Origin of the sequence: Leuconostoc holzapfelii (assembly GCF_012396485.1) — a bacterium.
Classification (GTDB): Bacteria; Bacillota; Bacilli; order Lactobacillales; family Lactobacillaceae; genus Leuconostoc; species Leuconostoc holzapfelii.
The window spans coordinates 173015-218908 of sequence record NZ_JAAXPO010000004.1 but is presented as its reverse complement, the minus strand read 5'-3'; the positions used below and the strand labels follow the sequence as shown (position 1 = coordinate 218908).

45 protein-coding genes (1 of these 45 running past the window's edge) are annotated in these 45894 nt (G+C 45.6%); 21 read left to right on the top strand and 24 right to left on the bottom strand.

The features are described 5' to 3' along the window. Positions 1-203: 203 nt before the first annotated feature. The 3 genes from HF966_RS05035 to menB all read right to left on the bottom strand — a co-directional run bounded on the left by HF966_RS05035 (position 204) and on the right by menB (position 3139). The gene (locus HF966_RS05035; RefSeq protein ID WP_168676778.1) at positions 204-1400 is read right to left on the bottom strand and encodes a pyridoxal phosphate-dependent aminotransferase; all 1197 of its coding nucleotides are present in this window, start codon (positions 1398-1400) and stop codon (positions 204-206) included. Positions 1401-1408: 8 nt separating this feature from the next. After that, positions 1409-2200 (bottom strand): carbon-nitrogen family hydrolase, encoded by a 792-nt coding sequence (locus tag HF966_RS05030; RefSeq protein ID WP_168676776.1) that lies wholly within the window; start codon positions 2198-2200, stop codon positions 1409-1411. 105 nt (positions 2201-2305) lie between these two features. Continuing rightward, positions 2306-3139, bottom strand: a complete 834-nt coding sequence (menB, locus tag HF966_RS05025; protein WP_168676775.1) for a 1,4-dihydroxy-2-naphthoyl-CoA synthase — start codon at positions 3137-3139, stop codon at positions 2306-2308. A 36-nt stretch (positions 3140-3175) separates the two neighbouring features. Here menB and HF966_RS05020 point away from each other — a divergent pair, with 36 nt between their 5' ends. Further along, a complete protein-coding gene (locus HF966_RS05020; RefSeq protein ID WP_168676774.1) occupies positions 3176-3550 on the top strand; it encodes a PaaI family thioesterase in 375 nt (124 codons plus the stop codon). A gap of 5 nt (positions 3551-3555) precedes the next feature. On the opposite strand, the gene asp3 is transcribed toward HF966_RS05020, so the two are convergent. The 4 genes from asp3 to HF966_RS05000 all read right to left on the bottom strand — a co-directional run bounded on the left by asp3 (position 3556) and on the right by HF966_RS05000 (position 8424). Continuing rightward, complete coding sequence (gene asp3 / locus HF966_RS05015) at positions 3556-4599, bottom strand: accessory Sec system protein Asp3 (protein WP_168676772.1); 1044 nt, start codon at positions 4597-4599, stop codon at positions 3556-3558. Positions 4600-4604: 5 nt separating this feature from the next. Then, positions 4605-6131 (bottom strand): accessory Sec system protein Asp2, encoded by a 1527-nt coding sequence (gene asp2 / locus HF966_RS05010; protein WP_168676770.1) that lies wholly within the window; start codon positions 6129-6131, stop codon positions 4605-4607. 23 nt (positions 6132-6154) lie between these two features. Further along, positions 6155-7639, bottom strand: coding sequence for an accessory Sec system protein Asp1 (gene asp1, locus HF966_RS05005; RefSeq protein ID WP_168676769.1), 1485 nt, complete (start codon positions 7637-7639; stop codon positions 6155-6157). 155 nt (positions 7640-7794) lie between these two features. After that, positions 7795-8424 carry a GNAT family N-acetyltransferase gene (locus HF966_RS05000; RefSeq protein ID WP_168676767.1) on the bottom strand — a complete coding sequence of 210 codons (630 nt, stop codon included), beginning with the start codon at positions 8422-8424 and terminating at the stop codon, positions 7795-7797. A gap of 134 nt (positions 8425-8558) precedes the next feature. Between HF966_RS05000 and HF966_RS04995 the strand changes: the two genes are divergently transcribed. Next, the gene (locus HF966_RS04995; RefSeq protein ID WP_168676765.1) at positions 8559-9104 is read left to right on the top strand and encodes a TetR/AcrR family transcriptional regulator; all 546 of its coding nucleotides are present in this window, start codon (positions 8559-8561) and stop codon (positions 9102-9104) included. Positions 9105-9107: 3 nt separating this feature from the next. Here HF966_RS04995 and HF966_RS04990 read toward each other — a convergent pair whose 3' ends face one another. The 10 genes from HF966_RS04990 to HF966_RS04945 form a co-directional block, all read right to left on the bottom strand. Beyond that, a complete protein-coding gene (locus tag HF966_RS04990) occupies positions 9108-10256 on the bottom strand; it encodes a thiolase family protein (RefSeq protein ID WP_168676763.1) in 1149 nt (382 codons plus the stop codon). Then, positions 10253-11548: a class I adenylate-forming enzyme family protein gene (locus tag HF966_RS04985; RefSeq protein ID WP_168676762.1), complete on the bottom strand. Its 1296-nt coding sequence runs from the start codon at positions 11546-11548 to the stop codon at positions 10253-10255. Before HF966_RS04985 ends, HF966_RS04990 begins: the two co-directional genes overlap by 4 nt. A 72-nt stretch (positions 11549-11620) precedes the next feature. Next, positions 11621-12193, bottom strand: coding sequence for a xanthine phosphoribosyltransferase (locus tag HF966_RS04980; RefSeq protein WP_168676761.1), 573 nt, complete (start codon positions 12191-12193; stop codon positions 11621-11623). A gap of 9 nt (positions 12194-12202) precedes the next feature. Continuing rightward, positions 12203-13126, bottom strand: a complete 924-nt coding sequence (locus HF966_RS04975) for a magnesium transporter CorA family protein (RefSeq protein ID WP_168676759.1) — start codon at positions 13124-13126, stop codon at positions 12203-12205. Next, complete coding sequence (locus HF966_RS04970; protein WP_246586655.1) at positions 13110-13586, bottom strand: GNAT family N-acetyltransferase; 477 nt, start codon at positions 13584-13586, stop codon at positions 13110-13112. The genes HF966_RS04975 and HF966_RS04970 overlap by 17 nt, the downstream gene beginning before the upstream one ends. Before the next feature lie 135 nt (positions 13587-13721). Further along, positions 13722-14561 (bottom strand): YidC/Oxa1 family membrane protein insertase, encoded by an 840-nt coding sequence (locus tag HF966_RS04965; protein ID WP_168676758.1) that lies wholly within the window; start codon positions 14559-14561, stop codon positions 13722-13724. Then, entirely contained in the window at positions 14561-14908 is a 348-nt protein-coding gene (gene rnpA, locus HF966_RS04960; protein WP_168676757.1) for a ribonuclease P protein component, read from the bottom strand. The genes HF966_RS04965 and rnpA overlap by 1 nt, the downstream gene beginning before the upstream one ends. A gap of 120 nt (positions 14909-15028) precedes the next feature. Next, positions 15029-15163: a 50S ribosomal protein L34 gene (gene rpmH / locus HF966_RS04955; protein ID WP_002816117.1), complete on the bottom strand. Its 135-nt coding sequence runs from the start codon at positions 15161-15163 to the stop codon at positions 15029-15031. Positions 15164-15361: 198 nt separating this feature from the next. Continuing rightward, positions 15362-16078 carry a YebC/PmpR family DNA-binding transcriptional regulator gene (locus HF966_RS04950; RefSeq protein ID WP_168676756.1) on the bottom strand — a complete coding sequence of 239 codons (717 nt, stop codon included), beginning with the start codon at positions 16076-16078 and terminating at the stop codon, positions 15362-15364. Positions 16079-16161: 83 nt separating this feature from the next. Continuing rightward, positions 16162-16695, bottom strand: coding sequence for an rRNA large subunit pseudouridine synthase E (locus HF966_RS04945; RefSeq protein WP_168676754.1), 534 nt, complete (start codon positions 16693-16695; stop codon positions 16162-16164). Positions 16696-17185: 490 nt separating this feature from the next. Here HF966_RS04945 and dnaA point away from each other — a divergent pair, with 490 nt between their 5' ends. The 6 genes from dnaA (at position 17186) to gyrA (ending at position 26195) form a co-directional block, all read left to right on the top strand. Further along, entirely contained in the window at positions 17186-18532 is a 1347-nt protein-coding gene (dnaA, locus tag HF966_RS04940) for a chromosomal replication initiator protein DnaA (protein ID WP_168676753.1), read from the top strand. A 190-nt stretch (positions 18533-18722) separates the two neighbouring features. Continuing rightward, complete coding sequence (gene dnaN / locus HF966_RS04935) at positions 18723-19856, top strand: DNA polymerase III subunit beta (RefSeq protein WP_168676752.1); 1134 nt, start codon at positions 18723-18725, stop codon at positions 19854-19856. A gap of 140 nt (positions 19857-19996) precedes the next feature. Then, positions 19997-20458 (top strand): S4 domain-containing protein YaaA, encoded by a 462-nt coding sequence (yaaA, locus tag HF966_RS04930; RefSeq protein WP_168676751.1) that lies wholly within the window; start codon positions 19997-19999, stop codon positions 20456-20458. Beyond that, positions 20440-21567 carry a DNA replication/repair protein RecF gene (recF, locus tag HF966_RS04925; protein WP_168676750.1) on the top strand — a complete coding sequence of 376 codons (1128 nt, stop codon included), beginning with the start codon at positions 20440-20442 and terminating at the stop codon, positions 21565-21567. Before yaaA ends, recF begins: the two co-directional genes overlap by 19 nt. Before the next feature lie 25 nt (positions 21568-21592). Continuing rightward, complete coding sequence (gene gyrB, locus HF966_RS04920) at positions 21593-23602, top strand: DNA topoisomerase (ATP-hydrolyzing) subunit B (protein WP_168676748.1); 2010 nt, start codon at positions 21593-21595, stop codon at positions 23600-23602. A 61-nt stretch (positions 23603-23663) separates the two neighbouring features. Further along, entirely contained in the window at positions 23664-26195 is a 2532-nt protein-coding gene (gyrA, locus tag HF966_RS04915; protein WP_168676747.1) for a DNA gyrase subunit A, read from the top strand. A gap of 153 nt (positions 26196-26348) precedes the next feature. On the opposite strand, the gene HF966_RS04910 is transcribed toward gyrA, so the two are convergent. The 3 genes from HF966_RS04910 to HF966_RS04900 all read right to left on the bottom strand — a co-directional run bounded on the left by HF966_RS04910 (position 26349) and on the right by HF966_RS04900 (position 29324). Next, positions 26349-26603, bottom strand: a complete 255-nt coding sequence (locus HF966_RS04910; protein WP_168676746.1) for a PspC domain-containing protein — start codon at positions 26601-26603, stop codon at positions 26349-26351. A 480-nt stretch (positions 26604-27083) separates the two neighbouring features. Next, complete coding sequence (locus tag HF966_RS04905; protein ID WP_168676744.1) at positions 27084-27824, bottom strand: helix-turn-helix domain-containing protein; 741 nt, start codon at positions 27822-27824, stop codon at positions 27084-27086. A gap of 63 nt (positions 27825-27887) precedes the next feature. Next, entirely contained in the window at positions 27888-29324 is a 1437-nt protein-coding gene (locus tag HF966_RS04900) for an aminotransferase-like domain-containing protein (protein ID WP_168676743.1), read from the bottom strand. A 115-nt stretch (positions 29325-29439) separates the two neighbouring features. Here HF966_RS04900 and pdxS point away from each other — a divergent pair, with 115 nt between their 5' ends. After that, positions 29440-30324, top strand: a complete 885-nt coding sequence (gene pdxS, locus HF966_RS04895) for a pyridoxal 5'-phosphate synthase lyase subunit PdxS (protein ID WP_345719092.1) — start codon at positions 29440-29442, stop codon at positions 30322-30324. A 10-nt stretch (positions 30325-30334) separates the two neighbouring features. Then, on the top strand, positions 30335-30913 hold the full coding sequence (gene pdxT / locus HF966_RS04890) for a pyridoxal 5'-phosphate synthase glutaminase subunit PdxT (RefSeq protein ID WP_168676740.1): 579 nt from the start codon (positions 30335-30337) through the stop codon (positions 30911-30913). 302 nt (positions 30914-31215) lie between these two features. Here the strand turns inward: pdxT and HF966_RS04885 are convergent, their stop codons facing one another. Continuing rightward, positions 31216-31944 carry a helix-turn-helix domain-containing protein gene (locus HF966_RS04885; protein ID WP_168676739.1) on the bottom strand — a complete coding sequence of 243 codons (729 nt, stop codon included), beginning with the start codon at positions 31942-31944 and terminating at the stop codon, positions 31216-31218. A gap of 102 nt (positions 31945-32046) precedes the next feature. On the opposite strand from HF966_RS04885, the gene HF966_RS04880 reads away from it, so the two are divergent. After that, a complete protein-coding gene (locus HF966_RS04880) occupies positions 32047-32301 on the top strand; it encodes a helix-turn-helix domain-containing protein (RefSeq protein WP_168676738.1) in 255 nt (84 codons plus the stop codon). Positions 32302-32384: 83 nt separating this feature from the next. Further along, entirely contained in the window at positions 32385-32825 is a 441-nt protein-coding gene (locus tag HF966_RS04875) for a cysteine peptidase family C39 domain-containing protein (RefSeq protein ID WP_168676736.1), read from the top strand. 43 nt (positions 32826-32868) lie between these two features. On the opposite strand, the gene HF966_RS04870 is transcribed toward HF966_RS04875, so the two are convergent. Then, a complete protein-coding gene (locus HF966_RS04870; RefSeq protein WP_168676735.1) occupies positions 32869-33807 on the bottom strand; it encodes a multidrug resistance efflux transporter family protein in 939 nt (312 codons plus the stop codon). 396 nt (positions 33808-34203) lie between these two features. Between HF966_RS04870 and tyrS the strand changes: the two genes are divergently transcribed. From tyrS to HF966_RS04825, 9 genes are all read left to right on the top strand, one after another. Then, complete coding sequence (gene tyrS / locus HF966_RS04865) at positions 34204-35451, top strand: tyrosine--tRNA ligase (protein ID WP_168676734.1); 1248 nt, start codon at positions 34204-34206, stop codon at positions 35449-35451. 70 nt (positions 35452-35521) lie between these two features. Next, complete coding sequence (locus tag HF966_RS04860) at positions 35522-36511, top strand: D-2-hydroxyacid dehydrogenase (RefSeq protein ID WP_168676732.1); 990 nt, start codon at positions 35522-35524, stop codon at positions 36509-36511. 35 nt (positions 36512-36546) lie between these two features. Continuing rightward, on the top strand, positions 36547-37281 hold the full coding sequence (locus HF966_RS04855) for a class I SAM-dependent DNA methyltransferase (protein ID WP_168676731.1): 735 nt from the start codon (positions 36547-36549) through the stop codon (positions 37279-37281). Positions 37282-37353: 72 nt separating this feature from the next. After that, complete coding sequence (locus HF966_RS04850) at positions 37354-38220, top strand: NAD(P)-dependent oxidoreductase (protein ID WP_168676728.1); 867 nt, start codon at positions 37354-37356, stop codon at positions 38218-38220. 64 nt (positions 38221-38284) lie between these two features. Further along, positions 38285-39274 carry a YeiH family protein gene (locus HF966_RS04845; RefSeq protein ID WP_168676727.1) on the top strand — a complete coding sequence of 330 codons (990 nt, stop codon included), beginning with the start codon at positions 38285-38287 and terminating at the stop codon, positions 39272-39274. Between the two features lie 285 nt (positions 39275-39559). Further along, a complete protein-coding gene (locus HF966_RS04840) occupies positions 39560-40870 on the top strand; it encodes a GHKL domain-containing protein (RefSeq protein ID WP_168676725.1) in 1311 nt (436 codons plus the stop codon). Then, complete coding sequence (locus tag HF966_RS04835; RefSeq protein WP_210729355.1) at positions 40867-41574, top strand: LytR/AlgR family response regulator transcription factor; 708 nt, start codon at positions 40867-40869, stop codon at positions 41572-41574. Before HF966_RS04840 ends, HF966_RS04835 begins: the two co-directional genes overlap by 4 nt. Positions 41575-41693: 119 nt before the next feature. Beyond that, complete coding sequence (locus HF966_RS04830) at positions 41694-43550, top strand: FAD/NAD(P)-binding protein (RefSeq protein WP_168676723.1); 1857 nt, start codon at positions 41694-41696, stop codon at positions 43548-43550. A gap of 101 nt (positions 43551-43651) precedes the next feature. Beyond that, the gene (locus tag HF966_RS04825; protein ID WP_168676721.1) at positions 43652-44473 is read left to right on the top strand and encodes an HAD family hydrolase; all 822 of its coding nucleotides are present in this window, start codon (positions 43652-43654) and stop codon (positions 44471-44473) included. On the opposite strand, the gene HF966_RS04820 is transcribed toward HF966_RS04825, so the two are convergent. Next, positions 44470-45375: an alpha/beta hydrolase gene (locus HF966_RS04820; RefSeq protein WP_168676719.1), complete on the bottom strand. Its 906-nt coding sequence runs from the start codon at positions 45373-45375 to the stop codon at positions 44470-44472. The genes HF966_RS04825 and HF966_RS04820 overlap by 4 nt on opposite strands. A 103-nt stretch (positions 45376-45478) precedes the next feature. Continuing rightward, positions 45479-45894 carry the 3' portion of a YagU family protein gene (locus tag HF966_RS04815; protein ID WP_168676717.1) on the bottom strand. It continues 124 nt past the right edge of the window, so only the last 416 of its 540 coding nucleotides appear in the window; the start codon falls outside the window, past its right edge — the gene reads right to left on this strand; the stop codon is at positions 45479-45481.

Genomic DNA, 45894 nt, shown 5'->3' with positions numbered 1-45894 from the left:
GTTGCTAATCACTTGTCAACTACTTCTTTACGCAACTCTTACGAATCGCTCCTTCAAGTTATGCCTTGCTTTTGCGCCGCCGTTAGAACATATACTAATATACCGCCTTTCTTCCCCTCAGTCAACCCTTTTTTGTCTTCTATTTTAAAATAACTGGACAATTCGTGTAAACGCATACACAAAATGCCCAGTTAATCGCCTTTTTATGATGACGCATGCCCCGATTGAAATACCGGCAACGCGCCTATTCTTCTTGCCGCTTCCACTAAACGTGCTTCATCAGTGGTCAAGCTAACACGGATATAACCTTCTCCGGCATCTCCAAACCCTGAGGCATCAGCCACTGCCACATTGGCTGATGTTAACAACATCTCAGCAAAAGTTGCTGAGGTAAACCCTTTTGGTACTGGCATGAGGACATAGAATGCCCCCTTAGGGACGTAAGGTTCCCAATTATAGGCACGAACAGCTTTGACAAATGCATCTCGCCTTTGTTGATAGACTGCCACTAATTGTGCCACCGCACCGTTCGTGTGATATTGCTGCAATGCCGCAATTGCCGCATCTTGCACTGCTGGGAAGAGTGATACAAAGAGATGGTCTTGGATTAAGTTAATCGCTTCAATCATATCCGCATTTCCTACGGCAAACCCCACTCGCCAGCCAGCCATATTAAATGTTTTAGAAAATGTGTAGGTCTCAATCCCGACAGCTTTTGCACCAGGTGTTTGCATAAAGGATAGTGGTTGATGCCCATCAAACCCAATCGCACCATAAGCAAAATCCGAGACGACACCGACTTGATGCTGTTGAGCGAAGGCGACGGTCTGGTCATAGAATTCATGCGTAGCAATCGCACCTGTTGGGTTATTGGGGTAATTCATATACAACAACTTGGCGGCTTGTGCCACCGCTTCAGGAATACGGGTGTAATCAATCAAAAAATCATTTTCTTGCATTAGTCGGACTTCTTCGACCCGGACACGACCTAAAGCTGCCCCAGACCAATAATCCGGATACCCTGGATTAGGTAGCAACAACGTATCACCGGGATTCATTAATGCCCATGGCAATTCAACTAACCCAATTTTACTTCCTGCTAAAACCGCGATTTCGGTTGCTGGATCTAGCGTCACACCATAAGTGTCTAAATAAAATTGCGCAATCGCGACTTTAAACCGCATTTCACCGCGAAATGCTGAGTATTGATGATCACCAGCCACTGCCGTTGCCTGCTGCATTGCCGTAACAATATATTCTGGTGTTGGCAAATCAGGGTTGCCTTGTCCTAAGTTAATCACATCATCGCCGGCAGCAATTTTAGCATTGACTTTAGCGACCAATGACGCGAAAAACTGTTTGGGTAGGGCCTTGAGTAAATCTGATTGTTCAAAATGCATAGTGTCTCCTAATCATATAATGCTGGTCTGCGATCATGAAATACTGGTATTTGCCCACGTACGGCTTGTTCATCTGCTGTATCAATTGTCACCACGAGTAAGGCTTCATTGTTATCGTCGGCTTGTTGGATAATTTGCCCTAACGGATCAATCACCAGTGACCGACCGCCAAATTGATTATTCGCATCATGTCCTACTCGGTTAGCAGCCACAACAAATGTTTGGTTTTCAATTGCGCGAGCTTGTAATAGAATCTGCCATTGCGCAATCCGTTGAATAGGCCACTCTGCCACCACATACAATATCTGCTGTGGCCCCTGCGCCATCATCGTTCGGAGCCACTCCGGAAAGCGAATATCATAACAAATCACACCAGCCGCAGGAACACCCGCCAATGTAAATGTATTGATTTGTTCGCCAGCAGCCAGATATTGTTCTTCAGCCATTAGACCAAAAAGATGCGCTTTGTGATAACTGCTCACACGTTGTCCTTGATCATCTACAACATACATGGTGTTGTAATACGATGTGCCTTGTTGGGTGGCGACAGAGCCACCCACAATATTGAGCTGATACTGCCGCGCAATTTCTGATAAGAAGCCTTGCGACCTGGCGCCCCCTTGATCCGCTATGGTTGTGAGTTGTTCAAAGGCATAGCCCGTTGACCACATCTCAGGTAAAACCAGCACGTCTACCTCAGCAGCAGCAGCTTGTTGCGCATATTTTTTAACCGTGGCTTGATTCACTTCTGGTTGACCCAAAGCGATAGCCATTTGTGCGATGGCGATTTTGAGTTTCATAATGGTATCCTCTTATTGATTATTTTCCATTAAATGAGAGTTTTTGTCAAACTTTTATCATTTCAAACTCATTATTTGGCGAATAAAAAAAACGCCAACGGCGTTTTAGGGGAACTTAGGATATTGATCAAAATCTGGTGTCCGCTTTTCTTTAAAAGCATCACGTCCTTCTTTGGCTTCGTCAGACGTATAATACAACATGGTCGCATCGCCAGCAAATTGTTGCAAGCCAGCCAGACCATCAGTATCAGCATTCATCGCCGCCTTAATGAAGCGCAAAGCAGTTGGAGACTTGGTGAGGAGTTCATCCGCCCAAGCCATCGTTGCCGCTTCAACTTCAGCCAGTGGCACCACCTTGTTAATCCAATTCATGTCATAGGCTTCTTGTGCTGTATAGAAGTGGTTTAAGAACCAAACTTCCTTTGCCCGCTTGTGGCCAATCACACGAGCAAGATAGCCTGAGCCATAACCTGCATCAAAGGACCCAACCATTGGACCAGTTTGTCCAAACTTGGCATTATCAGCCGCCACGGTTAAATCAGCCACTAGTTGCAAAACATTACCACCACCAACTGACCAGCCCTTTACCATGGCAATGATTGGCTTTGGAATAATCCGCATCAGCCGTTGCAAATCTAAGACATTCAAACGTGGAATACCGTCACCACCGACATACCCCCCATTGCCCCGCACTTTCTGGTTCCCACCAGAAGAAAAAGCTTCATCGCCTGCACCGGTCATAATAATGACCCCAATGCGCGCATCATCACGCGCAATCGTGAAGGCTTCAATCATTTCAGCTACCATGCCAGGCGTAAAGGCATTATGCGTGCTGACATCATTCATCGTGATTTTTGCCACTTGCCCAGGGTTTTTCCCGTCAGCATTGGTTTCAAATAAAATTTCGTTGTACGCTTTTACGGCGTGCCAAGTTGTCATATGTTATACTCCATTCAGAAAGGGGATTTTAGTCCTATGAACATTATAGAACTTTTAGGTTTAAAAACCACCGTCTTATCAGCAAAAAAGATGGTGGTAACGGTCACAGTTAGTGAGCAGCTCTTACAACCTTACGGTCTGGTGCATGGTGGCATTAATGCACTATTAGCAGAAACCGCAGCATCACAAGGTGCCAATGCCGCTTTGCCTGATGGACAAGTGGCGGTAGGTGTGGGGATTGAAACGCATCATCTTGCCCCGGTTACACACGGTGAATTAGTCGCCACTGCCACCCCAATCACCGTCGGGCACCGCATTCAAGTTTGGTCCGTTAGCATTCATGAAAGTCAGACCAACACGCTGACAAGTACCAGCACCGTTACCCTCACAACGCAAACACGATCTGTTTAACACGCCTATGGCGTGGTTTTTTTATTTTTCGTGAAAAATTGTGTCAGACCACGTTTTTGCGGATGTGCCGCATCATAAGCTGCCTGCCGTCGGACTTCTTCTGGCGTGGGGGTATCGTAGTGCAAGCCGTCCAGCCGTTCAGTCGCAGGATGTGGCAGCAACACCGGGATGTCATGATTAGGCGCGATTGGGTGTCCTAAATAACCCACCTTATCAACGGTGCGCGCGATTTTTAAGGTGGGCGACGGTGCAAGGTTCACATCTTCACTAATCACCGCAGCACTCCCCTTAAACTGGCTTTGATAGTACAGCGCAGCATAACTTGAGATTGGCCCATACCCAACAAACTCAAGATGCCGGGCATGTGCTTGTTTACGCGCTGATTTAATACTTAGAATCGTTGCGTCCTCATGTTGGCGATAAAACGCCGCATCAGGTAAACTGCTAGCAATATATTGCACGGCTTGCTGTGTCTCATGTATCCACGCTGAGGCATAATCCGTCACGCCACGTTCTGGTTCTGAAAACACCACTCGTAGTGTTTTTGAGGTCAAAGTTGCCGGTATCTGAAGATCACTGTACAGACGTGGGGCAATTTCGGCATCATTTGCGCGTAAGACGCCCTGTGTCGTGGGTTGAATCATCACATCTTGGAAAATAAAATGCCCCGCCCCTGCAGCATGCACGGCAATCGTGTAAAAATCATAATTCTCAGGCACGGTCACCGTTATTTCGGCATGGTTTTGACTGTTCGTCAGCAAAATTTGGTGCTGTTGATCATAAAAAGTCACAACTAAATAAGCAAACATACGCTCACTATTTTCGATATGTCGCGTGATTGTATAGGTTTTCCCCGGTGTTAATTGCGGTAAGTCCGAAATTTTTTGCTGCTGCGTATAATGATGCTTTGAATGCCAGACTACAATCGCCTGCCCACTTGGTAGAAAATAATGTTCATAAAATACGGCATCCACAGCGCGAAAATCAACCGTTGCGCCCTGGAGTTCCAATAACTGCGTTTGTGGCGTCCAATAAATTTGATATTGCATATGTTTTATTGTCCTTCCCGTCGCATATCGTCGCGTAATTGTTTCAAGTTCGTCATCATAAACTGGACCATCTCGGGTATCTTGGCTGTATGATTGCCTTGCTCTTGTTGGTGATTTAACGGCGTATCCCGCGACTGGAAAAACGCCAGTAGTTCTGACAAACTTTGCCCATCGTACTCATCATCTGTCATTGATAATAGTGCGACTTGAATCTTGCCCCAATCGACATTTTGAATATGTTCCCAAAAGATTCTGTTTAACGGTGCCGTATCGTCGGGTGACATGCGACCGGCCAAATAACGCCGCACATCTAATGTCCAGTCTTGATTGTAGCCGTGGGGGAAATCTGAACTGGCGGTCAATGTCCCCAAATTAACAATTGGTTTAGCCGCCACCACCGCGTGTGGTTTAATGTCAGCAGCATAATACATCGCCGGAAAACTCCCCATCGAATACCCAGTTAGAATCACATCCTCTGGTTTCAAATCCAAAGTTGCCATGGCACGCCGAATCGTGGCAATAATCGTGGCCTCATAGCGCTCTGTTCCAATTTGAAAAGCACCACCTTGTGTTCTCATGTCAGCAAACAATAAATGTGGTGTCCCTAATTCGCGCAGTGGCCCACGCATCTCAAAGCCGTCCACATGTAACCGAATGCCTGAAAAATTGACAATCAATGGCGCTTTCCGGTCGCCGGGGTTAAAATAACTCAAAATTTCTTCATTCTCAGCTGTTAACTGCCAATCATCCCCTGGCATGAGCACCCCAAAACCGTGACGTGAGCGTCGTTGATGTAACACATGCAAATCTAATTCACCACGGCCACGCGCAGCCACCAAAATCTGATAATCTTGATAATCTTGCAAACCATCCACCGTGGTCAGCTGCCGCAACGCTTCCCCCGTAATAGTTTGTCGCGTTTGAATCTGACCGTCGCGATAAAAAACAAATTGCAACTGTACTTCGGCCGTCCCACTTTGTTCATAATCTAACCAGACGACGTTTTCGGTCGTCGCCGAAAAATCGGTCGCAAATGTTTTTAACACACCAATTTGTTGCCATTTGGGCCCAAAATCACCATGAAATTGCGCTGAAAAACGCCCTTGCCGTTCAAAATGCGTGCCTTGGGGTGGCATCGGTACAAATTGGGTCTCACTAAAGCGCGTGGGAAAACCAATTTGCTCAAATTGAAAGTCCGTCAGAATACGTGCCGCGACAGCACTGGGTGTCTGGTCTGGTAGTCGAAAGGCGCGCCGTTCGTCTAATACGGCTTGAAATTCTGGGGTAATATTTTGGGCAAAATACAACGTCCGCAGTGCTGGCCAATCACTAATCTGGCTAGATAGCAAAAGACTTTCCAACGTATTATCGGTCAACACCACGTAGGTTTGCTCCAAAATATATGGATCTTTTTGCAGCGCTAAGCGCGTGGGTAAATCCAAAATCGTGGTATATTGCCAATCAATTTTTGTGGTCTTTATTTGAGGTGTCCAGTCCGTAGCACCAATTTGAAGTACTGAAATATCTGCCATCTATCCTACCTTGTGCGCCCGCATTACGAAGATGCGCGCTGCTGCTTAATTTTATTAAAGACTTGTTGCCATTTAATCCATAGATATTCATCGCTATGTGCCTGGGCTAGCTCATGCGCCGTTTCACGGACCAACTGATTAGGTTGTGGTGCGAGCAAGTAATGCTGTAAAGCCACCACAAGTGACAGTTGATCCGTCACAATTTGCCCATTTTTTTCAGGTAAAACATACGGCGTAGCCGTCTGATTAATCTGTGGCACCCCATAAGTTAGCGCGGCGGCCTGCATAAATTGATCTGGGGCTGACCCGAGATCCAGCAAAACGCGTGCCGTCGACATGTATTGCAAACGCTTCGCTTCACTTTGCGGTGGTAAAAACTGGAAGCGGCCCTGATAAGCCTCTTGGCTGGCACGATCGACCAAGCCGTGTTCATTGGTAGCCGTTTGACTGGCCTCACGAATTAATGCGTCAAATGCCGTATGCTCTTGCTCTGTTTCGATAAAGACAATGGCTTCCGGTTGGCTAATCATCGCAGCTTGCACCGCTTCAAAATCAGCTTGTTCTAAACTCGGAGCCACCCAATAAATCAAAACGACTGGCTGTTGTGCTGATGGCTGCATTGTTGCTATCACGGGATAAGGCGGAATCACCGCGAGTTCGTCAGGATTGGCCAGTTGAGCCACGATTTTGTCGTATTGGGCTTGCGTATCCGTCACCGCGTAAGCCACTGTCCCAGAAATATGTAACAATAGCGCTTGTGCTAGTTGCGGATCCGTACGTTGGCTTTGATAACTTAAAATCACTGGCTGCTGTGGCGCAACTTGATTCACCAAGAACGTCGCCCGTTGACTTTGCGCCATGATGATATAATCAGTTGCTGGCATGGATGCCAAATGTTGGCTGAGGGCGACCGCTACAAGTTCGGCCATGTTTTTAAAATGGGTCTGCGTCGTCCACACTTGTTGCGTGGTGACGGCACCCGAATCACCCGTTTCTTGCACGGCCACGGCCCCACTTGGGGTCAAATAATCACGGCGGACTACTTCACCTTGCGTATCAAATGTCGTCACCCGCGAGATAAAGCCACGATAATCAACTAATAACTGTTGCGTCCGGCCCGCGGCAGACCAGAGATCAATGGCCACAATACGTGCCTGCCATTCTTGGTCTAGCCACACCGTGGCATACTGCACGTCCTCCACTTGCACTAAAATACGATCGGGTAAATAGATAAACTGTGCCTGCTGTGGCCAAGTAAAATCCGTGATCGCCACAGGTCGATCATCTGTGAGCCGAACCCGTTGCAACACATCATACACCGACCAAACATCCGCGGCTGTCAGGTTATTTTTTAACATGACTTGATTTAAATTAGGAAGAAAATCAATAATCGTCAAAATAACATCTTGTCCTTGGGACAAGAAAAGTTGGGTTTGATGCAAGCTATCATCAAATTCAGGGACCCGCATCGCATTGTCATGCCATTCTGGAATAATATGTATCGTCACAAGCGCTCTCCTTTCTCAAGTCCAACTAATGTGCCAACAAGCACAACGACGCCAACTCAAGAAAATAATCATTGTTCATATTATACCAATTAACTTGGCACAAGAACAAAACAGACACGTTGCAAAATTGCGACGTGTCTGTTTTGTTTATTGTTTTAAAGTTGTCGCACTAATGCCCAGGATTTAATTTGCGTTGATTGAAATGCCAACCACCGCTCATCAATGACTTGAAAAGCATTTTTTTGGTAAAACGCGACGTTGCGTGCCGTATTGGTAATCAACGAGACCTGTTGGCCACCGTGTTGCTTGACATACGGCAAAATATACTGCGTCAGTGTTTTTGAGCCAATGTGTTGGCCTTGATGTGCCGGATTCACCGCTAACATATTGATATGCCAATTCGCTAACTGATCTTGTTGGGGCACTTTTTCCGCTACTTCTAGCATCTTTAAAAATCGCCCGAGTTGATGCTTCAACACGTAGGGCAATAACTTTAAGCCACCATGCTTCAAATACTGCCAAATACTTGGCGTAGGTAATTGCGGTGAGTCCAAAATGACAACCGACACAATTTGTTGTTGCGCTTCAACAACAAAAACTTTTTTAAGGTGGACATTCACCGCAATGTGCACCGCATGTAATTGCAGAATAAAGCGTTGATAATCTGCGGTTTTTAAAAATGTTTGCCCAATTGTTTGCTGGTACAAATCATAGTGATTGAAGGCTTCTGCGACTAACGCGGATAAATGGTTAATTTCAGGCACGACTGCTAATCTAAAATGCATGCTTTGCTCCTTTGTTCGTGGTTTGATAATAGCTTACCCCCAGTCTATCGTGTCCGGTGGCATGTTACAATAAACACATCTTGTAGATGTGTTGCTTATCACACATCACGAAACCAATTGAGGAACAACAGGTTATGGATCGTCGACAAATTAAAACACAAGCCCAAATTAAACAAGTTTTTATTCATTTATTAGCACAACAACCGCTCGATAAAATCACCGTGGCGCAATTAGCTGCCACCGCTGATATTAACCGCGGGACTTTTTATCACCATTACCGCGATATTTACGATTTACATGACCAGATTGTGGCCGGCTTAATTCGTGACATGACCCAAATTTTCAGTCAAAACTATCCAACCACGACCGACAACCACGCCATCCTCAAAGCTTTGAGCCATCAGCTGGTCACCTACATCGACACCCAACAAGACACTGTCGCCGTCTTATTGCGACAACCAACAATCGGCGCCGTTGTCTTCCAACAAGTGAAAGCCGCCTTTATTCAAAAAGCCTGTGCGCTTGAGTCAACCTTACCCAATAACATCCCCGATAAGCTTGAAATCAATTTTATTGTGTCTGGGATCATGGGGCTGGTGATGGATTTTGTCACGCAAGCATTAGCCATTTCGGCCACAACCCTCGAGCAACATATCTATGCGTTGCTCCGTAAATTCTAAGCGTTACGCCCAGTGCTGATTACCAACTAAGACACTCATGCCCATCCCACCAGCAACACATAAGGTCGCAATGCCTAATGCCGGCTCAGGGATCCGATTTAAACTATTGAGCAAACGGGCAATGAGAATACCACCGGTGGCTCCATACGGATGCCCATAAGCTAAAGCGCCGCCCAACGGATTGAGTTGGGCATCCGTGATCCCAAGCGCTGCCTGACATAAAATACTTTGCACCGCAAAGGCCTCATTAAGTTCAACAACTGCAATGTCTGCCATGGTGAGGTGGTGTTGTGCCAGCAACTTTTTAGTGGCTGCAATTGGTCCAAGTAGGAAGGTTTCTGGTGATAAGCCCACGGTGGCTTGTCCTAAATAATACCCCTGCACGGCTTCACCAGCCTGGTATTTTTTCAACACCATGGTCGCCGCCCCGTCATTAATTGGGCAACTGTTACCCGCCGTCACGACACCGTTTGCTTGAAATGCTGGTTGCAATTGTGCCAATTTGGCTAACGTCGTGTCAAAGCGTGGGCACTGATCTTGCACGATGTCCCCAGCTTGATCATGAAACGGGTGTATTTCAACTTGAATTTTTCCCGTGGCAAACGCCATTTTCGCCTTCTGATGGCTGTGATACGCATAGGCATCTTGGGCTTTGCGAGATACTTGATAGCGGGCACTCATATTTTCAGCCACCACCCCCATATCTAAATCAAGTTGGCCGGGCGGGGCCATGGGGAAACGTGACATCAGTTGATCTGTGCCTGGTGACAGGACCCGATTAGCTGATGACGTACTTTCAACGCCACCCGCCAACACGACGTCTGCCGTTTCAGTGATAATGGCTTGTGCCCCAGTGACCATTGCCACTAACCCAGAAGCACACTGGGCGTCCACAGTCGCTGCCGGTGTTGTCACCGGCACGCCGGCAGCTAAGGCACAGCGCCGGGCGAGATTTCCGCCCAGATTCGTCACGTTCCCTAACACCACCTGATCAATTGCTGATAGCGTTAACGTCGGGATCGTCTCAAATTGTTGTTGCACGAGCTGTGTGATTAAAGTTTCTGGTGAAACTTTGGCAAAATGACCATTGATTTTGCCAATGGGTAAGCGCTTAGCGCTGACGATACTCACTTTTGGTTGGTTGCTTGTCATGACCATTTTCCTGCTTGATATTGCGCCGCTAACTGCGCCCGAGAGACTTTGCCTTGCGGGGTCTTGGGGATGTCGGCCACGACCAGATACTGACTGGGTAGCTTATAGGTTGGTAAGTGTGCCTGCAAAACGGCTTTAATCGTTATAATCGAGGTTGTGGTCACAAGTAAGGCGACGATGTTTTCACCATAAACTGCATCCGGTACGCCAAACACCACACAGGTTGTCACCATGGGTTGCAAGATTTGCTCAATTTCACTCGGATAAATTTTATTACCACCATGGTTCATCACGTCACTCGCCCGCGACAAAATCATCAAACCATCCCCGTCCAGACGTGCCACATCGTCGGTCATCACCTGATGAACTGCCGCGGCATCACCCAAATAGCCCGCAAATAAGTAAGGACTTCGGACTACCAGCTGTTGATTGTCTGGCATAATGGCCGCCTGCACCTGGGGGAAAAGATGGCCGACTTGTTGTGGCTGTTTTCCACGTGTTAGGGCCTGCCACGCGACTAAACTTGTTTCTGAGGTACCATATAATTCGTATAACTGGTGTTGCGGGTGTTGTCGATGCCAAGCCTGCACTAGTTCGGCAGACAATTCGCCACCGCAAGTTACGACACTCATGATACCTGGCGCAGCGGCCCAGGCATCATGCCCTTTGGCTAAATAAGTTGGGACAGTAAAGACCTGAGTGGGTTGCGGTAACGTTAGTGATTGGCCGCGTTGAAAACAATAAAAAGTCTTCCCTAAATAAAGACTCAGCAGCAACGTATGTAATCCGAGCGACGTACCCAGTGGGCTGGTCGTCATCACCCCGGCAATCGCTGCCATATTAAAGACCATTTGGCATTGGTCAAAACCCACACGCCAGGATGACCAATCACGTTGATAAACTTTTGGTTGGCCCGTTGTCCCAGAGGTCAACCCTAAAAAGAGTAACCCGCGAGGATTCAGGTTTGTTGTTGATGTGACGGGTTGGTCTTGGTCCGTCAACCATTGCCACGCGCCTGCAATCGGGGCTAATAACTGCGGGATTTGTGCCACATCGGCTTTGTTGACAATGACGGGGATGCGACCCGCCAAATGGATCGCTAAAAATTGCGTGATAAACGTCACGTCAGGTTGCGCCACCAAAACCACATAGCGCGCCTGCCAGTGCGCTTGTTGGCGCACTGTTTGTGCCAGATCAACCAGCCTGTGATAGCTATACGCCTGTTGATCAGACACAACAGCCGTCTGTTCGCCATAACGGGCCACTAATCGCCCAAATTCAAAATTTCTCATCGCTTTTTCCCGCATATGATTTAAAAAACGCATAGGCCAAGCTATGCGTTTTTTGTTTCACGTGAAACATCCTTATGATTCAAATTCAACCTGGCCATCTCGGAAGGCTTTAATGCGGGCTAAACTCACCACCGGCAACCCACGTGCATCGAGTAATTGTCGGCCTTTTTGGAATGACTTTTCAATCACAATCCCAGCCCCCACCGCGACAGCTTGCGCTTGATCGATAATATCCAGCAAACCAACTACCGCTTGTCCGTTCGCTAAGAAATCATCAATAATTAACACGCGCTCCCCGGCCCCCAGGAAGCGCTGATCAATCATCACGTGATTGGTTGTCTGTTTCGTATACGAATAAACATCAGCGGTCCACACCCCGTCTGGTAACGTAAGTGACTTGTTTTTGCGAGCAAAAACCACCGGCACATGTAACGCTAAACCAGCAAACACAGCTGGCGCAATACCTGATGATTCCACCGTCAAAATCTTATCAATCCGTTCATCTTGAAATTGTTTGGCAAAGCCCGCCCCAATTGCCAGTAGCAAGTCGGGGTCAATTTGATGATTCAAAAAAGCATCGACTTTCAAAATGTCATCGCCAAGGACGCGACCGTCTTTTTTAATGCGTTCTTCTAACTGTTTCATGCGTTATCCTTATTTTCTGAAAAAACCGCTCAATGCTAACAATAGACTCACCACGCCCATTAAGACCAGCGTAATCACGATGGAAATCCACCAACTGTCCTGAGTATTGGCAAATGGCAGCCATTTGACGTTTTCACCATAAAAACCACTAACAATCGTTGGAATCGTCAGCACAATTGAATAAACCGTTAAGACCTTCATTGTCCATTCCAAATCACGATTACTCAAGTTGCCATACGCATCCGACACAGAATCAATCACCGCCATTGCCAAATTGGCCATGTGTTCCGCCTGCCCAATTTCGACACGCACATCATCCACATGTTCGACTTCAAAATTAGCCAGTGTGTCTTGATAATCATGTTTAAACGTGTCCAACATGACTTGATTATTTGCGAGCGAATTTTGAATATAAATCATTTGCGTTTGCAGTCGCAGTAGCTCATTCATTTGCTTCGTCGTGCGTTTTTGGTGACCTAATTGGGATTGGATGACACGTCGCCTGCGATTAATGTCAGTGATTTGCTCAACATAACGCGTCATAAGTGAATACAACCCAGTCATGACAAAATCAATGGCGCTAATAGCTGTGTCCGCAGCACGTTCCTGACGGTTTTGCGGTGCTAGAAATACCGCTTGTACATAATCCGTCACCGTGTGCGAGAAAGTGTATAAATCCCCGTGCGCAAACAATATTCCAATGGGACGCGTTTCAACTAGTTCATTGTGATAAGAAATCACATCAATCACCATCAAGGCTTCTTGTGCGGCCGTATCATATTCCATGCGTACCGCTTCATTATGGTCGACCGCATAGCCAATCATTTCATGCGTTAATTGATGCTCAGCAACCAAGGTTTGGTTATCTTCGGGTGTCAAGTTCGATATATGGTACCACGTAAAGTGGTTAAATTTTTTAACAGTTTCGATCATCTCTATAAGTTACATTTTGAGGTTGCGCAGTCGCATCACGAGCTACCACGCGAAAGCCAGCACGTTCATAAAAACGCTGCGCCGCAACATTGGCTTGTACGACCTTTAATTCCAACGGTTGCTGCGCACTCGCTTGCGCCCAGGCCAGCAGTTGCCCACCGATACCTTGGCTTTGCCAACCAACTTTGACAAAAAGCAAATGCAAAAAACTATCCCATTCAGATAACGCGGCAAAACCAACAATCTCTTGGTCAACCACCGCAACTTGAATGCGCTCACCAACACTAACACGTTCAAAATCGGCAAATTGTGGCGCTTTCACCCACGGAAAAAATGCTTGGCGGGTCGTCAGGTAAATTTTAGCAACGCTCGGCAGGTCTTGCGGGCGCATCGCCCGCAAGTGCACGGTTTTTGAAGACAAAGCTGTGTCTGGTGCCATGACAGTTTTTGCTACTTTCATTAAATTCAATCACCGACACGGTAATCCCGTAATTGGCTAATTGTATTTATTATAACAGTTTTTATCGCGACTGTAATGCCTGCACTACTGCACAAAAAAACGTATTTCTCAAGAGAAATACGTTGCATGTGATGCTTAGCGTCGATTACTACGCTTGGCTTTTTTAATTTTACGTTCTAAGTCCCGCGCTTTTTGTGCCGCCATTTCACGTTCACGACGAATTTTAAAGGGATTTTGTAACATGAATGTTTGAATCGTCTGGAAGACGTTTCCCACCACCCAGTACAGTGACAACGCGCTTGGCACTGCCATCGCTGAGAAGAAAATCACCACTGGGAAAATATATGGCATGGCCCGTGTCATGCCATTTTGCTCCGGTGTCGATTGCATTGACAACCATGATGATGCAAAAGTAAAGACAGCTGCTAGCACTGGCAAAATGTAATATGGATCGTGACTACCCAATTGAAGCCACAAGAACTTGCCTGACTTGAGTACTGGTGACGTGTAAATCGCTTGGTACAAAGCGATCAACACTGGCATTTGCACAATTAGGGGTAACATCGAAGCAAATGGGTTGATGCCAGCTTCCTTATACAAGGCTTGCTGTTCAGCCATCATTAGCTGGCGACTTTCAGTATCCTTTCCAGGGTACTTGGCTTGCAACGCCTTTAAGGCTGGTTGCACCAACTGCATCTTCATCATAGATTGGATTTGATAAACCATCAACGGTAAAATCAAAAAACGAATTAAAATGGTAAAGACAACAATCCCCATACCATAACTATTGCCAAACCAAGCAGATGAGCCAAGAATGGCTGAGGTAAAGGCTGCCACGATGGCGCCCCACAACCCATGTGACGTAACGTGACCGTGGAACGATGCACTGGCAATGATAATAATAACTAAAGCAACAACAGCAAGAACGATTGGTAACGGACCAATCCTTTTAAGAATATTTTCAAAACGTTTCATCAGTCTTCTACTTTCAAAATATTGGCTAGTTTTAGCACGTGCGTCACTTGTTCTTTAATGAATTTCTGGCTTTGCTTTGCAGCCGCTGGTCGTGCAATAATCAGTAAGTCTAGTTCTTGAGGTAAGCGTGGTTTTAATTCTAAAATACTTTGACGAATCCGGCGTTTCACCCACACACGATCGTGCGCCTTCCCCACCTTTTTGCTGACTGACAAGCCTAACCGAAAATGTTTCTGACTCGGTTTACGCAGTTGGTAAAGAATAAAGTATTTATTTGCAACCGATTGGTGCTTATTAAAGACCGTTTGAAATTCAGCCGGTTTTTTTATTCGGAAAGTTTTTCTCATTAGATTTGGTCTCTCTTGAGGGATATGTACGCGGTTTTGGCCGCATTGCGATGCTGGCCCACCCTAGCAGTACCTCACGCTTTTAAAAAATAAAAAAGCCACTGCATAGCAGCGACCTTGTTAGGCTGATAGAACCTTGCGGCCCTTTGCACGACGGCGAGCCAAAACTTTACGACCGTTGCTCGTGCTCATACGCTTACGGAATCCGTGTACGCGTTCACGATGGCGCTTCTTTGGTTGGTATGTACGCTTCATGTGTGTTCACCTCCATTCGCGATTTTTACCTGCAAAAACTTTGCAATTCGATTTTAATCATAACATGGATCATATCGATAAGCAAGCGTATCCGCGTAAATCAATCGCCGAATATCTTGTGAATAAATCCAATACTACCATTGTACGCTATCTTGCGGTTGAAAACAATCAAAAAGCCGACCCCTGTCGGCTTTTTTCTTAGAGTGCAACGTTGTGGTGCACCTTTTGGACATCATCATCTGATTCTAGCGCGTCAACGAGCTTTTCAAAGGTTGTCAAATCGTCCCCTTCAAGTGTCACTTCAGCTTGCGGTAGCATCGTAATTTCCGTGGTTGAAAATTCGGTTACACCGCTTTGACGTAACGCTTCAATAGCTTTGTGCAAATCAGCTGGTTCCGTATAGACTACAACTTGTTCATCTTGTTGTTCAGCATCGCGGACATCCACTTCCGCATCAAGGAGTGTTTCCAATATGGCATCAGCATCGCTGCCTTCAAATACAATAACCCCTGTTTCATCAAATAAGTAACTGACAGAACCTGCAGCACCGTATGTTCCACCATTTTTATTAAAGGCTGTCCGTACATTCGTTGCCGTCCGGTTAACATTAGACGTTAACGTATCCACAATAATCAATGACCCATTGGGTCCAAAGCCTTCGTAACGCCCTTCAATAAAGGTTTCATCCCCTGAACCCTTGGCCTTCTCTAAGGCACGCTCGATAACGTGCTTTGGTACTTGGGCTTGCTTGGCCCGTTCAATGACAAACTTCAAGGTTGAGTTTGCTTCTGGATCCACACTGCTACCTTGCTTAGCAGCTGCGTAAATTTCAATCCCGTATTTACTGTTAACTTTCGCCGCAGCCCCATCGGTCTGCGCCTTCTTCATTTTAATGTTTTCCCACTTACGTCCCATGGTTTCACCTCATCTATTTTTGTTTATCTCTTAAATATTATAACGGTTTCATCGTCTTTTGTACGATAAAAATAAAAGCGCAATTATTTGATCACGCGATACGCTCCTGGCTTTAAATCAGCCAAATGATAGTCGCCAATGTGCGTCCGGATTAGCCGCAGCGTCGGAATCCCGACCGCTGCAGTCATGCGGCGTACCTGCCGATTACGACCTTCTTTGATTTTTAATTGAATAAAGCTGGTCGGTTGGTTTTTCCGAACACGAATGGGATTTTCCCGTGGCCATAGCCACTTTGGATACGGAATGCGCTTCACTTTTGCCGGTAGCGTCCACCCATCCTTTAATTCAACCCCGTTTTCAAGTTGCTTTAACTGTGCCTTCGTCGGAATCCCATCAACTTGCACAACATAAGTCTTATAGGCTTTATTTTCCGGATCAGTGAGTGCATGGTTAAGCGTCCCGCTGTCTGTTAATAGCAATAACCCCTCGCTATCCATATCTAAACGGCCTGCTGCATAGACACGTGGGATATCGATATAATCCGCCAACGTCGGTCGGCCGTCGGCATCGGTGAATTTAGTCAACACATTATAGGGTTTGTTAAAAAGTACAATCATACGCTTAATTATAGCAAAAGCGCCAGCGAAATTCAGGCGATTTTTAAACGTGCTTAAACTTTTCTTTATAATTCACAACTTTGTCCAAAACACGTTACCAGCCTGTGTAAGATCAAGGTTTCTGAAAATATTAAACACAGGGCTGTTCACAAGTTATCCACATATCCACAACTTGGGATTGTAAAACTGTGGATAATGTTTATAACAAACCTCAAATATTGTCCTTGCTCACTTTCAAGTGTGCACAACGTTGTTTGTTTGTGGATAACTCGCACATTTGTTCGTTCTAATATCCACATCTCAGGGTTTCTTTTGTCCACACCTGTTGAAAGCCGATAAAATTGTCTTTTGCTTGTGGAAAACTCAATTTCTTACTGTTATAATTAATTTTGCTACTTCTTCTTTATATAGAAAAGTTGATCGGCACACGACGACAAATGACCCATTTGTCGTTATTTTGGCATTGTGTCGAATAATAGGAGAGATTTTCGTGACAAAACCCATTACAAAAGAGGAGCTTTGGAATCAGGTCAAAGCCAAATTCTATCAAGAAATTGGCCCTGTTTCTTTTGACACCTATATCGAGCCACTGGCGCCCATTACGTTAACAGAATCACGGATTATTTTGGAAGTCCCGGCAGATGAAAGCACCGACATTATTGACAATTGGAACAAATCTTATGCAATGAGCTTTGTCCAATATGCCATGGAAATTGCCGAGGGCTTTATTAAACCGGAACTTCGTGTGGCAGAAACGTTACCGAAGTCAACGCCCATCCAAACTGAAAACCTCACATTTACCAGAGAATCTGATCTCAATGAAAATTTTACCTTTGATAAATTTGTGGTCGGCGCAGGGAATGAAAATGCCTATGCCATCGCCCGTGCCGTGGCTGAAGACCCCGGTCGCGTCTATAATCCATACTTAATTTATGGCGGGGTTGGCTTAGGAAAAACCCACTTAATGCAAGCCATCGGGAATGCCTACTCAAAAACGACGCCCTCAGCCCGCATTAAATACGCCACAGCAGAAGACTTTTTAAATGATTTTACTGAATCATTGCGCGCAGGCGAAGGGGCTACCGCCGCTTTTAAAAAAGAATACCGTACCGTTGATCTCTTATTAATTGATGATATCCAGTTTTGGTCGGGGAAGGAAAAAGTGCAAGAGGAGTTCTTTAACACCTTTAACGTCCTCACAAAAACTGGCAAGCAGATCATCATGACGTCGGATAAATTACCAACGGAAATCGTGGACTTGCAATCTCGCCTGACTTCACGCTTTGAAGCTGGGATTTCAATGGATATTCAAAAACCGGATTTACCAACGCGTGTGGCCATTTTAAAAAATTTGGCTGAAACGGATAATCTCGCGATTCCAAATGACGTTTTGGAATTAATCGCTGATAAGATTGACTCCAATATTCGAACATTGGAAGGGACATTCCACCGGTTTGAAGCCATGCTACGCTTCCGCAATAAGCCAGCGACTAAAGAAACTGCGCAACAAATTCTTGGGGATTTAAATATTAACCAAGGTTTCAAAATCACTGTTGAGCGGATTCAACAAGTCGTGGCTGACTATTATATGCAAACAATCGACGACTTAAAAAGTACGAGTCGGAAAAAGGATTTGGTCACTGCGCGACATGTTGCCATGTATCTGACTCGTACTTTGACTAACGAAAGTCTACCCGATATTGGTCGTGCTTTTGGCGGCCGAGACCATTCATCTGTCTTACATGCAACTAATAAGATCACTGAAAAGGCCGAATCAGATGCCCGCACCAAAGAAATGTTGGATGCACTCACGGATGAGATAAAAAACGGGAAATAACGTGTGTGGATAATCACGGACAAGTGGGTGAGTTTTCCCACAGCGTTGTGAACAAGTTTTTTTCAGACAGCAGTTACCCACACTGCGTTTTCCACAACTTTAACACCCCTTATTATTACTACTAGATCTTTTATTTAAACTATTTTAAAAAGCCTAACCCCAATGGGGTCCAAAAATTAGGAGTAAAAAGATGCAATTTTCAATTAATCGCCAAGCCTTTATCAAATCACTTAATGATGTTTCTCGTGCTATTTCGTCTCGGACGACAATTCCGATCTTGACGAATATCAAAATTGTTTTGTCACAAGACGAATTGATTTTAACGGGTTCAAACAGTGATATTTCCATTGAGACCCGCATTGAACAATCAGATACCAGCGCCCAACTGGTCATTGCTTCAACGGGCGGGATTACTTTACCCGCAACCTTCTTTGCTAATATTGTTAAAAATCTGCCTGCTGACGAATTGACTTTGGCTGTTGATGGTCTCCGTGCTAGCATTACTTCTGGCGCATCTGCCTTTACCATTAACGGGCAAGACGTGCGTAATTATCCGCAGTTGCCAGAAATGGATGATGTGCAAAGTCTAAGTGTGTCGGCAGCCCAATTGGTTGATATCATTTCGCAAACAAAAATTTCAGCTTCAACACAAGAGAGTCGCCCAATTTTGACAGGGATTCATTTGGCCTTAAACGGCAATGATGTGAAAGCAGTGACAACAGATTCGCACCGACTATCACAGCGAATCGTCACGTTGACTGGCACAGATGCTCAAGTGCAGGCGGATGTGATTATGCCAGCAAAGTCATTTAATGAGTTGCAAAGCTTGTTAGAAGGGCAAGATCGTGTAGAAATTAAGCTTGCTAAAAACCAAGCGGTCTTTGATTTGGGCCACACAACATTCTATTCACGCTTACTGGAAGGCAACTACCCAGAAACTGACCGCTTGATTCCAACCGAAAGCACAACCCAGTTGACGATTGATGCCAACACGTTACTTGGGGCAATTAATCGTGCCAGCTTGTTGAGTCATGAAAGTCGCAATAACGTCGTGCAATTAACCCTGAAAGACGGTGTCGTAACGCTTACTGGGACCTCACAAGAGGTTGGCCAAGTGCAAGAGGCGTTGCCAACAACTGCTGTTGAGGGGGAAAACTTAGAAATTTCATTTAACCCTGACTATGTACGAGATGCGTTGCGGGTCTTTAATGGCAAGCCCGTCGACTTGAAATTTACAAGTAACTTGCGGCCATTTACTTTGACACCAGCAGGTGAAGTGGATAACAAACAATTGCAACTCATTACCCCTGTTCGGACCTTTTAATTCGTCATACGCGTTTTAAATTAAATTCGGACCATTTAAACACTTAGCCTTAAAACGGCCTAAAATCGCTCAAAAACGATTTTAGGCCGTTTTTTAAAGAATTAGTGGGGGAAAAATGGTATAATACAGAGGTAACCGATATGACGAAAACGATAGAAATCACAACTGAATACATCACACTCACACAACTCCTTAAAGAAGAAAATATTATTTCTTCTGGCGGTCAGGCCAAGTATTATCTGATGGATTATCCAGTCCAACTCAACGGTGAATTGGAAAATCGTCGGGGGAAGAAATTATATGACCATGATGAGGTCATCGTTGCAGGTGAAACCTACCTGATTGCGTTGGCTGATGATGCTGAAGCCTTAATTGCGCAAGCACAGCAAACAAAGGATGCACGCGCACTGGCCGCTAAAAAAACGGTTCGTGACGATCGCATCAAAGCCCAAAAAGCAGCTGTGGCTAAGGCGCGTAAAGAAGCGCGCTTTGCCGAATTGCGTAAGCAATCGCGCACGCGGGCGGGTGGCTTTGGGCGATCAAAACCAGGCCAACGTGGGAACGGGCCAAAAGGACCGGGTTCTTGGAACTCACCACGTTAACACTCGTTAATTACCGGAACTATGCTGACCTGACACTTGATTTTAGTGCGGGCGTGAATGTGTTTTTAGGTGAGAATGCCCAAGGCAAGACGAATTTGTTGGAAAGCATATACGTCTTAGCTTTGACGCGCTCACATCGCACCAGTAGTGATAAAGATTTAATTCGCTGGCAAGAAAAATCAGCCACGATTAGTGGCCGTGTTAAAAAGACTGTCAGTGACATACCGCTGTCCTTGCATTTTTCAAATAAGGGCAAAAAAGCGCGGGTGAACCATTTGGAACAGTCAAAGTTATCACAATACATCGGGCAGTTAAACGTGATTCTATTTGCACCTGAGGATTTGGAATTGGTCAAAGGCGCGCCCAGTGTGCGCCGACGGTTTATTGATATGGAATTTGGGCAGATGAACCCGCTGTATCTTTACAACATTGCCCAATATCGCCGAATTTTAAAGGATCGCAACGCTTATCTCAAACGCTTGCAGATGAAACAAACCACCGATAAGGTGTTTTTGTCGGTCCTAACGGCGCAACTCGTTGACGTTGGGGCGCAAGTTCTATTGGCTCGGCAAACTTTTTTAGCACGACTGCAAGCCGCTGCACAGCCCATTCATGCTGAGATTGCTAATCAACAAGAAACGTTGACGTTAGCCTATCAAACGGGGGTTGATTTTGCGCCAGATGCCGATTTGGAGACAGTCAAAGCAGCCTTTGAATCAGCACTCGCACGACAAGAAGCGCGCGAAATAATGCAGGGCACCACCTTAGTTGGGCCACATCGTGATGATTTACAATTTATTGTTAATGATAACGATGTGGCAGTGTTTGGTTCCCAAGGGCAACAACGTACGACCGCGTTGGCGGTTAAACTCGCGGAAATCGATTTGATGCAAGAAGAAACGGGGGAATATCCCGTGTTACTCTTGGATGATGTGTTAAGTGAATTGGATGCTAATCGACAGACACATTTGTTATTAGCCATTCAAGACAAAGTCCAGACGTTTATTACCGCACCAACGTTGAGTGACGTGGCGCGACAATTGATTCACACGCCAAAAGTGTTTCACGTGCAACACGGGGAAATTACTTTAGAAGAGCACGCTGAGTAATCAGCAGGTACATAAAGGATTTATTATGTCTGAAGAAAACAACCAACCTGTAGAAAATATTGATGGTATTGTCGTTGATGAAGACGGCATTCGTCAAGCCAGTACTGTGGATGCCAAAGCAGGCGACTATAATGCAGACCAAATTCAAGTCTTAGAAGGACTTGAAGCTGTTCGTAAGCGACCAGGGATGTATATTGGGACAACCACTGCACAAGGTTTGCATCACCTCGTCTGGGAAATTGTTGACAACGGGATTGATGAAGCCTTGGCGGGCTTTGCCTCACATATTACCGTCACGATTGAAAAAGATAATTCAATTACGGTCACAGATGATGGCCGTGGGATTCCAGTAGATATTCAGACTAAAACGGGCAAGCCAGCCCTAGAAACCGTCTTTACTGTTTTGCACGCTGGGGGTAAGTTTGGCGGCGGCGGCTATAAGGTGTCTGGTGGGCTGCATGGTGTTGGTGCATCTGTTGTTAATGCGTTGTCAACGCATTTAGATGTTAAGGTTGTGCGTGACGGGCAAGTCTATTACATGGACTTTAAGGTTGGTCGTGTTAATACGACCATGGTGAAGTTAGCGGAAGCACCAACGATTGAACGCGGCACCATCGTACACTTTAAACCAGATGCTGATATTTTCCGTGAAACAACGGTTTATAACTACAACACCTTGTTGACACGTGTTCGCGAATTGGCTTTCTTGAACAAAGGCTTGCGGATTTCAATTACTGATAAGCGGTCAGAAACGCCAGTGACGGAGAGTTTCCACTTTGAAGGTGGGATTAAAGAGTACGTTGACTACTTGAATGCTGAAAAGACAGTGATTTTCCCAGAACCCGTTTATGTTGAAGGGGAAGAGAATGGGATTGTGGTTGAAGCAGCCTTGCAGTATACCACTGACATCAAAGATAGCTTGCGGACATTTACCAACAACATTAACACCTATGAAGGTGGGACCCATGAAACGGGCTTTAAAACAGCGTTGACACGTGTCATCAATGATTATGCCCGTAAAAACGGCCAATTAAAAGAAAACGCTGAAAGCTTGACGGGCGAAGATGTTCGTGAAGGGATGACTGCGATTGTTTCAATTAAGCATCCCGATCCGCAATTTGAAGGCCAAACTAAGACAAAACTCGGCAATTCTGATGCACGACAGGCAACGGATCGCATGTTCTCAGAAACCTTTAGCCGCTTTATGTTAGAAAACCCAGTGGTGGCCAAGCAAATCGTTGAAAAGGGTGTGCTTGCACAAAAGGCGCGCCTTGCGGCTAAGCGCGCGCGTGAAATGACGCGGAAGCAATCGGGGCTAGAAATTGGTAATTTGCCGGGTAAATTGGCGGATAATACATCTAATGACCCAGCTATTTCCGAATTATTTATTGTCGAGGGTGATTCAGCCGGCGGTTCTGCCAAGCAAGGTCGTAACCGCTTGACACAAGCAATATTGCCCATTCGTGGTAAAATTCTTAACGTTGAAAAGGCCACTTTGGATAAAGTTTTAGCCAATGAAGAAATTCGGTCGTTGTTTACAGCGATGGGAACGGGCTTTGGTGATGAATTTAACGTTGAAAAGGCCAATTACCATAAAGTTATCATCATGACGGATGCCGATGTCGATGGCGCACATATTCGGACATTGCTCTTGACTTTGTTCTACCGCTACATGCGACCTTTGGTGGATGCGGGGTATATTTATATCGCGCAGCCACCTTTGTATGGTGTGGCCTTGGGCAATTCAAAGAACCGTGAATATTTGGACTCTGACGAAGAATTAGAGGCTTATTTGGCGCAATTGCCAGCAAATATCAAACCAAAAGTACAACGCTATAAGGGACTTGGGGAAATGGATTTCGATCAGTTAGCTGATACCACCATGGATCCGATGAACCGCCGTTTGCTACGGGTCGATCCTGCTGATGCTGAAGCGGCCGATAGTATTTTTGATATGTTGATGGGTGATGATGTCGCACCACGCCGTGAATTTATTGAAGAAAATGCCGTCTTCGTTGAAAACTTAGACATTTAATGCTGGGGATGGTGGCGGCATGCCGCAGCCGATTTCAGCGTAACTTTACAAGGAGTAACCCATGTCTGAACAAAACGACACGCGTATTCGTAATGCGAACTTGTCGGAACAAATGAAAACATCATTCTTGTCATACGCCATGTCAGTTATTGTGGCGCGTGCCTTGCCTGATGTCCGAGATGGCATGAAGCCGGTTCATCGTCGTATCTTGTATTCAATGATTGAGCAAGGCAACACGCCAGATAAACCCCATAAAAAATCAGCCCGTATTGTCGGGGATGTCATGGGTAAGTACCATCCGCACGGTGATTCAGCGATTTATGAATCCATGGTGCGCATGGCGCAACCGTTTTCATATCGTCACATGTTAGTCGATGGCCATGGTAACTTTGGTTCGGTCGATGGCGACGGCGCTGCGGCGATGCGTTATACCGAAGCCCGTTTGTCAAAAGTGGCTATGGAAATGGTCCGTGATTTAAATAAAGACACGGTTAACTTCGTTCCCAACTATGATGGTGAAGAACGTGAACCAGAAGTGCTGCCGGCCCGCTTCCCCAATCTTTTGGTGAACGGGGCAACTGGTATTGCGGTTGGGATGGCCACAAATATTCCAACGCATAACTTGGGCGAAGTCATTTCTGCGTTACATATTTTGATGAATAACCCAGCAGCCACGACTACAGAACTAATGGAAGCCCTGCCAGGACCAGATTTCCCAACCGGTGGTATTGTGATGGGCAAGTCGGGCATCCGTCGTGCTTATGAAACAGGCCGAGGGCGTGTAACCGTACGGGCGAAAGTAGATATTGAACAAACCAAGACCGGCAAAGAACAAATTATTGTCACGGAGTTACCTTATGCCGTTAACAAGGCACGTTTGATTGAACGGATTTCCGAATTGGCACGTGATAAGCGGATCGAAGGCATTACGGGTATCCGTGACGAGTCTGACCGTGATGGGTTACGGATTTCAATTGATGTACGTCGGGATGCGTCAGCCAGCGTCATTTTAAATAATTTGTACAAAGAAACGTTGCTACAAACGAACTTTAGTTTCAACATGTTAGCAATTAATGGTGGTAAGCCACAAACGATGAGCTTGAAAGCTATTTTGGTAGCTTATCTCACACATCAACGCGAAGTGATTCGACGTCGAACAGCCTTTGACTTACAAAAGGCGCAAGCGCGGGCGCATATTCTTGAAGGATTACGCATTGCATTAGACCATATTGATGCCATTATCAACATTATTCGGTCATCAGCAACTTCTGAAGAAGCCAAGACGCGTTTAATTGATGGTTATGCCTTATCAGATAAGCAAGCGCAAGCGATTTTGGATATGCGTTTGGTTCGTCTGACTGGTCTGGAACGTGACAAAATTGAAGACGAGTATCAGAAATTAGTTGAACTCATTGCTGATTTAAAGGACATTTTGGCACATCAAGAACGTGTTGATCAATTAATCTATGATGAACTACTTGAAATCCAAACTAAGTTTGGCGATGAACGGCGCACAGAGTTACAAGTCGGCGATGTAACCAATTTAGAAGATGAAGATCTGATTGAAGAAGAAGATGTCATTGTGACGCTGACGCGTAACGGGTATATTAAACGTGTGCCACAGGCAGAGTTTAAAGCGCAAAATCGTGGTGGTCGTGGTGTGCAAGGCATGAATGTCAATGACGAAGACTTTGTGGACCAAATGGTTGCCACATCAACACATGACACGTTGCTCTTCTTTACCAACAAAGGCAAAGTTTACCGAATGAAAGGCTATGAAGTGCCTGAATATGGTCGGCAAGCCAAAGGGATTCCGGTTGTGAACCTGTTGCATTTTGAAGGTGATGAAAAAATTCAAACGGTCATCAATGTGCGCGGTGAAGCAGCTGATCGCCAAGACTATTTGTTCTTTGTGACACGTTTAGGTGTCGTTAAGCGAACTGCGGTGAGTGAATTTGCCAATATTCGGACAAATGGTCTGAAAGCCTTGACGCTACGTGATGATGACGAAGTCTTGTCTGTACAAATTACCGATGGGACACAAAGTATCTTGATTGCTACGCAAGAAGGTTATTCTGTTCGCTTTGCTGAAGCAGACGTCCGCATTATGGGCCGTTCAGCAGCGGGTGTTCGCGGCTTGCGTTTACGTGAAAATGACTTGGTCATTGGCGCTGATGTTGTCAGCGATGCGGACCACGTCTTGGTGATTACTGAAAAGGGTTATGGGAAGCAAACTCCTGCGCGTGAATACCCAATTAAGGGTCGCGGCGGTAAAGGCATTAAAACGGCCAATATTACCGATAAAAACGGCGTGTTGGCAGGCATGACGATTGTGCATGGTGACGAAGATATTATGGTCACAACGACACAAGGGGTGATGATTCGCTTTACAGCAGCCTCAGTCAGTCAAACGGGCCGTGCGACGCTTGGTGTCCGTCTGATGCGCTTAGAAGATGGCGCTAAGGTCGCCACATTGGCGAAAGTTGAACACGAAGTCGATGAAGATGTTTCACGTGAAACAGAAGACGTAGTTGTACAACCAACACAAGTAGCCGAAAATGATGAACACGCAACTGAGGATTCAGACGCGTAAGCTAAATAAGGCAAACAAAAAAAGCCAGCTGATCATGGTCAGCTGGCTTTTCGTGAGCAATAAACATTGCGAAAGCGTCACTTTGCAGTATTTACGCCTTTGTTAACGGGATACTTCATGATACGAGACGAATGCTTTTTACTCACAAAACGATTATTCGTCGTCTGGTGTCACGTCACGTCTTGGATCTGTGTCAAAAGTTTGGTAGTGTGTTTGACGTGGCTCCTCTGGGATGATGATCCAAGCCAAGAGGTAGAAAATAATACCAGGGAAAGCCATCAAAGAGATGAGGACATAGATGATGCGCGTAAATGTCACATCCCAACCGAAATATTCAGCCACACCACCAAGGACACCGCCGAGGATACGGTTAGAACGAGAACGCGTTAATTGTTTCTTTTTTGACATGTTATATGCTCCTTTTGATTTGATCAGATGCTGCCCAATTTCAGCAATGTAGTCGCCAATGGCTGCCAAACTGAAAATGCAAGCTCACGTCATCGACTTGCATCATCATGTATTTTCATGATGGTTTTAGCGCCAATCTCAGTTGCTGCCAGTGGTTAATACACTTTAATTGTACCAGAGTCCACAGACGCGTCAATTGTCAATTCGAGGTATTTTCCCAATAAAACCACGCTTTTCTGCCTGATATGCAACCCAATGGTCGGCTAGTGTGTGTGACGAATTCACCCGGGGCGCGTTTTTCCTAGCCAGCCAGTATCCTCCGCTGTCTGGCGACTCAAATCAGTGATTGGCTACACAGGTGACTGATGTTAATAAAAAGTGATGGGACCAAGTTTAGGAGAACGCCTGTGCAAGCAGACATTTTTGAGCTACTAAAATACGCAAGGCGCATCATAGATTGCCTTGCGTATGAATAGATGGTTAGTCATGCCAATTGACAATGGCTCGTGTCGTTAATTGCTGAATACGGTTTTGATAAGCGGCGATGGGTTCAGGGGTTTCTTGGCTCATCCAAACCGAAATAAAACCGGTCAGCGTTTCAATGAAATACTCGGTGCCCAGGATGTCGTTGGCAGCCGCAGGTTGATATTTGAGCAGTAGGGACTTATATTTTGCTTTGAGGAACTGTACCCACACCCCACGAATATAAGGGCGGGTATATAAAATGTGTAAGACAGCGTGTTCTTGATAAAGTAATGGCGCAAGGTCTTGCACAAATATCGCTAAAATGTCATCATTGACGGCCAATCGCGATTCTACTGTAGCTTTGATGTTATCATCAACAGCATTGATTGTGGCATAAGCTAAGTCGTCAAAAGTTGGGAAGTAATGCGTGACGTGTGTTTGCGGTAAACCGGCAAAGTTAGCGACCGTTGACATGCTAGGGGCCTTCACGGCGCTAGCGGTCATACTTTTAATAAAGGCCGCAAGAATGCGTTGTTCATCGTCAACGGCATCTTGCGTGTGCGCGTTGGGCATGAAAAAATTCAACGGTAAATCAAAAGTATCAATGATTGTTAACATCATTTCGGCCGTGGGATGGCCTTTTTCGCGTTCCCAACTTGAAACGGATTGATATGAAATAAAAAGTTGGTCAGCAAATGCTTGTTGGGTGAGTCCAAGGGACTTTCTAAGCGCTTTAATTTGATTACTAAGAGCCATTTTTTTCCTCAAAATTCATCTTTAAACACGTTTATCATACACTAAAATAGCGCAAAAACCTAGTTATGTGGTGAGTAATTCAGTCAAGACTGCCCGCAATTTTTGGGCCAACATGCTGTCATCTTCAGGTAGTTGCGCATAACTTAGGCGCACGTGGTTATCATGACTACCAAATAAAAAGTCGGGCAGCACTAAGATCTTGTGATCTAAAAACAGTTGGTAATCGCTACGTGTCAGGGGGCGTTGGCGCCTAATTTTAACCCACAGGGTGCTGCCAAGCGTGGGTTTTTGATAGGTGAGCCAACCTTGCTGTTCAAAAGGGGTTAATATTTTAATGAGACGTTCCCGTTGTTGTTCAAGGTGCTGTAATTGATGTGTGACAAGAGTGGTTAAGTCGGGTTGCAATAATAGCTGGGTGGCCACGTATTGAGAGAAGCTACTCACACCCGACTCCATTTGTCGGCGAATTTCTGAGAGATGGGTAACGAGTGCTGGGGGAGCAACCAGCCAACCAATTCGCGTGTCTGCTCCACTAAATTCTGATAGAGAGCCGATATAAATCACGTTATTAGGGGCGAGTTGTTTTAAGGTAGGGATTTGCTTATGACTCATTGCTAAGATGAAACCAAAAGGGTCATCTTCAACAATTGGCAAGTTAAGTTGTTGGCAGCGCGCAACAAGCGCTTGGCGTTCGGCTAAAGGCATAAGCCGCGTCGTTGGGTTTTGACTGGTTGGATTGACAAAGACAAATTTTAAATGGTGCTGATAATAGAGCTGTTCTAACACGGCCAAGTCTAAGCCGCCGTTTGCTTTGAGTGGCACACCAAAAATACGAATACCAGCGACTTGAAATAAGGCTAATTGATATAAGTAAGAAGGCGCTTCTACAGCAATGGCATCACCATAGGAAAGGAGCCCTTGGGCAATTAAAAAGAGGGCTTGTTGAGCACCAGAAGTGATTAATAAATGCTCATCGGGCAAATCTTGTGCCAAATAAGGGGCAAGATGACGCCTTATTTGGGCTTTAAAGGCCGCAGAGCCACTCATATCGTTGGCGTTTTTTTGCATCAAGATGTCATGCATCGAGGTGGCAGGAAATGCTAGGTTTTGAAAAGGGGTATTGGCCGGTTGAACATCTGCCAGGTTAATGACATCAGGTTGCTGACGCAGCGCTTGTAAGCGCACCATGAAGCTTTCTGGGTCACTTAAACGGTTGGTGGTCACATAATTGCGCCAATTGACGTGAGTGGCCAAAATACCCCATTTACCGGAATTAATCCAAGTACCACTGCCTTGTTGGCGTAGCAAAATTCCTTGGCTCACCAGTTCATTGATGGCACGTTGAATCGTGGAACGGTTAATACCTAATTCTTGTGCTAACTGGCGTTCAGGTGGGAGTTGTTCGCCGGGCAGCAATTCACCCTGTGCAATGCCTTGTAGAATTAAGCCAATGAGTTTTAAATAAACAGGTTTTTTATCGTTTGGGAGTTGCCAACGCATGATGTGATCCTCTTAAATTGGTTGGTAAAAAAATAAACCAATTGGTTGTTCTCAGTTCATTCAGCATAACTTAAAATAGAATGAAATTCAAATCACAAGGATTAGAGGAGCATAAATCATGGAAAAAGGGACGACATTGGTTAAGCGCGGGATGGCGCAGATGCAAAAGGGCGGCGTCATTATGGATGTTGCAAACGTTGAACAAGCAAAAATTGCTGAGGCAGCCGGCGCTGTCGCTGTGATGGCTTTGGAACGCGTCCCATCAGATATTCGCGCTGCTGGTGGCGTGGCTCGGATGTCAGATCCAGCCATGATTGAACAAATTATGGCTGCCGTGACGATTCCGGTGATGGCCAAAGCACGTATCGGCCATCTGGTCGAAGCGCGCGTGTTGGAAGCCGTTGGCGTCGATTACATTGATGAAAGTGAAGTGCTCACACCAGCAGATGACACTTATCACATTGATAAGACGGCATTTGAAGTCCCATTTGTGTGTGGTTGCCGCGATCTTGGTGAAGCTTTGCGCCGGATTGGTGAAGGCGCCTCGATGTTACGGACTAAGGGGGAACCTGGCACGGGAAACATCATTGAAGCAGTTCGCCACATGGAAAAAGTAAACGAACAAATTGCTCAAGTCCAAGCAGCACAACCCAATCAATTGATGACGATTGCGCGTGATTTGCGGGCACCCTATGATCTCGTGAAATATGTCCATGAAAACGGCAAGTTGCCAGTCATTAACTTTGCTGCGGGCGGTGTGTCAACGCCAGCAGATGCTGCGTTGATGATGAATCTTGGGGCAGATGGGGTCTTTGTGGGTTCAGGCATCTTCCATTCAGAAAATCCTGAAAAATTTGCCAAGGCCATTGTCGCCGCAACAGCACACCCAACGGATTATGCCTTGATTGCTGAAGTTTCAAAAAACATTGGTAAGCCAATGAAGGGGATTGAAATGGCCACATTGTCAGACGACCAAAAGATGGCTAGTCGCGGGGTCTAAGGGGATGACGATGATTGTTGGCGTATTGAATTTACAAGGGGCTGTCAGCGAACATGTTGACATGTTAGCGCAGTGCCAAGTTGAAGCAAAGTTAATCAAGAAAGTCGGCGATTTAACCGGAATCGATGGGATAATTATTCCTGGTGGCGAGAGTACAGTGATTTATAAATTACTTGTACAAGAACAGCTACTCGATCCATTAAAGAAGCTCATTCATGCCGGTTTTCCAGTTTTTGGTACTTGTGCTGGACTGGTGCTTTTGACCCAACCTAAAGCATTTGGTGTGCTAAAGGCAGAAGTGGTGCGTAATGGCTTTGGTCGGCAAAAAGATAGTTTTGAGCAAGCAATTTCAGTGGCTGGATTTGATGCGCCTTTTCACGGCGTTTTCATTCGGGCGCCTTATCTAACAGCTGTTGATGAATCGGTAACGGTTTTAGCTACTATTGATGACGACAAGGTGATCGCGGCGCAATATGAGCATACCTTAGTGACCGCTTTTCACCCAGAATTGACGGGTGATACGCGTTTTCATGAAAAGTTTATTCGCTTGATTGAAAAAAGACAAGATTTTTTCAGTCCAAACGCATAACACAATTGTCATAAAAAGTCACGCATATATTTTATGAAAAAATTGCTTAAATAATTGAATTTTGTCGGGTTGCAATTTGATAGAATACTAGATGAGGCTGTTACGTATTGAAACAGAATACTCAAACTAGGGGTTCCTATACTATACATCGAGCTTAAAATGTGTTTTTAAGTCGGGGAGTGATGAATGGTATAGGTTTTTTTGTGGTTTAAAAATAAAAGGCACCAAAATGAACAGGCGTCACTTCAGGACAGGTTTACGCATCAAAATAACCCAAAGTTCAAGGGTATCAGGACTTTGGGTTATTTTGACCATGATTGGATTGGCACATGTGTGAGTTGGGCAATACGTTGTTGGAATGCCGCTAGCGGTTCAGGGTGCGCATCACTCAACCACACTGAAATAAAGGTAATGAGGACATCAAGCAAGTAGGTGGTTGCGATGGGATTTGGTTGGCATTGGGCAATGAGTTGTTGGTAACGTAGTTTAATAAAGTGCAACCAGGTTTCTCTCAAATAAGGTCGGGTGTATAACAGATGAAGTTTCTCCCGTTCTGCATATAAGCGTGGTGCCATGTATGTTGAAAATGTCGTAATTAAGTCGTCGTGTGCGAGCAGATGAGTTTCAACGATGGGTTTAATTTGTTCATCAACGGACATCATCAATTGATTCACGAGCGCGTCATAATCTGGAAAGTGTTGGTGGATGATTGTGCAAGGGAGATTCGCAAATTGGGCAATGATTTCATAGCTGGGTTGGGTATGTGCACAGTACTTGAGGCTCTCCAAAAAGCCACGCAAGATTTGTTCTTTTTCTTGTGTGGTTTTTTGTATGCTGGTCGGCGTCATGAAAAAATCACTGGGCAGTTGATATTTTTCAATGATAGTCATTAACATGTCAGCAGTAGGTTGGCTTTGCTGTCGTTCCCAACTGGAGACGGCCTGAAAAGAGATGAAGAGTGCATCTGCCAAATCACGTTGGGTAAGCCCTTTAGCTTGTCTTAACAATTTAATTTGATTGCCAATGGTCATAATTTTCTCCAAGCGTTTTGATACGATTTTCGTACAATGATAGTATTGGCAAATGGCTAATATATCATGTCATGGTAGGCATACGAAACTATGGAGAAAATCATGTTGGATCAGACACACTATCGTCAAATGACGGATGAACAATTAAAACAAGTGACTGGTGGGCATCAGCTACCAAAAAACTTATTGACGTTAAGAACGGGTGCACAATTAAGCCGCCGTGCGTTGGCTGAAAAATTAAACGTTTGCACATCAACCATTGCGCGATATGAAGAAGGCAAGCGGGTGCCAGACGTTGACCTCATTATTCAAATGGCGGCCCTGTTTAACACCACTTGTGACCGGATGCTAAAATAATCAGTGCAACTTATCTAGAACCTATTATAGTCGGATTGTGGTAAAAACAGCATGCCGATATGGTATTTGATTAACTGTATAAAATGAGACAACAAACATTCCAATATATTGCCCAAGCTGATGAAATGGGCTGCGGGGTTGCCGCCCTGGCGATGGTGATTTCATATCACGGGGCATGTCCACCGCTGGCAACGTTGCGCCAAATGACGGCAACCGGACCTGATGGGACAACGGCGTATCAGTTATTAACCGCGGCAAAAACACTGCATTTTGATACTGTAGCGCTGCAAGCTAATCAGACACTATTCACACAACCGGACTTACCGCTGCCAATGATTGCCCATATGCGGCAACTCACTGGGGACTATCACTATGTGGTTATTTATGGTCGAACAGCACACACCTTAGACATTGCTGATCCGGATCCTTCTGTTGGACAAATTAGGCTGGGGATCACGGCATTTGCACGTCTTTGGACAGGGGTCGCCTTGTTGTTTACGCCGACATCTGAGACTGCACGCTAACAAAAAGACTGCCTGCTGACAGGCAGTTGGTTTTGGTATGGCGTTATTCACGCATAGCAAGCATGATAATCCCACCAACCATCAGGGTTAAGCCCAAAAGTTGGCTTGGCGTGGGGAGTGCATGACCAAGAAATAGCAAGCTGAGAAGCACGGAAAAGACGACTTCCATGGATTGCGTGGCTTCAACGGCCGCTAAATCTCGCATATTGTGTGCAGCCAGTTGGGTGGCTTTAAAAAAAAGCACGGTGGCAATAACGCCTGAAGAGAGGGCAACAACAAACGTGTTGATTACTTGACCAACATGGGGCAGACCAACCTGATGATACGACGCACCTGCAATTAAAAGCCACACAGGATAAGAGCAGAGTAACATGGCAAGCACTTTTTCAGTTGCGGTCATGGTCGGATCGACCACCGCCATAATTTGACGATTACCAAGCGGGTATGCGACGGCACCAAACATGATCGCGCCAATGGCCAGTAACATTGGCGTGATATGTTGTAAGTGGTAGAGAAACGCGGCAACGGTCAGCAAGACACCTAGTAAAATGACGAACAGCCAAGGCAGGGAGGCCAATGGGATTTTGAGCGCTTGTTTTTGCCCGTTTGGTAATTTGACCTTGATTAATGGTGTCGTTAACACCCCAAAAATGATTGTGAGTTGCCAAGTTGCTGAAATCAGCCAACCTGGCAGATAATTGACGGCCCAACTGAGGGGTAAATAAAACAAGACAAAGCAAACTTGTGACCAGATGAACCAGGCTAACAAGTTTTGTTTGATAAATGATAAGACGCGTGCCAGATTGGACCCCAACCAACGATTTACCACCAACATCATCGGTAACATCCAAAGGTAACGTAAGGCAGCAGTATAACCCCAGTAGCCCTTGGCATTGGCCATGACTTCATTGACAACAAAAGTGATCGAAAAGAAAAAAGCTGCGATAATTCCGATGCTGATGGCTTTTAAACGGTTTGACATCGTATCCTCCAAAAAGTAATTTAGGCGATATAAGCTCATTTTACCAGAGAAAGTCCTGACAACCGGCGATGATGTGAGTGTTGCTACCATGTGATATGAACTTGGTCAGTGATTCTGATAAAAATCACATATTGAACGAATTATCTGATATAATGAAAACATCATCAGTTGATAAAGATACAGATTAGCGTGTCAAAGAAAGTTAGTGGTTGCTGTGAACTAACCCGCTACTGTGGTCGAGTTACACAACATGAAGCAGTATGACGTATGCCGCGATAAGGCGTGATAAGTGGTAGGTCCGATGACTTACAATTTAGGTGGTACCACGGTTAAAACCGTCCTATAGTTCATATAGGGCGGTTTTTGCTATTTTTAATGACAACGAGGGAGAAACAGATGAATTTTATTGAAGATTTGAAATGGCGTGGCGCGTTAAACCAAGTCACAGACGAAGCAGGCCTCCTTGAGGCCATGGCCAATGGCAAAGTAGGGGCCTATGTGGGGACAGATCCCACGGCGGACTCTCTGCATCTTGGTCATTTAATTCCTTTCATGGTGTTAAAGCGTTTCCAAAATGCAGGTGGTAAGGCAGTGATTATTGTTGGTGGGGCAACAGGCGCCATTGGTGATCCACGGCCCACAACTGAACGCCAACTTTTGACCCCTGAACAATTGGCGGAAAATGAAAAAGGGATTACGGCCCAAGTCACTAAGTTATTTGGTGACAATGATACGCGTATCGTCAATAACAATGACTGGCTAGGTCAATTGACATTGACAGACTTTTTGCGTGATTATGGGAAGCTGTTCTCAATTAACGTGATGTTAAAAAAGGATGTTGTGGCATCACGTTTGGAAACAGGTATTTCATTTACAGAATTTACTTACCAAGTGCTACAAGGGATTGATTTTCATGAATTGTGGCGCCGCGAAGACGTGAAGTTGCAAATTGGTGGTTCTGACCAATGGGGGAACATTACGTCAGGGATTGATTTGATTCATTCGCTTGAAGGGAATGCTGCGAAGGCCTTTGGGCTAACAATTCCTTTGATGACGGATTCAACGGGTAAGAAGTTTGGCAAGTCTGAAGGAAACGCGATCTGGTTGGATCCAAAGAAGACATCGCCTTATACTTTCTACCAATTCTGGTTGAATCAAAGTGATGCCGACGTGGTGAAGTACTTGAAGTATTTCACTTTCTTAAGCGTGGATGACATTGAGACCTTGGCTAAGGCCGTTGAAACGAATCCTGGTGATCGTTTGGCACAACGCCGTTTGGCACAAGAAGTGACCAAGTTTGTCCACGGCCAAGACGCTGTTGAAGCAGCAGAGCAATTATCAGCTGCACTATTTAGTGGTGATGTGGCCAACTTGTCTGCGGCACAAATTGCGGATGCCTTTGGTGGTGTGCCTAGTTTTGATTTAACCAGTGAAACCAAGAATGTGGTTGATTTCTTGGTTGATGGTGGGGTTGAAGCCTCAAAGCGTCAAGCACGTGAAGACGTGACCAATGGCGCCATCACGATTAATGGTGAAAAAGTGACCGATGTGGCCGCTGACGTGGATCCTTCAGCACATTACGATGGGCAGTTTGTTTTAGTGCGTCGTGGTAAGAAGAAGTATTTCTTAGGTCAAGTTAAGTAAGAAAAGCACGCTTTTGGCGTGCTTTTCTGTTACAGACAATCAAGATGATACAGAGGAAAGGTGTGGAAATATGAAAATATTGATGTATAACGCGGTACCAGAAGAACGTCCCTTTGTGGCAAATTGGATGGCTAAAACCGGGCACGAGGTCGTGACTTTATCAGAACCACTGACTGTTGACAATGCGGCACAAGCCGCTGAATTTGATGCGGTCAGCACGCAACAAACAACTGCGATGCCGGCACCGGTGTACCAGGTTTTGGCTGAAAACGGCATTAAACAAATTGCTTTGCGGCAGGTGGGTTATGATGTTTTTGATCTCCCAGCGGCGTTTAAGCACCACTTACGGTTGTCCAATGTGGCGGCTTATTCGCCACGGGCGATTGCCGAGTATACGTTAACGCAACTATTCAATATTTTGCGCCACAATAAAAAGTATGATCGCGCCATGGCTACCGGGGATTATACTTGGGCAGCCGGAGGGCAAGCCCGTGAAATTTATCAATTGACAGTTGCGGTCATTGGGGTGGGCCGGATTGGCTCAGCCTTTGCGCAAATGCTGCATGCTTTGGGGGCCAAAGTATTGGGGGTTGATCCAGTTTATCGTGCGCAGAATGAGGCTTTTGTAGAATACACGACATTAGACGATGCGCTGGCGCGAGCTAATGCGATTAGTTTTCACACCCCGCTAAACGATGAGACGCGCAACTTGGCTGATCAAGCCTTTTTTGACAAAGTGCAACCAGGGACGATTTTGTTAAACATGGCGCGGGGTGAAATTGTCGATATGGCAGCACTAGAAGCGAGTTTGACTGCCGGCCAATTATATGGGGCGGCCGTTGACGTCACGCCCAATGAAAATGAATTTATGAACCAAAAGCAAGCGGTCAAGGATTTGCCAGACAACATTCAACGTCTCACGCAATTGGATAATTTTTATTTGTCACCACACATTGCCTTTTATACCAATACGGCGATTAAAAATATGGTTGAAATGGCACTTAATGACGCGGTGATACTCACGCAGGGCGGTTATACAGATAATGAAATCTTGCGTTAAGGGGCGCAGGGGAGTTAATAGAAGAGGACAAAGATATGACAAGTATTAATTTTGAACAGCAAGCGGTTTTTGATGGCTATGCCCAAACGTATGATCAATGGTTTATGGCCAATGCTGGCGTGTTTAAGAGTGAATTAGCGCTTTTGCATACGGTAATTGGTCAAGGGACACATGACAAAATCTTATCCATCGGCTGTGGTAGCGGCTTGTTTGAACAGGCGTTAAAGCAAGTTGGGGTTGATGTCGCTGATGAGGTAGAACCCTCAAAAGACATGGCGGCCATTGCTGAAAAGCGGGGGGTGTCTGTTCAAGTGAGTACGGCAGAAGCAGCACAACTACCAGACGCAGCGTACGATGTGATTTATTTTAACGGGTCGGCTAGTTACATGCAGGATTTAGATATTGCCGTGGCCAACTGTTTACCAGCACTAAAACCAGATGGCCGCTTGATTATCATTGATATTCCGAAAGAAAGTGCTTATGGGTTGCTTTATTTATTAGCCAGTCAGACTGGGGCATATGACGATGAAACGTTGGCTGGTGTCGCACCACAGTCACCCTATCCAGTTACCCTCACAAAACCAGCAATCTGGCGAACAACTGCCGAAAAAACTGCGACCCTAGAACGTTTTGGGTTAACGAAATTGCATTACATGCAAACATTGCGGCAAAATCCTGTATACTCTAATGACGCTGTCGAAGTCCCAGTGGGAGGGTACCAAGCAGGCAGTTATGTGGCGATCATCGCTGAAAAGGCAACAACCAAATGATGGTTGTTTTTTTTTACGGACTGTTTGATAATAGGGAAGATAGGTTAAACGCGTGATTGCAGGGGTGGTTAAATGAAAATTGGTTTTGTTGGGACGGGTGTCATGGGGACAGGCATCATTAATAATTTATTAGCGGCAAAGCATGAAGTGACCGTCTACAACCGGACGCGTGGTAAAGCCGAATCAGTTATTGCCCTAGGGGCAAAGTGGGCAGCCACGCCTGCTGATGTTGCACGCGCGGCGGACATCACGTTTACCATGGTGGGTTATCCGCAAGATGTTATCGATGTGTGGACAGGTCACGATGGCCTATTTTCTGGTGCCAAACCAGGCGATATTTTGGTCGACATGACGACTTCAACACCGCGCCTAGCCGAAGAACTCGCTGAACAAGGGCGTGATTTGGGCGTTGCAGTACTTGATGCCCCAGTTTCTGGCGGCGATATTGGCGCCAAAAATGGCACATTGTCGATTATGGTGGGTGGTGAATTGACAGTTTATGCGCAAGTTTTACCTATTTTTCAAGTGATGGGTGAAAATATTGTGCGAGCTGGTGCTGCGGGCAAAGGCCAACATATGAAAATGAGTAACAACATTGGGGTAGCTGCTACTGTGGTTGGGATGGCAGAATCAATGGCCTATGCACAAGCAGCCGGGCTTAACCTTGATGACGCCTACAATGTCTGGCGGAATGGGGCTGCAGGTTCTTGGTCGGTAACGCATTACATGCCACGTGTTTTAGCTGAAGATTTTACTGCTGGTTTCTATGTGAAACATTTACTTAAAGATTTACGAATTGCGCTCGATGCGGCAGCGGATATGGGAATTGATCTGCCAGGCACGCGACAGGCCGAACGGCTTTTTGATCAATTAAACCAAACACATGGGGATGAAGGCGTCCAAGCTATTGTCAAGCTCTGGGCGGCCTTTGCCGGATAACCCCAGCTGTTTCACGTGAAACGTTGATAAGGTTATGAGATTGGAATAAAACGGGAGAAAACCAATGGCAATAAAAAGAAATATGATATCGGGCATTTTTGTGACGCTCGTCGTCTCGGTTGTGGCTAAAATTTTGGCCGTCTGGTTACCATTTTTGGGTGCCGAAGCGATTGCGATGTTGATTGGGATTGTGCTTGGCAATACGGTATTAAATCATGATAATTTCGCACCGGGGATGAAGTGGGCCGAAAAATATCCGATTGAAATCGGCATTGCGCTCATGGGATTGACGATTACCTTGAAGACGATTGAGAATTTAGGGCTTCATGGGATTTTGTTTATTTTAATTCAAATGGGATTAACCATTGCGATTGTCCTTTGGTTGGGAGGACGACTGTTTAAAGTCTCGGATAAGTCGGCGATGTTAATGGGCGCCGGCAATGCGGTGTGCGGTTCCAGTGCCATTGCTGCCGTCGCCCCAGCGATTGGGGCAACTGATGATCAGCGGCGCACAACCGTGGCAACCGTGAGTTTGACTGGCGTGGTGCTATTACTTTTGCTCCCAGTGGTTGGCCCAATGTTAGTTGGGCAAAACAATTTGTTGCTGGGGGCCTTGGTTGGTGGCGTCGTGCAATCTGTTGGGCAAGTGGTTGGTACTGCGGCATTAATTAATCCGACCGTTGTCACATATGCCACGTTGTTTAAAATGTTACGTGTCATTTTGTTGACGGTTGTGGTGCTGGTATTTGCAAAGATGGCCCAGCGCAAAGATACAACGACCGCAGTGAAAACAAAAGGGGTTAGCATCCCTTGGTTTGTCATCGCTTTCTTGGTATTCTTGCTGATTGTGAGCTTTGTGAAGTTGCCAAGTATCGTGACCAACTCAGCGCATGAAATTGCCGGATTCTTTGGGGTGGTCAACTTAGCTGGGATTGGCTTGAATCTTAAAGTGGCAACGATTCGGAAATCAGGCAGCAAGTTCATGGCATATGGCTTACTCACTGGGGTCGTACAAGTTGTTCTAGCAGTGATCTTGATTAAAATATTGTTCTGATGTTCGGTGAGTAATTATCAAACAGCGCTACGGTTAACGTGGCGCTTTTTTGTTGCAGCAGACCTACAGACGGGTCGGGTAACGCGTGATGATTTGGGTCATGGTTGTTTGCTTTGTCACATGTTTTGTTTTATTATAGTTATTATAAAATGACAAAAATGACATGGACGTGAGAAAATCGCAATCGTTTAAAGTGATCGTCAAAACTTGACGAATGAGAGGACCGAGGGTGCACGACTAGTCACCACTGATCATTAAAAAATTAAACGATACGCGGAGGCCCCTATGTTACCCATTCTTTCAAACATCACCCTGTTGTTGCAGGCGATCGTATCAGCGATTGCTACGATTGCTTGGTTTGGCACCTTATTAGGGGCGCACCGGTTGGCCTTTAGCGCGATATGGCGCTTGGCGCTGACGTTGCTTTTGATTGACGTGGTCCAAGTTTGGTTAATACCAACAACGTATCAAGCCGCTTTTGCCTCGACGTTGACGATTCTCAGCCTGATGTCTGTTGGATTACGCGGGCACGCTGTCGGTCGGCGGCTAGTGGTGTTATTAGATGCCATCTTGAGTACGTTGCTGGCTGCTTGGGTCGTTAACGTGACCGCTGCACTCGAAGCCTGGCTTGCACTTCCAGTACAAACCGCCTATTTTTGTGATTTGTTAGCCAGTGGGCTCACTTTGGTGTTAGCCTTAATACCCTATCGATACCATTTTGAATGGCTGACGGCCAGCTTTTTCCAACAACATCGACAACAGTTATGCTGTTTTTTGAGTATCAGTGTGGTGATTCGGCTTTTAAACGATTACCTGGCGTACTTAATGTTAACGACCGCCTATCAAGGGTCGCTAGTCTGGGAGGCGGCCTCATTGGTGGTGGTGTTGATTATTATTTTGATACCAATCCTGCGTCATCAATATGACCTGTTGGCCTGTAAATTACAACAGCGCGATCGCATGCTGGTAGCAACGCAGCAATACACCAATCAACTTGAAAAGCAGTATTTAGCCTATCGTACTTTCCGACATGATTATAAAAATATTTTAGCGAGCTTAGCTTATGGTATTCAAAATGAGAACATGGCAGATGTTCAATATGCTTATGAATCCGTGGTGAAGACGAGTCAATGGGCCTTGCCACAAGTTGAAGCGTTACAACTGCATTTCATTGCGGATGTTAACTTACGCAGTGCGCTACTGGTCAAGTATCAAGAAGCCACGCGCCATGCCGTTAATTTCACGATTGATATTCAACAGATGTTTGACCCAAAATCATTTGTGGTTGATGTCGATTTTTTTCGGGTGTTTGGCATTTTGCTTGATAATGCCATTGAATCAGCCATGGAGACCCCTGAAAAATTGGTCTCTGTGGTATTCATTGAGTCAGAACAGTTAGCGATTATTAACAGCACGAGACAGCCACTTGATATGACCAAGGCGATGTTACCTAATTATTCGTCAAAAGCAGATCACGCAGGGTTGGGCTTGTATTTTGTCGCCCAGTTTTTGGCGCGACGACAAGATATTGAACTCATCACGATCACTGATAAAACGCAAGTGAGACAAGAATTAACGTTTGGGGTGGCGAGTTGATACATTATTATGTTTTAGAAGACCAGCCCATACAGCAACGCAGAATACAACAAATCATTGGTGTCTGCCGTTTGTTTGATCAGCCAGCCCAGCTTTTGGCAGCGCTACAAGCTGATGAGGATTCCAAAATTATTTTGTTGGATTTAGATTTGCACACCGTTACCGATGCTGGTTTGAGTGTCGCGCAAATGATCCGGACGTTTGATAGCATGTCGCCAATCATTATTGTGAGCACACATACAGAATTATTAGCGGCAAGTTATCGGTATCAAATTGCCGCGTTAGATTTTATTGATAAGTCACAGGCGGATGGGCAGTTTCAATCACGTTTGCGTTCAGCGCTACATGCGGCGACGAATCAACTCGCGCTACACGCCAAAAAAATGCCTGAAATGGTCACGTTGCCTAGTATTCGGCACCACGAAACAGTCGATGTTAACGAGATTATTTATATTGCGAGCAACGCGGGGGCGAGCCATCGCGTCGTGATTCATTGCCAACAGCGACAAATTGATTTGCGTGCCACGATGAAAGCGATGGCAGCATTAAGTGAACAGTTAATTCAAATACACGCCGCTTATATTGTGAACCGCGATAAAATCTGCTGTTTAGATGTTAAAAACCACACCGTGATACTTCAACATCAAATTCGTTTGCCATATTCAAAGAAGTATTTTAAAAAACTCCAAACGTTGTTGCGCTAAACGAGACACATAAGGTGAGTCGCGTTTTTGAAAACAAGGGTAAAACCGACTATAATGGAAATTAGTTTACAAATAAAGTAAGATGCGTTTTCAAACAGCGCTTTGGAGAATATAACTACATGCAAGTTGCAATTATTGGTGCCGGCCCACGTGGCTTGGCTGTCGCAGAGCGGCTGATTAATCTAGCTGAAGAGGCGACGCAGCTAGATATTCAAATTTTTGACCCGCACGCTATTGGGGGGCGGGTGTGGGATCCATTTCTCCCACAAAATCAACAATTCTTGATGAACACGGTGATTGATCAAATTACTTTGTTTAATGATGACTCGATTGAAAATGGCGGCAAACCTTGCCCAGGGCCGAACCTGTTACAGTGGCTAGAGACGCAAGCCCCAGCGTACTTAGCGGCCCATGATCGCTTTGCGCTTGGTTATCGACAAGAGATCGCACGGTTAAAGGCACCGGGCGATTTTGCTTCTCGCGGCGTCATGGGCATTTATGCCGCTTGGTTCTTTGATTGGCTCAAAGCACGTGCTCGCCCAAATCAAACGTTAACATTTACCCAGCAAACCGTGGTGAACGTCACACCCCTTGGTCATAAATTTCAACTGACATTAACTGATGGGGTACAAATGCTGGCTGACCATGTTGTCATGGCATTGGGGCATTCAGATGATTATCTGTCTGATGAAGAAGCAGCATTTGCCATGTTTGCGCAAAAAAATCAACTCAAATATGTGGCACCCACACATCCTGCTGAGGCAGATTTATCGGGATTTGGGCCCTCTGACACCATCATCATCCGAGGCCTTGGTTTAAGTTTTTTTGATTACTTATATGCGTTAACGGTGGGCAAAGGCGGGGCGTTTGTGCGTCAAGCAGATGGTGAGTTGCGCTATCAACCTTCTGGCCATGAGCCACATGTGATTGCTGGTTCGCGTGGTGGGTTCCCGCTGCATGCCCGTGGCGTGAATGAGAAGACGACAAGTGAACTCTACACCCCGAAATTTTTTACGTTACCAGCCTTAGATGCCTTGCGCGCGGCTGGTGGTGGGCAGTTACGATATGTCGACTTTGAAAAACTAATTGTCAAAGAATTAACCTACAAATATCTTTTAAATCAACTTGAAATTGTGCCAAACCGTTTACCTTATGCTCGAGCAGAGGCGTTACGACAGGCATTATTAACAAGTGATGATTTGACAGCAACAGCCAAAAGCTTTGGACTAGATGGGATACCGGTCTTTGATATTGACTTGATTCGCAATCCAGCGCGTGATTTACCCGCGGATGTTGACTATGCGGCTTGGTTTAAGACCTATTTACGTGCAGACATTGCGGATGCCAGATTGGGCAACAAGCATGCCCCCTTTGCCGGCGCGTTTGATATTATGCGTGATATTCGGGATCGTATCCGTTACATTGTGGCACATGATTACTTTAATGCGGATGAATATGAAAAATTCTTACGCCGCTTTAAGCCATTTGATGTCTTGGTTTCTGTCGGCCCACCACTGGAACGGATTGAACAGTTATTAGCATTAATTGAGGCAGGAATTTTTGAAATTACAGCGGCTGATATTCATGTCACAACACAAGATGCGCACTTTATCGCGCGTGATGCACGACAGCAAGTATTTTCTGGCAATGCCTTGGTCGAAGCCCGATTAGGGGCGACAAACATTGCGATTGCCAAAAATCCAATTATTGAAAATCTGCGGCAACAAGGCCTATTCGTTCAGCCAACGCGTACACGGGCTGACGGGTCAACTTATACATTAGGTGCACCCAATGTTGATCGGCAAACATTTGAAGTCATTGATCATGCTGGACAGCCTGTCCCTAATTTGTATCTTTATGGGATCACGCTTGAGGGTATCACGTGGTTTGGTACGGTCATTCCACGACCAGGTGTCAACACGGTCATTTTGCGAGAAGGGGCATGGATTGCGCAGCGCATTTTGACGTATGCGTAACAGATAAGTTATATTTTCAGCCACGTTAATGTGGTAAACTAAGCACAGACGTGATCTCTTTTAGGGCATAAAATAACCAATAGAAGCGGTATATTGAACTTATGGCAAATATTCAGCTGATTGCAACAGATTTAGATGGCACGTTCTTGTCAGATGATAAGACATTTGATAAGACGTTATTTCGGACGGTTTTGACACGTTTAAAAGCGCAAAACATTGCCTTTGCGATCGCAACCGGCGTCCATCAATCCCGGATTAATCGGCTATTGGCGGATTTTTTGACAGATAATTTGGCCTTTGTCACCAATAATGGCGCACGCGTCGTATCAGGTAGCGGACAAGTGCTATATGAGCGAACGATACCCGTGGCCACATTACAAAAAATCGCCACATTAGTCGCAGCATTTTCGCCACAGCCTGATCAAGGTGTTGTGTACTCGACAGATGACACCGCCTATGTCCCACGTGCGTTTGCGCCATTTGTGGCTGATCGTCATATGAAATATTTTCAAAAAATGATTTTATTTGATGATATCAGCGAAATTAAGACACCGATTTTCAAGGTGACGATGAATTGGGAAAATTTCGATGAAATGCGCTTTTACACGGCTGCAAAACAAGCCTTAGGCAATGCAGTACATGTGACAGAGACGGGTACGGGGGCGATTGATATTGTCCCGTCGGGGGTCAATAAGGCAGTTGGGTTACAAGTATTAGCAGATCACCTTGGGATTGAGATGGCCCAAGTTGCGGCATTTGGTGATGGGGGCAATGATATTGAAATGCTTATGCATGTGGGCTATCCGTATGTGATGCCCAACGCGAGTTTAGTGGGAGACTTTTTACCCGTGATAGCAGACAATAATCATGACGGCGTGAGTCAAACAATCCTAGCATTACTAAATCAAAACGCAGGGCATTAATGCCCTGCGTTTTTTTGTGATGCTGTAATAAATGCGAGTTTTTGTTGGAAAATAGGTGTCGTATCGTAATCTGCGGGGCCATGCACGCCATCTGGTAGCCAGAGTGTCTTAGCAACACGTTGCGTGGCGGACTGATAGCAATCAGCGAGTGTCACGCTTTGCAAGTAAGGAACAACGGGGTCTTTTTTGCCCGCAATGAGATATAACGGCGGCATCAGTGTGGTGAAATAGGTTGCGGGGTTGGCTTGTCTAACCAAATCAGGGACACGGTCGGGTGCTTGCTGGTTGAGCATGATCCCTTCAAAAGCTAAACTTGTGCCAGTTTCTGGGAATTTTGGTGTGATGTGTAATTGTTGGAACTGTTGCGTCATGGCACTGACCTGATAAGGACCGTAAAGGGCAATAACAGATTGTATGCGTGGTAGCGTAGCCACTTCTGTTGTTGTTAATGTACCCAAGGCTACGCCAGCTGAAAAGCTTGCTGCGGCAAGCACGGCTAATTGGGCCCCACTGGATTCACCGATGAGCGTGAGTCGGGAAAGATCCAAGTGATAGGTCGCTGCTTGCCGGACTAAAAAATGCAGAGCAGCACTGATATCTGCGAGTTGATTGGGGAATTGGTTAGTTTCGCTCGTGTTGAGGCGATAATTCATACTAATCACGGCAAAACCGGCGTCTAAAAAGCGCAGGCTAGGGTTCAATTTAGCAGATGATTTTTGGCCACGGAGTAACCCACCACCGTATAAATCAAGGATAACAGGATGTACTTGAGGGCCACTTGGCAAATAAAGATCTAATTGTTGCCGGGGGTCGCCACCGTAGCTGATGTCGCGGTGAATCAGCTGCGCAGCATGCGGCACGGTAGCTGGGATGAAGTGATACGGTTGTGCTTTAAATAACATATAATGCCTCGAATTCAATGGGTTTGTTTCTATGATAAAAAACGATTCGGGGGGAGACAAGCTGGCGTTTACAAAATAAAAAAGACCCAACAGGGTCTTAAGGTTAAATATTGGTCAAATGGCCGTGTTGGTCTTTTGCAATCAGATAGTAAACCGTGCCGGCAATTGACCAAGCCCAGACAATATGGCCGAAAAATTCTGAAAAATGTTCATCAAATGGCTGATGCCAAGGGGCTGGGACGGTACCAAAGGCAGGCATCAAAACAACATGCCAAGCCAGCCAGAGAAAGATACCATAAGCAGCACCTTGCCAAAGGCCAATGGCTGGCCAATACTGTGAAACAAAAACATAGAGCACTGCAAATGTAATTGCAAATGAGAAGTGCAGGATTAACGTGAACCAGAAGACTTTCTGGTCTTGAGAGTAGTAGACGAAGGCGTGAACTAACTTGTCTGAAAAGCCAAGTTGTTCAGCCATGTGCTGTGGCGGGTTGGTCATATTACGGGCGATTGTTCGCG

Excerpts from the sequence above, each read along its gene's own strand:
- HF966_RS05035 (WP_168676778.1), bottom strand. The coding sequence starts at position 1,400 with ATGCATTTTGAACAATCAGATTTACTCAAGGCCCTACCCAAACAGTTT.
- HF966_RS05030 (WP_168676776.1), bottom strand. The coding sequence starts at position 2,200 with ATGAAACTCAAAATCGCCATCGCACAAATGGCTATCGCTTTGGGTCAA.
- menB (WP_168676775.1), bottom strand. The coding sequence starts at position 3,139 with ATGACAACTTGGCACGCCGTAAAAGCGTACAACGAAATTTTATTTGAA.
- HF966_RS05020 (WP_168676774.1), top strand. The coding sequence starts at position 3,176 with ATGAACATTATAGAACTTTTAGGTTTAAAAACCACCGTCTTATCAGCA.
- asp3 (WP_168676772.1), bottom strand. The coding sequence starts at position 4,599 with ATGCAATATCAAATTTATTGGACGCCACAAACGCAGTTATTGGAACTC.
- asp2 (WP_168676770.1), bottom strand. The coding sequence starts at position 6,131 with ATGGCAGATATTTCAGTACTTCAAATTGGTGCTACGGACTGGACACCT.
- HF966_RS05000 (WP_168676767.1), bottom strand. The coding sequence starts at position 8,424 with ATGCATTTTAGATTAGCAGTCGTGCCTGAAATTAACCATTTATCCGCG.
- HF966_RS04995 (WP_168676765.1), top strand. The coding sequence starts at position 8,559 with ATGGATCGTCGACAAATTAAAACACAAGCCCAAATTAAACAAGTTTTT.
- HF966_RS04990 (WP_168676763.1), bottom strand. The coding sequence starts at position 10,256 with ATGACAAGCAACCAACCAAAAGTGAGTATCGTCAGCGCTAAGCGCTTA.
- HF966_RS04985 (WP_168676762.1), bottom strand. The coding sequence starts at position 11,548 with ATGAGAAATTTTGAATTTGGGCGATTAGTGGCCCGTTATGGCGAACAG.
- HF966_RS04980 (WP_168676761.1), bottom strand. The coding sequence starts at position 12,193 with ATGAAACAGTTAGAAGAACGCATTAAAAAAGACGGTCGCGTCCTTGGC.
- HF966_RS04975 (WP_168676759.1), bottom strand. The coding sequence starts at position 13,126 with ATGATCGAAACTGTTAAAAAATTTAACCACTTTACGTGGTACCATATA.
- HF966_RS04970 (WP_246586655.1), bottom strand. The coding sequence starts at position 13,586 with ATGAAAGTAGCAAAAACTGTCATGGCACCAGACACAGCTTTGTCTTCA.
- HF966_RS04965 (WP_168676758.1), bottom strand. The coding sequence starts at position 14,561 with ATGAAACGTTTTGAAAATATTCTTAAAAGGATTGGTCCGTTACCAATC.
- rnpA (WP_168676757.1), bottom strand. The coding sequence starts at position 14,908 with ATGAGAAAAACTTTCCGAATAAAAAAACCGGCTGAATTTCAAACGGTC.
- rpmH (WP_002816117.1), bottom strand. The coding sequence starts at position 15,163 with ATGAAGCGTACATACCAACCAAAGAAGCGCCATCGTGAACGCGTACAC.
- HF966_RS04950 (WP_168676756.1), bottom strand. The coding sequence starts at position 16,078 with ATGGGACGTAAGTGGGAAAACATTAAAATGAAGAAGGCGCAGACCGAT.
- HF966_RS04945 (WP_168676754.1), bottom strand. The coding sequence starts at position 16,695 with ATGATTGTACTTTTTAACAAACCCTATAATGTGTTGACTAAATTCACC.
- dnaN (WP_168676752.1), top strand. The coding sequence starts at position 18,723 with ATGCAATTTTCAATTAATCGCCAAGCCTTTATCAAATCACTTAATGAT.
- yaaA (WP_168676751.1), top strand. The coding sequence starts at position 19,997 with ATGACGAAAACGATAGAAATCACAACTGAATACATCACACTCACACAA.
- gyrB (WP_168676748.1), top strand. The coding sequence starts at position 21,593 with ATGTCTGAAGAAAACAACCAACCTGTAGAAAATATTGATGGTATTGTC.
- gyrA (WP_168676747.1), top strand. The coding sequence starts at position 23,664 with ATGTCTGAACAAAACGACACGCGTATTCGTAATGCGAACTTGTCGGAA.
- HF966_RS04910 (WP_168676746.1), bottom strand. The coding sequence starts at position 26,603 with ATGTCAAAAAAGAAACAATTAACGCGTTCTCGTTCTAACCGTATCCTC.
- HF966_RS04905 (WP_168676744.1), bottom strand. The coding sequence starts at position 27,824 with ATGGCTCTTAGTAATCAAATTAAAGCGCTTAGAAAGTCCCTTGGACTC.
- HF966_RS04900 (WP_168676743.1), bottom strand. The coding sequence starts at position 29,324 with ATGCGTTGGCAACTCCCAAACGATAAAAAACCTGTTTATTTAAAACTC.
- pdxT (WP_168676740.1), top strand. The coding sequence starts at position 30,335 with ATGATTGTTGGCGTATTGAATTTACAAGGGGCTGTCAGCGAACATGTT.
- HF966_RS04885 (WP_168676739.1), bottom strand. The coding sequence starts at position 31,944 with ATGACCATTGGCAATCAAATTAAATTGTTAAGACAAGCTAAAGGGCTT.
- HF966_RS04880 (WP_168676738.1), top strand. The coding sequence starts at position 32,047 with ATGTTGGATCAGACACACTATCGTCAAATGACGGATGAACAATTAAAA.
- HF966_RS04875 (WP_168676736.1), top strand. The coding sequence starts at position 32,385 with ATGAGACAACAAACATTCCAATATATTGCCCAAGCTGATGAAATGGGC.
- HF966_RS04870 (WP_168676735.1), bottom strand. The coding sequence starts at position 33,807 with ATGTCAAACCGTTTAAAAGCCATCAGCATCGGAATTATCGCAGCTTTT.
- tyrS (WP_168676734.1), top strand. The coding sequence starts at position 34,204 with ATGAATTTTATTGAAGATTTGAAATGGCGTGGCGCGTTAAACCAAGTC.
- HF966_RS04860 (WP_168676732.1), top strand. The coding sequence starts at position 35,522 with ATGAAAATATTGATGTATAACGCGGTACCAGAAGAACGTCCCTTTGTG.
- HF966_RS04855 (WP_168676731.1), top strand. The coding sequence starts at position 36,547 with ATGACAAGTATTAATTTTGAACAGCAAGCGGTTTTTGATGGCTATGCC.
- HF966_RS04850 (WP_168676728.1), top strand. The coding sequence starts at position 37,354 with ATGAAAATTGGTTTTGTTGGGACGGGTGTCATGGGGACAGGCATCATT.
- HF966_RS04845 (WP_168676727.1), top strand. The coding sequence starts at position 38,285 with ATGGCAATAAAAAGAAATATGATATCGGGCATTTTTGTGACGCTCGTC.
- HF966_RS04840 (WP_168676725.1), top strand. The coding sequence starts at position 39,560 with ATGTTACCCATTCTTTCAAACATCACCCTGTTGTTGCAGGCGATCGTA.
- HF966_RS04830 (WP_168676723.1), top strand. The coding sequence starts at position 41,694 with ATGCAAGTTGCAATTATTGGTGCCGGCCCACGTGGCTTGGCTGTCGCA.
- HF966_RS04825 (WP_168676721.1), top strand. The coding sequence starts at position 43,652 with ATGGCAAATATTCAGCTGATTGCAACAGATTTAGATGGCACGTTCTTG.
- HF966_RS04820 (WP_168676719.1), bottom strand. The coding sequence starts at position 45,375 with ATGTTATTTAAAGCACAACCGTATCACTTCATCCCAGCTACCGTGCCG.